This is a genomic window from Bdellovibrio sp. HCB2-146, from assembly GCF_047345725.1.
GTDB lineage: Bacteria > Bdellovibrionota > Bdellovibrionia > Bdellovibrionales > Bdellovibrionaceae > Bdellovibrio.
In genome coordinates this window covers 57672-113805 of sequence record NZ_JBLEQP010000001.1, presented here as the reverse complement: position 1 = coordinate 113805, position 56134 = coordinate 57672, and the positions used below count along the sequence as shown (strand labels likewise).

The following is a 56134-nucleotide window of genomic DNA, read 5'->3' as shown; positions in this document are numbered from 1 at the left end:
TCCCGAACTTTTCTAGAGCGTTAAAAATCACCTGAACATTGTTATCGCGCTTATAAGATTCTTTCGGAGACAAGAACGTAAAATTAGTATTTCCAAGATCATGAAATACAGCTCCGCCACCAGTCGTGCGGCGAGCAAGATGAACATTATCGGCCTTCATTTGCGCAAGATTGCACTCTGACCAAGGATTTTGGTTTCGTCCAATCACGACAGTCTCTTCATTTCGCCACAAAAACAAAACCTGTTGAGAAGGATCCAGATTATGAAAAATCCATTCCTCAGTGGCCAAGTTCAAGTGGGGATTAAAGCTGTCAGAAAGAAAAACCTTTAACTTTTGCATAGGAATTAAAGCGTCCCCGAAAATCACGCCAGCTTTATGGCTGGCGTTTTAAAATTCAAAAATCAAAACGAAAAGAACCTGGTACCTTTTCGACACGAAAGGAAGCAGGTACCTATTTCAATGTGAAGTTGAAAATGCTTGTGTCGAATGAGTTGTACTCATCGTAACGAGTCAATGCGTAAAGGTCTTTACGAGTTTGCATTTTTTCAAGCAAACCTTCTTGAGTTCCTTTGGCTTTGATCTCTGCCAAGCCGTTGACAGTCGCACCCATCGCAAGACGGAATGTTGTCACTGGATAGATCACAATATTATATCCCAAATTTGAAAGCTCTTCGTAAGTGTAAAGGCGACCTTTACCGAACTCTGTCATGTTCGCAAGCAACGGAACGCTGACAGCTTTACGGAAGGTTTCGAATTCTTTTTCATTCTCAAGAGCTTCAGTAAAGATACAATCTGCACCCGCATCGATGTAAGCTTTGGCGCGATCAATCGCTTTATCCAAGCCTTCAACAGCACGAGCATCTGTACGCGCGATCAAAAGAAAATTTTCATCCAATTTTTTGCCACGAGCCGCAGCAGCCACTTTGCGAGTCGCTTCATCGCGGCCCACAAGGCCTTTGCCATCCAAGTGACCACAACGTTTCGGATTGATTTGATCTTCAATATGGCAACCCGCAAGTCCCATCTCGATCATCTCTTGAACCGTACGAGTCGCACTCATCGGCTCACCAAAACCTGTATCAATATCAATAATAGTAGGAAGAGAAGTGGTGCGAGCGATTTGACGACCACGCATTCCAACTTCAGTCAAAGACGTTAAACCAATATCAGGATATCCAAGGTCATTCGAAAGAACTGACCCAGAAATATAAACCCCATCAAAACCTTGCTTTTCAATCGCCATTGAAACAAGCGGCGACCAAGAACCCGGAAACTGCAAAAGCTTTCCAGTTTTTAAAGCATCACGAAAATTTTTACGTTTTTGAGCAGGCGTAATTTCAGGAAACAACATAAGAACTTCTTTCTAAGCCTAACCGTGCGCAGGCTTCATCAATTTCAAAACATTTCCATCAAGATCTTCAAACACAAGCATGTGACCCCAATGCTGATTGGTCTCACCCAAGATCTTAGCACCAAGTGACTCCAAATGCTTGCGATCCTCAGCAATATTATCAGAAGCAAAAGTGAGAGTCCCCCCACAAGCCTGACCATGAGAATCCCGAGGAGTAGAGGGAACTTTCTCTCCTTCAGTCCAATGCAACCCTAAAAGAGAAACACCATTTAACGATAACGAAGTCCAAAACCCACCAGCCTCATGCTCAACCTTCATCCCAAACGCCTTAGTATAAAAACCAACAGCTCGGTCCATATTTTCAACGTTGTAGTAGAAATCTTGAATACCTTTGATCATAAAAAATGCTCCTAAATTGAAATCAATCAAACACACTATTCGAGGTTTTTGAGGGCGCGCTATTTTCATGCAGATGAAAGCGGTGACGTCAAAACCAATAGCGAGGCGAGAACAAATAATACAGAAAAAGGCCTCTTATAGAACCGATGAGCCGGCGGAGAGGTATGGGTGAAGTCTTGGAGAGACCTCCGCGGGGGCTGGATGCCCCTCGCCGCAGGCGAAGCGGTGAGGCAGGATGCCGTGTCTCGTAAAGACTTCACCCATACCTCTCCGCTGGCGGACCTTCGTACTAGAAGATCCCCTTGTTATCACGTTTATTGTTAACAAGTTTGTCGATAGGAATCTGAACGTTCAACTGTTGAACTTCTTCAGCAGTCAAAGTTTCAAGACGCTCACAAAGACCGATGAAACGATCACGTTCTGCTTTCGTGATAATCCCTTCAGTCAATGTATCAAACTTACGAACGTAATCAGCACGTTTGAACGGACGAGCACCCGCTGGATGCGCATCAGCTACGCCCAACTCATCAACGATTTTAGAACCATCTTTCATCGTGATTTCTACGCGGCCACCGAAACGTTTTTTATCTGGATCTGTCTCGTGGTACCAAGCCGTCCATTGTTTGTCTTCAACAGTCGAAATTTTGTGCCACAAAGCCACAGTGTCAGCACGTTTCGCACGCTCTGGAGCGTAGGAATTAACGTGGTGCCAAGTGCCGTCTTGAAGAGCCACAGCGAAAATGTACATGATCGAGTGATCAAGAGTTTCGCGTGATGCATTTGGATCCATTTTTTGTGGATCGTTCGCGCCCGTACCGATCACGTAGTGAGTGTGGTGAGACGTGTGGATCACGATATCTTTGATATCGTCGAAGTTTTTGATCATTGGCTTCATTTTGCGAGCCAAGTCGATCAAAGCTTGAGATTGGTACTCAGCAGAGTGTTCTTTCGTGTACGTCTCAAGGATCGCGCGTTTTTCTTCGCCAACTTCTGGAAGTGGAACTTCGTATTTACCGTCTTTACCATCAAGCATGTAAGCGATAACAGAGTCTTCACCTTCGTAGATCGGAGATGGAGCGCCTTCGCCACGCATAACACGGTCAACAGCTTCTACAGCCAATTTACCAGCGTGTGCAGGAGCGTAAGCTTTCCAAGAAGAGATTTCACCTTTACGAGATTGACGAGTCGTGAATGACACGTGAACCGCTTGTTGAACCGCTTGGAAAATAGTTTCAGTCGGAAGAGCCAACAAAGTTCCGATACCAGCGGCTTGAGCCGGGCACAAGTGAGCAATATGGTCTTTTTTGTGTTTGTGAAGGCAGATAGCTTTCACAAGGTCGACGTGAACTTCATAACCAGTCACGATACCTTTCAAAAGTTCTTTACCGTTTTTACCCATTTGTTGAGCAACGGCCAAGATCGCAGGAATGTTGTCACCAGGGTGAGAGTAGTCAGCAGCCAAGTAAGTGTCATGGAAATCCAATTCACGAACTGCAGTGCCGTTCGCCCATGCCGCCCACTCACAGTCAAATTTTTGATCGTTCGGCATACCGAAAACAGTCGCACCACCGTTACGAGGATGTGCAATGGCCATCGCACGAGCAGAAGCTACGGGACGACGATTTGCTGCTGCAATCGCAACAGAGGCATTGTCGATGATACGGTTGATAACCATGTCAACAACGTCAGCTTTGATTGGAGCATTGTCAGATGCGATTTCTGCGATCTTCCAAGCCAATTGATCTTTACGATCTAATTTTTCTTTTGATGGATAAACACGTACCGTGTGCTTTTTCATGAACTCTCCTTAAGAGCGAAAAACAGCATGCGCTTAGAACAGCGCGTTGCTTGATGTTTTTAAAACATCCCAAGCTAACGTGCCCCCTAAAAAGGGTCAAGCGTGTTGCTGTGCGCGTCTCAGAGAGGAGCGATAAAGGCGCCTTTGTCATGGAAGTCAGGCTGGGGGCGGGGATGCTTCAAAGCCCAATAGCTGTGAGTCCCATCTTGAAACTGCAAAATTGTCGTTAACGAAGCCCATTTTTTGCCACGCAAAGAAGCACCTTCAATGCGAACGCGGAAAAGAACTTCTTCTTCGCTTCCTTCGCGGTGAATCAGACGAACTTTCAAGTCCTCCGAAGCCTTCATTCCTTGACGATAGCTGCTAAATTCATAAGCATTCCAGTCACCGTTGGGAGCGCAGTTCATTTCTATATATGGAGTAGAGGCTGCTGAATCGGTTGAGAAAAAGGCCTCGAGGCACGTGGCTTTCCAAAGTTCATCGCGGCGGCTTTCCACAAAAGATTGAACTGGGAATATCAGCTGATGAAGAGGCCCGCTGACTTTATATTCTATCAACAAGGATTCCAGTGTTTCCGTATAAACTTCTGCTTCCACTTTAAAGAGGTCGGACAAAGGTGTGTTGGCAAATGGAATCAAAGTCTTCATACTTTCTTTTCCCATGAAAGAGCTGCGGTGAAAAGGACTCTGTCGTCAGAAACCCTCATGCCGCGATAAATCGTTTGGCCTTTTTCGGAGTCAATCGTAGCACTCGCCGTGTTACGTTCAACTCGGACCTCATCTCCTAAATGAGTCTCTGCCAAGAAATTGACGGAGTAGGTTTTCAAAATCAAATTTCTATGCAAATCAATAGGTATGGCGTCCAAAATCCATTGCGCATATTTGGTGTTGTTCACGTGTTGATTGATATCCAAGTCAGAATTGCGCACGCGGTATTTTGCGAGCTTCTCGAAAACACCTTCAGCGGGAACTTTTTCATTTACCAGCCCGGTTGTTTCAGGGGAGGTGATATCCTCCCAGGGACGCAGTTTTAAAATGGGAATTATTTTTTTACTGGTGCGATCTAAAGCAATCCATGAAGTGGAGCAGCCGCCAAGCATTTGACCGTCTTTATCGCGGAGTAAAAACTCACGCGTCATGAAAGCCCCTTCAGGAGGGCGAAGCCAGGTAGTAATGCTTATTTTTTCACCATGTTTCGGCCATTGTTGCATGTTTAAAACTTGCCGAGTTACGACCCAATAATAATTTTCTTTTTCCATGGCCGCCATCCCGAAACCCATGGCTTCGGCGTGACCCCAGGCTGTTTCCTGAATGAGGTTGAGAGTGCCGAAGAGTCCCAATTTCCCTTGAGAATTTACGAGTAAGCTCGTGATTTGGAATTCTTGAGTCCACATTGTGATGGCTCCTCTTATTTTGTAATAAACCCGGGAACTACCACCGGGTCTCATTGCAAGAAAATGCAAAAAAACAGGAAGTAATTTACGGATTCTCCTGTATACTGTCTTTGTTTATCGAGCACGTCGTAGAGACCTGTCAAAAGGGAACTCAGAAAAAAGCACGGTGAACTAAAAAGCAAATACTTGTCGTTTGTATTATGTTGTGGTTATGCTAAATATTCATTAGGTGGAATGCGTATGAAGCAAAAAAATATGTTAGCTGATTTTTTGAAGGCAAAACGTGTAGCAGCTGGTCTTTCTCAGAGAGACGTGGCTGATAAATTGGGTTACTCAACTCCTCAGTTCATCTCGAACTGGGAACGTGGAGTGTCTCATCCTCCAATTAATGCTCTTAAAAAATTGGGCGAGCTTTATAAAGTTTCGGCTGAAGATTTGTTTGAAGTGACTTTGAATGCAACTATTCAAGAAGTTACTCAAGACTTGCGCCGTAAATTTGCGAGCAGCAAAGCTAGATAGTTTCTGGGTACATTGAAGTGCTTCCAGGTTCGGAAGCACTTTTCTTTGCAATCTTTGTAAACAAAACACGATTTAATTTCGGATTTTTTAGAGGGGTTTGGACGTGTCTCAACTGACGAACCGATTTCGGGCCTTAAGCGAAAATCTCTGTCAACTTCTCGAGCAAGAGGGGTTGGTGGTGCGCCCCTATCACCTCGCCAGTCTTCCGTTTTTCCAAGCTCTCACTCCAGAAGAACAACTTCCAGCTATTGAATACCTCGAACGCTATTACAATCTTTGCCTGCACACGAAAAAGCAAAGAGGGGATTTGCGTGAGGGCCGAGTGCTTATTGAAGAGGCACTTGATTACTTTAAACTGGAAGTTGATCCCGCGGTTTTTGATTTGATCGGGCCGCGCAACGTCTTTGAATTTTACTCGCCGAATCAAACTCAGTACTTCCGAACCATTAATTTTTTCAAATACACCAGCTACACCATCGAGGATATTTATTCGCGCAGTTGGTTTCATCTTTACGAACGCGATGAAAAGATCACGTCTCGAATTCTGGAATTAGCCCTTCAGGTTTTAGAAGGGAAAACTTCAAGCTTCTTGGTGCCAGAGATTCCCGAGCACATGCTGACAGAAAGAGCGTCATTGGAAAAACTTAAAGTGCCGGTTCAAATTATTTGCCTAGCGCCCCTGAAGCGCGATGGAAAGACTGTCGGTATTTTATGTGTCGTGCGCAGCGGGGGACTGGATATTGAAAGACAAGAAGAACTAGAAAGTTCCGATAGCTAAATGGAAGCGCCAAGGCTCTTCGCCTTCTTTACGATCTAACTTCCACGCAAACTCCAGACTGAGCGGGCCCACAGGAGTGTTATAGCGAACCGCAAATCCTGTTGAGTCACGATAGGGGTCCGTTAAATCCAAACCTTGAATCAAAACCGAACCGCCATCATAGAACAGAGCTCCACCCAAACTTCCGTAAACAGGGAAGCGAACTTCTGATTTAATTAAGAACATTGTCGATTCAGTTGTGAGGATATACTTGTCCGTACCAAGGTCATCTCTATTCGGGAAAACTTCCTGAGTTCCAGCTTCGTAACCACGAACTGTTGAGCGACCACCCAGAGTGAAACCTTTTTTATCCCAAGGGACACCGCCATTAGGCTCTTTGCTAAGATTTTGCAAATAACCACCACGCAATTGGTTCGCCCAAACCACCGGCTGTTTCAACCAATCGGTCACGTGTTGGTAGTGAGTAAAGCTAGCTGTCGCTCTCCAGTATTCGATGGTTTCCGTACTTCCGAGGAAGGGGGCTGAGTATTCCGCATTCAAACGCGTGAAGTTCCCGGCGGTCGGGTTAAATGGATTATCGCGGAAATCGAAATCCACTGTTGGACCCGTGGTCGCGATATTCTGTTCCGTTGTTGGATACGGATAAGAATCGTTGGCACCAAAGTCTTTATACGTCGCCAACGACCAAACATCCCAAACTCCCAGGATATGAGACGTAAAATCTTGCTCCAGAGAGTAAGTTGTCGAATTCACTTCCGTCACCTGAGCCAAGTCATAGTCAGTGATGGTTTGGGCACGAGTGATATTAATACGACCGCGTACGCGGCTATTAAAGATATAAGGTTCAAGATATCCCAAGACAATACGATGTTCCGGGTATTTTAAATCCGCGATATTATAGTTACCTTCAAGGCGTAACGAAACTCCACGGCCTGTGCCCCAAAGATTGCGATAAGCGACACCGGCATAACCACGCAATGTCAAAGTTCGTTCATTCGTCGCACCGGCACCCAAGGTGAAAAGACCTGGATCACGTTCGCTGACTTTCACAATAATCGTACGATTGGAAACATTGGTTTTTTCTTCCAAAGTTTTTACTTCAACCGAACTAAAAAAGCCTGTGCGTTGCAAGCGCGCGATGGATTCATCAATTTTTGCCGGAGTGACAAGATCCCCTTCAGAAAACTCCAGCTCTTTTAGGATCACTCGGTCGCGAGTGAAGCTATTGCCATCTAAAATAATTGAAGCCACGCGAACTTGGGGCCCTTCGAAAATTTTAAAGACTAATTTCGCCTGGGTATTGCTGTCATCGTATTGAACAAGGTCCTCACGCTCATTCAGCAACATCATCTCGATATATCCGCGCTCTTTATAGAAATCTTTAAGAGCCGATACGGCAGTTTCGATTTGATTCAAGCGCAAAGCCCCGACGGAAAGGCGGGTGACTTTTAAGAGTTCCTCAGTTGGGAATGCGTTATTGCCTTCAAAAGTAATAGACTCAATCTGAGTAAGAGGTCCTTCGTCTAAATTTAAATAAAAGGTGACAGCGTCTTTGGCTTTATTGAACTGCGTGCGCGTCGATAAGACTTTTGCTTGCAGATAACCGTTGTTTTGCAGCTCCAAAGTCAAATTGCGAACGCCTGTTTCCAGATCATCTTTGTTAAAGAAACCCTTTGAGACAGTTGTCGAACTATGCTCTTTGATAAAATCAATATAGTAGGATTCTTTTTTACTAAAGCGGCCGGAGATATTGATCTTGTCGATTTTAACCCGAGGGCCTTCGTTAATTTTAAAACGAATTTCTCGTTCAAATTGTTTTCCGGTGGTCAGCTCTTCGTGTTCGATCTCCGCTCGGGAATAACCATCTGACAAGTAAAGAGCTTTGATTTTTTGCGCGAGCTCAGATCCCACCTGCGGACTGCCAGCGGTGTAGTTATCCAGATCTAACGCATCTTCAATCTTCGAGCGCTTCATCAGAGTCGCGCCTTCAAAGTTAAAGATATAGCGATCGACTTTGTCGATACGATAGGTGAGTTGCACTGCCGATTCGTCGTTGTTGAACTCAAGAGTCGGACCTAAAACATCGGCGCGCACATAGCGTTTCTCATTGAGGTACTGCTTTAAGCGCTGCAATAGGTCCGACATTTCTTTATCTGTATAAGGGTCCCGTACAAAACCTTTTACTTCTTTACGAAGTGCTTTGTTTAATTCCGCATTTGGGCTTTGAATCACGATATCGTGGATCAGCGTCTGCTTATTTTCTGTGACTTTTAAAACGATATCGACAAATCCCGGTTCCTGGCCTGGGGGCATTTCAATATCAATCACAGCATTCAGATAACCTTTTTCGCGATAGGCCTGGCGCAGGCGCTCGCCATTTTCGATTAAATCTTGCTGATCAAAAGAGTCGCCCGAACGAACACTAAAAAAAGAGTCCATTTCAAAGCGCGACATATTTCGTGCGCCTTCAATTTTAATATCACCAATCGTGCGAGTCAGATCGAATTCAAGTTTGTAGTAAGGGCTGCTATCTTCTAAAACAAATACGCGCATGTACTGCGGGCGCTGTTGTAAAAAGCGGATCACGTTGTCGACTTGATCCAGAGATAGCTTTTCTTTTTCAACATTCGGGAAACGTTGAATCAGTTCTTTTTTCACCTCTGGAGAAAGATTGGAAAGATCCAATGCCTTTTTCGCCCAAACTATGTTTGGAGACATAAAAGCTAGAAAGATGAAACAAGGGAGCAAGAAACGCATCACACTCATTTAAACTCTCTTTTGAACTCTAGGTCCAGACCGAAAATGCTTTGGTACTCAGATTGAGTATTTGTTTGATTGTTTTCCGATTCGGTATCACGTGATTCGTAAGAACCAATCGCATTGAGATTGTTGTTCAATTGATATTCTAACTTCACGTCGTAAGAGTTCGAGTCACCAACCGGGCGGCTGCCGGAAACTTTCATTTTTTCCGTGAGGCGGCGGCTCAGTGTTACTTTCGGCACACTGATATTGCGGGTTGAGTCGTACTGTGATGAAACTTGCAAATTAAGACCCAACGTTTTTTCAAGCTCACGATTCAAAGGTTTTGCTAAAACAGCCCCACCAATTTCAGCACCGGTTTGTTCAGCCTGATTGCGGGATTGAACGTTTTGATCCATATTCGTTCCCGTCATACCAAGGGCAATAAGGGAAATAATATCCTGCTCGCTCAGTGGCGGAACGCTCGTCAAACGAATCGTCGGATTTTTTGAAGCCCCTTGCGCCAAAATCATGACGTCATATTCGTTGATGCGAGATGTGGCGCTCAAATAAAGGTCCGGATTGATTTCGTTTGGATCTTTAAAATCAATCACACCACTTTGGATATCAAAAATTTTATCCTTAAAGATCAGCTTCGAGTTCTTCTCAGTTGTAATACGTCCAAAAAGTAAGGGATTATCTGGTGGGCCTTTTACTTGCAGATTTCCAGTTACCGATCCGTCGATCATTGAGTTTTTGACTACAATGCCACGATTTAAAATAATTTGCAGATCCAAAACAACCGGAACAAACGCACTTTGGCGAAGGACCTTAGGCAAGTAACGGCTTTGACGAATGCTTGCTCCGAGTCCGCCACCATCTTCAGTAAATTCTTTTTCAACTTGTGCAGCATTGACTTGGTAAGTTCCAGATAAAACGAATGGGAACCATTTTCCAGAGAACAACAATTCGGCGCTGCCACTGGTACGGATTTTATCTGGAACATTCAGAGTCACGTTATCCAAATGCAGACGAATAGATGTCGGAATATCACGCACGCCATTTAAAGAAACTCCACCTTCACCGTTAAGAGTTCCACCTGCTAAATTTCCGCGCAAAGAATTCACTAAAATACGACTTTGTGAAAAGACCACTTCACTTGAGATTTTCTCAATTGGATGCGGGAAGCCTTTGATGCGTAGGAATACATTATTGAGCGATGTGGACCCTAAGATTTGTGGTTTTGTGATCGACCCTGAAAGGGTGGCAGATAAACGCAAAGGTCCGCCTAAGTCTTCAAGGAATGGGAAGAACACTTGGAGCAAACGCAAGTCCACTTGCGAATTACATGTCAGGTTCAAGCGTTCTGCTGAGAAGTTTTCACCTGTGACAGTCAAATAACTGTTAGGTCCTTGCAGATTAAAGTTCTTAATCGTCATCAAACCGTCATTGGCGACTAAATCCATGGCCTGAGAGTTTCGGAAGCTTAGGTTTCCACGTTTAAGGAAGAATGTATCAATGTGAACTTTACCAGACACTTTAGAGAAGTGCCCTGATTCAGAGCGAAGATCCATTTGTGAAGTCAGAAGGGATTCGTACTCGCTGATCAGATTTGTTCCGCCGACCAAAGCCAGGAGAGCTGCGTAGTTCCAAGCATTGGTATTGATCTTGATAACAAGAGGAACCGTGCCGTTCGTAAAGGGAATCTGGAATTGTCCCTGAACTTTATCGCCAAACAAACGAAGATCGCCGCCAAAACTTTGTCCGTTTACTTTCAACACAAAGTTAGAGTTTGGAATATCTTGATCTTCAAGATAAGTGTCAGAAATAGAGCCCTTGATTGTGAGAAGCGGAGTTTTAGGCGTCCCACGAAGTTCCGCCGAGAAGTTCACATTGCCAGACATGTTGGAAGTGAAAGAACTCACAACATCGGATTCTTCAAGTTTCCACTTTTGACCGTCAGCAAATAAATTAAATTCTTGAGATGAGCTGATGCCACCTGTGACTTTAACCGTCGAAGGGCCTTTTTGCAGAACAATTTTGTCAGCTTTGATATTTCCATTTGTGGCACTTGCGTTGAACGTCAAAGTCTCAAAATTTTCAGGTCCAATCGAAACGCCTTTGAAAGCCGATTCGATATTGTAATTCATTTTCCAGAAGTTCAAAGGTCCTTGAACGTGAGCGCGCGCCGCTCCTTTACCTTGAAGTGCCATCGGGAAGTGATAAAGGCGATCTAAAACATTTGCTACATCAGGAAGCTCTGTAGAAGGGGAGCTAAAGTCGCCTTTGAGCTGATTGTGATTCAAATCAACATCAAGATCGCCAAGGTACTGAGTTTTGCCAATGGAACCTGCGATATCTTCAAAGAGCAAATGTCCACTGCGATATTTGAGAACGGCAATCAGATTCCCCAGTTTGAAATCTTCGAAGATAAAATCGCGCGCATTGACGTTCATATCAAAAGTCGCAGCGTTCGAATCGCCCTTGGTAAAACCCTCAATACTTGTGGAGCCTTCCATTTTGAGATTCGCTAAGTTTTTAACATTCTTCCAATCAAGACGCTTGGTCTTAAAATTAATATTAAAACCTTTGGCAAAATCAATCACGCCATCTGTTGTGCCGACATTGTCCTTCACATTCAACTGCGCTTTATAAGAAACATTGTGCATGTTGATGTTCACGCTGCCTGAGGCGCTCAATGAATCAACATTCACGATAGCAAGATCTTGGGGTTCGCTGCCGGACTTCACCCACAGATCTTTTCCTTCTAACGTAACATTATCACACTGAACCGAGAATTCGGGGCGCACACGACCCGAACAAGGAATTTCACCTTTTAAGCCAACACCTACTGGAATTGAGCCCAGATCCAACGAGACAAAAAGTTTTTGCAGATCAAGTTCTTCCACTTTGATTTTGGATTTGAACGAGAAATCGTGACCGAGTTCAATTTCAGCTCCCGTGAGATGCGCTTCCCCGGCAGGATGCTGAAGTTTAATTTCAGACAGACGAACAACGCGATTATGGAATTCACCTTGAATGCGCGCATCGCCAAGTTCGATTTTCTCAAGCATTAAAGCTTTTGTTGTGATATCCGCTTTGCCGCGAATATCTTTAAGGCCGTTAAAGCGAACTTCCGTTTCTGTTTCAACACTTCCAGAGATGGGTGGAATTTTCCAGTCGGGTCTGTTCTTTTTAATTTCTTCGTAGACCTCACTCAGATTTGCTTTTGCTGAAAAACTTAAAACACCTGATGGCTTCATGAAAATTTCAGCAACGCGAGTGAATTCCCCACGGCCTAAGAGTTCTGATTCGTTTAAGTGCACACCCAACTGAATCACGCGCAGAGATTGGCGAGTCAGATATAGGTGAGTGTCAAAGGACCCCTCAAAGTTACGCCAGTCTTTAAGCTGCGCTTGCAATTTGGGAATGGCTGCTTTTGCAGTAAGGTTCTTTCCCATGTTCGTCAGTAGCAGACCTGCTTCGGATGTTGTGACGTTGAGGCCGTATTTTTTAGATTCAACATGCAAAAGAACGTTTTGCAAAAGCACTCGCTGCAAAGGCAGCTCTTCTAAGATAGAAAAGAGCTGATCAATTGGAAGTTCTTTCGGAGGAGTGTCGTCCTCAAGAAATGGATCGATATTTAAATGCACGGCCGGTGTATCAACAACGACTGCCGACAGATGGGCACGGCCAACGAGAATTTTAATAAAATCTAAATATGCTGTTGCGCTGGCAATGCGCATCTCAGGAAGAGCTTTTGCTAGATCACCCTTGGCTGTGATCGTGATGTTCTCAAGCGAAACCGCCGGACGCAAAAGTTTAATACTCATGCCCTCTGCATGAATCATCACCGGCAAATTTTGACTGGAGTAGCTTTCGATTTTTGCTAACGCCCATTTTTTGAAATGAGGTGCAATAAACAACGATGAAAATGCATAAATCAAAAAGACGACAGCAAATGGAGTGAAGAGAATCCAAAAGACGCGTTTCACTGCTGACTCCACATGCTCAAAAGAGCACTTGCAGCGCGATAGTGAGGGCGCGATTGCAAAAGGCCTTCCATCACTTCAACAGCAGAATGTTTTTGTCCCAAGCCCCAATAGGCCTGCGCACGAATATAAGCCGTGGCAAAGAATGTTTCTGGTTCGTGGGCAAATTCCATTTCTACATGAGTCAGCTCGTGAAGAACCGCAACAAAGTGGCGAGCTTTTAGTAAAACTTCAAGGCGCAACCAAAGAAGCGCTGGCGATTCCTCGCAGTGACCTAAAATTTCCAAACAAGTTTCATACTGATCCAGCATGTAAGCCACAATTGCAAAATCAAAAGCCATACTTGGATCCGCCGCCGCATGTTCAAGCAAACTCTCATTCAATGCCAAAACAGCTTGTTCAATTTCGGGATCTGTCGATGTAAAATCTTCGTCGGAAAGTGCTTTTACTTTTGGAGAACGTCGCGACAAAACTTCCAGGGCATAACGTTGTTCATGCTCGTGTTGCTCGCGTTGAATTTCGTGATCACCGGGATAAAGTCGGATGAGCTTTTGCAAAAGAGATTTTTCTTGCTCATACAGCTGCTGAGTTCTCAGAGTCACAAGCTGTTCAAACAAGCGCTTGCGATTTTCTTTGTAACCTTTTTGGATTTTATATTTACGATCCCGACGCCATTCTTTAAGGAGAGGCTCTTTTGTATCAAAAGCCGTCGTGCGAGAAGCTTCTTCTTCCGCGTTCTGCTCTTGAATACCTTCAATCAAAGATTTGATAATTTTATTATCCAGAGGTTCAGTTGTTTGCGAAACCGCGTCTAAGAAAAAAGGCCAAGGAGTCGGGAAGGATTCGTTATCGAGATGGCGCAAAACGAAGTCGACAAGTTTGCGGTACAAACCCGTGCGATTTAAAAAGCGAGCAAGTGCAGTGATGTTATCCGGAGAAAAATTGTCTGGAGAAGATTCGACCGATGAAATTAATTTGTCGGCGGCTTGCTCAAGATCTTCTTGAGCACTGAGTAAACTCTGAATTTCCAGCTCAACGAAAGTGGACAAAAAAAAGCCTCCGGAACCATCTCGATCGTACCATGCGATCGTTATTTTTATAGCATATATTTTGCGATAAAAATGAGTGGTTGCGGAGACTTAATATGAGGCGTTATCTCTTATTTTTGAGATACGCGCTCAACGTACTCACCAGATGAAGTGTCGATACGAAGAACGTCGCCTTCACTGATATGAAGAGGTACACCAACGACCAAGCCAGTTTCCATAGTTGCTGGTTTAGTTGCGCCAGTAACACGGTCACCTTTGATACCTGGATCTGTTTGCGCCACTGTCAAATTCACAGCTTTTGGCACGTCACAAGCAACAGCTTTTTCGTTGTAGAACAAAATCACAACTTTCAAGCCTTCAGTTAGATAGTATTTTGATTCGCCCAAGTCGTCTTCAGACATTGCGATTTGCTCGTAAGTCTCTTGCGACATGAAGTTGTAACCAGAGTCGTCTTTGTAAAGATAAGACATCTCTTTATTTTCAACGTTAGGGATTTCGAATTTTTCACCAGATTTGAAAGTCGATTCCAAATTTTGACCAGTGAGCATGTTGCGCATTTTTGTGCGCGTGAACTGATTTCCTTTACCAGGTTTTACGTGTTGGAAATCGACGATCACGTAAGGCTTGCCCTCAACCATGATCTTAAGACCTTTTTTAAAATCCGATGTTTCGTACATTGATATACCTCTTTAAAAGCTAATTCGAGGGATCAATATCTGCGATTTTGGGTCAGGACGTCAACCTTGGGCTCGATAGTCTTCGATTTTGCGAAGCATCATATTCAAAACCTCAAGCTTCTTCTCCTTAATCAGGCGCTCGCGGGGTTGAATCGGACTAATAGGTTGGGCTTCTTCGCCGTCATGGAAGCGGACTTGCAGGGATTGCATGCGGCGCTGAATTTCCGGGCTTTCCCCAAATTCAATACGCGTGTCCTTAAGAAGGGCGTGGGCTTTTTCTAAGTCATTGCGGACAATAAAAGCATCAATCAACGAGAGCATGCGCTCCAAAGCGCGGCTTGGTGAAGCAGGAATAACAGGTGCAATGCGCGTCGATTCTTCAATAAATTGCTCTGGAACAGGAGGATTGTTCAAGTGAACATCCGGGAGTTTGGCCATCGCAAAAACTTCTTCGTCATATTCATCTGCGGTCAAAGATTCGAGTTTCTGAACCGCTTTTTGCGCACTTTTCGATTGAGGATTTAAGAATAAAACCATTTTAAATGATTTCAGAGCTTCCTTGGGATTTTTCTGTGTCAGGTGGATTTCGGCCATCAATTGATGCGCCAAAATATTTTCCGGGGCGAGTTGTGAGGCTTTCTTTAAGATATCGAGAGCTTTTTCTGGTTGCTGGGTGTCGCGCAGAATGCGTGCGTACGTCACGAGTCCACTCACAAATTGCGGGTGGCGTTGAACGCCAGAAGTCACAGTTTTCAAGGCTTCCGGGAGCATTCCCATCTCACGATATGCTTCCGCTAGAGGGGCAAAGACCTGTGATTGAGGATCTTTGGCTAAGATCGCTTGGTACTTTTCAATAGAACTCGCATCAATTTTAGGCATTTTTTCGCATCCCTCATTTGGAATTCTAAAGCAGAGTCATTGACTAAGCAATATCTTCAGAATGAAATAGGGCGGACACAAGATTTTTTTAGGTGAAAAATGTCCTTAACAATTTTGGGGGTCGACCCCGGTTCTCGCATCACCGGCTTTGGCGTGGTGAGAGTTGAGAATGGCAAAATCGAACATATTAATCACGGCGTTATCTTGCTTGATACCGATGCGGGTTTCCCGCAACGTATGACAGAGCTTGGTTCTGCGTTTCGCGAAGTTGTCGCGAAATACAAACCTCATCACGTCGTGATCGAAAAAATCTTTCTCGGAAAAAATGCCGATAGTGCCTTTAAGTTGGGACATGCCCGTGGCGTGATCATGTATGAATCCGGTTTGGGTGGGGCGCTTGTTGAAGAATACGCAACTCGTGTTGTGAAAAAAGGAATCACCGGAAACGGTGGTTCAACCAAAGAAGACGTACAAGTTGTTCTCAAAATGATGTTGAACTTAAAAGCCATCTCTCGCATCGATGCTTCGGATGCGCTGGCGATGGCCTGTTTCCATGCCTTTGAATTAAAAAAGAAAGCCTTGATACAAAAAGCGGTGAGTCTATGATTGGTTATTTACGCGGTAAAATTATTGAAGTTCTAAGTGATTCAGCTCTGATTGATGTTCATGGCGTGGGTTATGAAATTCTGGCTTCGGCAAACACTTTGGGTGATTTGCAAGTTCTTCTTGGGAAAGACATCATCGTGTGGATTCACACACATGTTCGTGAAGATGCTCTGCAACTTTTCGGCTTTCACGATAAGGAAGAAAAAAATATGTTTCTGTCTTTGCTGAAAGTAAATGGCGTTGGGCCGAAAATGGCTTTGAGTATTTTGAGTGGTGGTCGTCCGCATGAAATTCATGCGTTGATCGAAGCCGGCAATGCCAAAGGTTTGTCAGCACTTCCTAAAGTGGGCAAGAAAACTGCGGAACAAATTATTCTGACTCTTAAAGGTAAACTGGTTTCCGCCGACGACGGAAAAGTAGTGAAGTCAGAATCACACACTCAAATTACGTCGGCGCTTTTAAACTTGGGTTATAAGTCTCAACTGGTAGATCAATTCGTTTCGGGATTGCCAACAACAACGACTTTGGAAGAAGGCGTTCGTAAAGGTTTGCAAGCCTTGTCTGGGGGCGCCTAGTGAGTCGCATTTTAGAAGGTGATCCCGTAGAAGGTGAAAAGAGTTGGGAAAATGAACTTCGTCCCCAGCGCTTTGAAGACTATTCAGGACAAGACGCCGTTAAAGAAAAACTAAGAGTCTTTGTTGCAGCTGCAAAGCTTCGTGGTGAACCGCTTGATCACGTTTTGCTAGCAGGTCCTCCGGGACTTGGTAAAACGACGTTGGCAAAAATTTTGGCCAACGACATGGGGGCTGATCTGAAAATGACTTCAGCTCCAGCGATCGACAAAAAAGGCGACCTCGCTGCGATTTTGACGTCGTTAAAGCCAAACTCGGTTCTTTTTATTGATGAGATTCATCGTCTCAGTCGCCATGTTGAAGAGTATCTCTATACAGCGATGGAAGACTATTACATCGATATCGTCACCGGCGAGGGCTTGGGGGCGCGTTCGATGAAATTCCAATTAGCACCATTTACGTTAGTAGGAGCAACTACGCGTGCGGGATTGCTCAATCCTCCATTCCGGGATCGTTTTGGAATTGTGGAACGCTTGCAGTTTTACGATCGAAAATCACTGCAAACGATTGCAATGCGTTCGGCGGAAATTCTCAAAGTGAAAATGGATGAAGCGGGGGCGGAAGAAGTCGCCCGTCGTTGCCGAGGAACACCTCGTGTTGCCAATCGCCTTCTGAAACGCGTGCGGGACTATGCTCAAGTCAAGGGCAACGGGATGATAGACAAGGAAATTGCGATCTATGCTTTAAATCAACTAGGGGTGGATCAATTTGGACTAGACTTAATGGACCGTCGTATTTTGAGCCTCATCCAAGAAAAGTATAACGGTGGCCCGGTTGGCATTGATACAATAGCTGCTGCCCTTAGTGAAGAACGTGATACGTTGGAAGAGGTTTACGAACCATTCCTTATACAGGAGGGCTTTATTCAAAAAACTCAGCGTGGTCGTGTGATCACGGAGTTTGCGAAAAACAATGTACTCATGACGGAGAAGTAAAGCTATGGCGGCAAGGCAGCCCCTAATTGTCGAAGTAACAAGAGGTCCGGTAGTTGAAAGTCTTCATCAAGTGATGGCGGTCGTTACCAACGAATTGGGCTCGGTTACGAATTGGTGGGGAAACCCGCAGTTTCTTACACTCCCTCGCAGTGCCATTAAAATGCTTCAAGCTCTTCCTTTATTGGAGTCAGGAGCCGCTGAAAAATATGGCCTTGATGATAAAATGATCGCCTTGGCCTGCTCTTCTCATCACGGTGAAAAAGATCATCTCGCAGTCTTAGCAAAATGGATGGAAGTTATTCATTCCACAGAAACAGCCTTCGTCTGTGGACCGCATCTACCTTATGATCAAACGGCTGCGCACGACATGATCCGTCGGGGACATAAGCCGACACCTCTCTGTAATAACTGCTCTGGAAAACATTTGGGAATTATTTCTACGTGTCTGCATTTGGGCGAATCCCCAGCGGGATACGACAAGTACGAACACAACGCTCAGAAGCGCTTGCGTAAAGCGCTGACGGAAACGATGAAGTTTGACCATGCAAAAACAGCCTATGGGACTGATGGTTGCGGCATTCCCACTTATGCCGTTCCACTACAAGCGATCGCGACGGGTATGTCGGCCTTGATCAATCCCAAAGAAACCGGCGTGCGAAAATCCGCCGCTGAACACGTATTGCGTGCGGTAAAGGCCTATCCATTCTATGTGGCGGGGAGTGACGATTTCACCACAAGTGTGATCGAAAAGTCACAGGGCCGGGCTATTATCAAGGGTGGAGCCGAAGGTGTTTTTGCTGGCGTATTGCCAGAGAAGAAACTCGCCTTTGCTGTGAAGACGGCCGATGGTGCAGGTCGTGCAGCTCAAGTCGCAACAGCTGCACTCTTGCTGCAATTAGGCGGTCTCACCGAAGCGGAATTCAAATCACTTTCTAAATTCACCATGCCTTCTGTCACAAACTGGAAGGGCGACGTAGTTGGGCAGTTGCGGATTGCGAAGGCCTAGAACATAGAGTAATCTGACTCTATGTTCTTGCAAAAAACGATTCGCAAAAAAACTGTCGTTACGGGTATCGGCATTCACTCCGGTGATCCATGTACATTAACTTTCCGACCTGCTCCACCGGACACAGGCGTTTACTTTATTCGAAGTGATTTGCCAGGAAAGCCTTCTCTGAAGGTTTCCGCGAAGAACGTGCAAGCGACGTCTCATGCAACAACAGTAGGCGGAGCGGCGTTCAGTGTGGCGACTATTGAGCACTGTTTATCTGCGCTTTCGGCACTTCGTATTGATAATTTATTTATTGAATTGGATGGACCTGAGATCCCTATTGGTGATGGAAGCGCACGCGATTTTTTGCGTGCTTTGATGGCCGTCGGTTTGGTCGAGCAGGATCAACCTCGTAAATATTGTTATATCACAGAGCCGATTTATTTCTCGGAAGGTGAAAAGCATGCTTACGTCGTTCCTTATCACGGACTGCGTTTGACTGTGACGATTGATTTTCCTCATCCCAAGATCGGGAAACAAAATATCGACATCGATATCAATGAACAGTCATTTGGTCGTGATATCGCCGAGGCCCGCACTTTTGGTTTTATGAAAGACGTGCAGGCACTTCAAGCCCGTGGCCTTGCCAAGGGTGGAAGTCTTGATAATGCCATCGTACTGGATGCAGAAAGCATCCTGAATCCCGAAGGAGTGCGGTGGGAGGATGAATTCGTTCGTCATAAAGCTCTGGATGCATTAGGTGATTTGGTGACTCTGGAAATGCCTTTGATGGGTCATGTGGTGCTTTACAAAGCCGGCCACGACGTGATGAATAAGCTGGTTAAGAAAATCTGGGAATCTCCAAATTCGTATCGTCATGTGGAATTGGGAGCTGATATTTCAGAAGAAGTGAAGCGTTATGCGGGGTGGAGTCTGGAGCAGCTATAGAAAAATGCCGACCCGAGAGTCGGCATTTTTTTTGGTGGTACTATTGAGCTTTAAAGTCAACAGTGCACTGAAGATTCAAGAGGTCCTGAGCAAGGCCGTTCACCACAAGTGTGGAGGATCCAGCCTCATCGATATCCAACTCAGCAGAACCCGTGGCGTTCGCCAATTTAACAGTTAAACCAGCAAGGTCTCCCTCAGTTTCAATCTCTACAGAGCTCAGTTTGAAGATTTCAAGGTTGTTTTGCTTATGGCTGTCTTGGAATATCACGCCAACGACCACACTGCCTTTAGAACTCGTACTCGAGATACGTTTTGAGGCTTTTTGTTCGACAATCGTAGAGCAGCGGATCGCCTCGACTTGGTTTGTAATATCTGTTTTCGCGAAAGAAACAGAGCTGAGTAGCGACAATCCAATAACCAAAGAAACTGATTTCATAAAATCTCTCCTTTTATGTTGTTTCCTATGGTCTTTGCGAGGCTCGTGCCGCCCTGGATATGAAATATATTCGATTTAGTGTAATCGGGCCTGTCGGGGACCCGATACTCATTCCCAAAAGCGACACCGTTGACCCCTCTTGATCCGCGAGGGGCCTCCGGGTGGATTACATCTGTGAACGAAGGTAGGTCACGATGTCGGTGTCTGGCGCTTGCTCAATACCGGCACTTGGAAGCGGGCCTGTCAGCTCCGACAACGAGAAATCCATACGGGCGTCGTATTTACGTTCCCATTGGTTGCGCAGCCATTTTTCTTGGTTGTACCAAGCCGTTTTGTTGGCATCATCCGTACAAGAAGCAAGTTCTTCTTGAGTGCGAGCGCCCCAGCGGCGTTCGATACAGTGATACGGGTCAAAGCTCATCGCCCACAGACGTTGGCGACCGGCTTCAAGATTCATCAAGACTTTTTTGCCGTTCGTAGTCGTGTAAGAGAATTGGCAAGCCTGTGCTTTCTGAGCGTAAATCGCGTAAAGATCTTTTGCCAAGTTGCCGCCAGCGTATTTGATAACTTTGCTATTCGCACGCCATGCATCGATGTTCTTTTGAGTTTGCGCCAAAAGATCCATGAATGAAACTTTCAAACGGGCATCACGTGAAGGTGTTGAGAAGTTTTCCCATTCCCCACTTGTGCCATAAATATTGTATGGCAAACGCTCGGGGTGAGGTTTTAAATGCAAACCCGCAGTTCGCGCGCCGTCAACGGCCGCAACACGGTCTTGCAAGCTTACGCAAATATCATCGATCAGTGTTGCCATGTCAGCAAGTGGATCGATATGTTGTTCGCCGATCGTCAGAGCCATACGAACATAGTCATAGTAGCCCACTTTTTGACCTTGAACGGCGAACGTTCCTTTTTTCCAATTTCCAGCAGGATCTGGATTGGTTCCGAAGAATTGCTCAAGACCGTAGTCTTTAAGTTCCGAGTTTTTCGCTGCTTGATAATAGCCACCTGTGTAGTTTCCAGAAGAATCAACGCTTGCACCAACAAGGCGCAACGGACGGAAGCGTTTAAAGCCCGCACCTTGTGCTGGATTTGAACGAACGAACTTCGGAGTGTAAAGACCCATCGTCAAAGTATTATCAGGATGCGCGTCGATATAGAAAACACGTCCGTCGTCAGTCACTTTATAGATGATCGCCACATGGCCATTCGGATCATAGATGACAGTACCAGGGCGGACTCCTGAACGGTTGAGTTTGACGGGGTAGAAGTCAGAGTAGAGGGTGTCACTGTCAATATCACCCAAGATACGGAAGTTTGCAGAGTAAGTAAGACCAGGAACGCGTCTATTTAAAACTTCAACTGCATCTGGATACGTGTTTTTCACAAAGCCTTTTTTAATGATGACATCGTAGCGCTCTTTAACAGAGTTACCGCGAGGAGAATAGCGGATGTCTCGTGGGGCTTCGAATAAACCTGTGATGCTGTCAATGACAGTCGCCGTTTCGTCAGGATTGGCTTCCATGGCTCTGATCACAGAGAACGGCAATTGATTTTTCCATGCGAAGTAAGCGCGAAGGTAATAAGGAAGATCGGCACAGTCAGAATAATAATTAATTCCAGCAGGATCCGAGTTGATGTAAGGATTTGCCGTCGACTTAAGGCACGTATCAACCGTGTTACATTTACGTTGCTCAACAGCATCGCCGATACGAGATACGAATTCGCCGAAGCTATTCTCGTGTGACTCTGTCCATTGGGGCTGAGTAATTTTCCACGGAGCACTCTGTGCCAAAGCAGTTCCAGAACTCAATACTGTCGCCAGTAAAAGCATTGAAAGCTTGTTCATTGCAATTCTCCTCCAAGAAAGAAGCAAATAAAAGTGACCGTATACTATCCGAAGGAAAGGGGGAGGAGGGTAAAATTTGCTTACGGAGTGGGAGCTTTGCAAAAGATTCTGAAATGTCAAAATCTTCGACAGCGAACAGGGCGCTGGGAGTAAAAGGAAAATAAAAATAACATGTTAACAGTTTGTGAAATTCATTCCCCAAGGGACTTTTTGATCTTTTGAGCGAACAGCCAGAACTTATTTTTGTCACCTAGTTGTGTTTTTAAAAATTTCTCAGCGTCCTGAGGGTCGATTTCTTGGGCCTTTAAATAATGTTCTTCAAAGAGGTTTTTTGTGGCCCCGATAGCAAGGGACGGGAAGCTTGAGTCTTCGACCTCGCCAAATGCGACAATAAGGAGTCTTTGCCATAAAGCTTTCATAGAGCGGTTGTAGGTCGCCTCCAACATACGTCCCTGAAGGCCTGACGCCTCCTTGATTTGCTTGGTCGACAAAGGGGAGTCCATTTCAAGGGCTTCGAGGATCTCACGGCTTTCGGGCGGTAAGGGCCTTTCTGAGCGAAGATAGGCCATCATATTGATGAAGGCTTCTTGTGAAAAAAACGTGGCCCGATTTTGATACCATTTCGTATAGACGACTTGATGAGAGCGAGAAAGTTCTTCTCTTAAAATCCAAAGATCTGAAACCCGATGATCACCATCGACGTCCCACTCCCACCGCATTTTGATACGCGGATAAAGTTCGCTCCACAAAGAAGCCGGTTCTTTCTGATTTTGAATCGGAAAGACCAAGAGAATATGTTTTTTATTGATGCTACTGAGAGCCTTTTTTTTCACAGTTCTCAGTCTAAGTCATTTCTTAGCGGAAGTTGTGGATTTTTTTACCACAAACAAAACCGTCTGCGTCGGAGGATTTGTAGGAAACTCCTTGTCCAGAACTCGACGACACTTCAAGTTGCGACACATACCCGCGTATGTAGTTGTTTTCCATCGTGACATTGCTAACGAACAGTTTGAGTGTTTGTTTTTCTTTGCCCTTACCTTTTAATGTGCCTTGAAAAATACCTGGAGCAATTTCCGAAAGGGCATACATTTTACCAGAAACAGTCGTTCCAAAAATCAAATTGGCGCGCAGCTGTCCTTTGGCGTTTTGAATCACGCTCACACGTGCTCCTTGATAGCCGACGACATTGTTCACGGCACATTGGAAAAGTGTGGCAGCCTGTGCCGTTGTCGTGAAGATCAAAGCCGCTATTGTCGAGAGTAAAATATGAGTCATAAGGGGCTCCTTTGGATTATTCCGTCGAGCGGATAATAACCCACGAGGCCATTATGAATGGCATTCTTTGCGTTTGTCGGAAAAATTTATTCGTCGAACTTTTGGGCAAAAAAACGAGACAAATTTGCTAGGGTTCCTCCTTAAAACTTCTATATTTGAGCCCGGTTTGACGCATCATGGATTAAGTCGAGAAACCGGCGAGGGCTCCCTTGTTTTTTACAGTCTTTCTGGCATATTCCCAGGGATCTCAAAAAAGTAATTAATGCAGCTCAGCTAAAAAAACCAGCTTGGGCTCTTTTAGGAGTGAAAAATGATTATCGGTGTTCCTAAGGAAATCAAAATTTCTGAAAATCGTGTCGGTCTTACGGAAGCTGGCGTTCGTCAGTACGTTAAAGACGGTCACTCAGTTCTTGTCGAGAAAGACGCTGGTAACGGCTCTGGTATCACGAACGAACAATACGAAAAAGCTGGCGCGAAAATTATCGACACAAAAAAAGAAGTCTACGCCAAAGCTGACATGATTCAGAAAGTTAAAGAACCACTTCCTGATGAATATGAATTGATGCGCGAAAACCAAATCCTTTACACATACCTGCACTTGGCTGCTGAAGCTAAATTGACAAAAGTATTGTGCGAAAGAAAAGTGAAAGCTGTTGCTTACGAAACAATCCAATTGGACAACGGTTCATTGCCTCTTTTGACTCCTATGTCTGAAGTTGCAGGTCGTATGGCGACTCAAATCGGTGCTTTCTACTTGCAAAAAGATCACGGCGGTAAAGGTATCCTTCTTGGTGGCGTAACTGGCGTTAAACCAGGTAAAGTGACTATCATCGGTGGTGGTGTTGTTGGTACAAACGCTGCAAAAATGGCAGTAGGTCTTGGCGCTTCTGTAACGATCCTTGACGTGAACACAGCTCGCTTGGAATACCTTGATGACGTTTTCCAAGGTCGTTGCATGACTTTGTTCTCGAACCCAAAAAACATCGAAGAATCTGTTAAAGAATCGGACCTTGTTATCGGTGGCGTATTGATCACGGGTCACAAAGCTCCAACTCTTGTTTCTAAAGAGATGATCTCTTCTATGTCTAAAGGTTCAGTAGTTGTTGACGTTGCGGTTGACCAAGGTGGTTGTATCGAAACTTGCCGCCCAACTTCTCACCAAAACCCAACATACGAAGTTGATGGCGTTATCCATTACTGCGTACCGAACATGCCAGGCGTTGCTCCAAGAACTTCAACTTACGCTCTTACGAACGTAACAATGAAGTACGGTATGATGCTCGCGAACATGGGCGTAGAAGATGCTGTTGCGAAGAGCCCAGCATTGTTGAAAGGTCTAAATGTTTACGGTGGTTCAGTTTGTTATGAGCCGGTAGCCAAAGATCTTCACATGGAATACAAGCCTTACAAAATCTAATTAGATTTTCGTAAAGATAAAATTAAAAGCCAACGTGCCTTCGGCCGTTGGCTTTTTTTATCGGACATGCTTGTTAAATGCCCTTCATATAAAGGACAGCAAGCGCAGCGGCCTCAGTCGAAGATAGAGCGGGGGCGCTGATGTTAGGGCAAGTGCCGAGTGTCTCGATCATTTTCTCTGTCGAGTTTGAAAGCCCCAGAGCAATCATTTGTTCATCAATTGAAAATGTGCGTAGGGCTGCCAGGCTGGCTAATGTGTAACTCCCCAAAAAAGAACCGCAAACATCGTTGTAAGGTCTTGCTGCCAATAGTTTCCCGACACCAAACTGACGAACGTGAGCGCGATAAACGGGATCAGTAAACGCAAATTTAGGTGTATAGTTTCGGTCGCAGTGGCTTGAAACAACGCAAACAACGGATTCGTTAAAGCCAACGCGATCAATTCCGAAAAAGAAACTATTGTTGCGCTCATAGATTTTAATAGCACGGTCAATGGCGATATTGATTAGGACCTGACGGAAAAGGGGAGAGAAGGGTTTGCTCATCGGGTCGCGAGGTTCTCGTCCAAACATTAACAAAATTCGGGCGTCATCTGCAACGAACTCTCCGGAGGCAAGATATTCTGCGACGGATTGATGAAGTGCGCGTACTCGTGGGTCAATAGAGGCACTGAAAAGTCTTTTGATCGCGCCAGTCTGTGAGTATTCGCGTACAAGTTGCGCCCAAATGTCAGTGGCTTCATCATTTAGGTCATTGAAAGTCGCATAATCGGTGCGCACAGCGAACTCGGGATATTTGCCGGCCTGTGCACTGATCGAGATTCCTAAAATAAGAGCGAGAGCTAGAAACGTCTGTTTCATTGTTGCTTATCTTTCTTTACCCGCACTCAAGCGGTCCATATAACGTAGGAATGTTTCGTAATCATATCCAGTTAGCTTTTCAGCAACCACCATGCGGCTTTTTTTCGTGTCTTGAGTCATGTTGTACATATCCAGCGTGGACTCGGTGCTTGTCAGGCCTGGAATTGTTCCAGTTAGGACGAAGTAAAGTCGTGGCACGCCGACCCGATTATCAGCGAGAGAGTTGAAGTCTTGTGCAATAAAGAGACGCAACCAGTGAAGTGTGCCGTAATCGAGAGCATAAAAGCTACTCGTGTCGAGTAACGACAAAATGCCCATTGCCAAGAGCATCGTACGAGCTTCTTGTTTTGTGAATTCAGAAGATTTTTTGAGTTCTGAATTGTGGCCATTTTTGTTCATGACGGTCATAAGGAGCGTTTGAATGTGTAAGGGATGAAATAACGGCGATTCAAAAAATCCCGGACGAGTTTCAAGAATGACTGTGATGCCTTTTGAAGTAATTGTCGCTGCCAAAAGATGGACCAAAAGGGGATGCATTTTTAAAATAGGGACGCTTCCTCGGTTGATGATCTCTTGAAAATTTGCATCAGAGCTGGCTAGGAAATTAGAAAGTTCTTGAGAAAATTGCAACACCTGGGGTGGTGTTTTCTTCTGTTGCAAAGCAACCAGTGCGCGTTGAAGCGAGCCTTCTCGGTGAATGAGATTGTTCCAAACATCTTCGGCTTGCAAATTGAGTTCTTCGAATGTCGGGATATCCATAAATCGAGCAAGCTTGACGCGCATTTCTTCTTTTTGTTTTTCCGTATAGAGTTTTGCGACTCGTGCTCGTTCTTTGTCATAATCGGCAGTGGTCATCACATAGTCATAAGCACGGGCGACGGAGCTTAATGAAAGGAGCGCTGTCAAAAAAATGGACAGGAGACTTGTTTTGCCGAAGACCTGTCGTGAAAGTGTCGTTAAAATAGCGCTCATAATGAAATCCTCTGGTAAAGAGACATCATTGCTAAGACGATGCCAGTTTATAGAGGTATTTTAGTGGGTCTCAAACTTGAGCGCTTAGATATATCCTCACAAGGATGAGCTGGTTAACTGCGCATAAAATTTAACAAATCGTGATAAAGCTCATTCGTATCAGCTTTTTTCAAGGCCGAGATATAGCGTTCTCGAGACGAGCCTGCCTTTGTCAGATTGGCCTTGCCCCATGAAAAGCTGGGGCACTCTAATTGATCCGCTAAGAGATCTGCCGCCAGACGTGAAAAGCGCCCGTTACCGTTGGGGAAGGGGTGGATCAAAACCAAGCGGTGATGAAATCTTGCAATGATTTCGTCAGTTGAAAAAGTTTGGTTTTGTAGCCAAAAATGAACATCATCCAAAAGAATTTTTAGATCATTTTGAATGCGAGAAGGAGAGACGCCAATATTGGTTTCACGGGTGCGAAAAAGTCCCGCCCACTTCCAAGTATCGCCGAACATTTTTCGATGCAGCAGGCATAAGCCAGAAGCAGAAAGTAAATCAGTCTTCAAACGACGACTGCTCATTGCCCACAGTGTAGCGCGGGCAATTCCAGCCGCCTCAAACTCATCCAACTCAGCTTGCGTAGTAAGTCCCGGGATCAGTCCGTTCAGACTGTCTTGATCAAGGGGAGTGGCGTTTGGCGGGCTTTCTATTTTCACTTGTTAACTTCCATATTTTTTTGTCTTCTTTTGCGAGAAGCTCTTGCGTGATTTCGCGAATGAGTTCTTCTTGCGAGGCGCGCGATGTATCTTGTTTTTCAAGGCGCATCGTATGCTCTGTTTTTTGCACCACTTCTTGTGCTGCCAATCGAGCTTGTTTTTCGAGAGTGGCTTGCAGGCCTTCTCCTTTAGGGACAAAGAAATAAACGAGTTCGCAATTTAAGGCCTCGGCCGTTTCGCGCAAGGTTTGTACCGTGACCTTGCCAGCGACTTCGTCTTTTTCAATGCGCTCTATTCGCTGCTTAATCACATTCAAACGAGCACCAAGATCTGACATCGACATTCCCAGAGCTTGGCGGATTTCTTTCACCCAGCCATCCTTAGGTGCTTTCAGAGAGAAGACCTGAAGCTTGCCTTGGAAAAATCGATCTAGTTGGTTTCTTCGGAGTTTTGCAGTTTTAGCAGCCATAAATCACCTTTATATTCGTCTACCTATGTATAGACTTATAATACTATATCGTCTATATATAAATAGACCTGTAGTTATAAAATAGCTACATATATATAGACGAAATAAGGTGATTTCCGATTATTTATGTCTCAAAAAGACAATATCACGATAAAAGATGACCAAAGACCAAGTCAAACAAGATATGTAAATTATATGTAACTTTTAATAAAAGGTCTAGGTTGCAACCTGAGCTGCAACCTAGATGAGGGGATCGGCGCTCCGCTTGCGCAGAGTGCCGTCATGGGGTTAGTCAAAGATTTCTTCAAGGAACGATTTCTTACGCTTGTAAGGCTTTTGATAAGGGCCTTGTTGGTAAGGATTGTGTTGCTGTGGTTGCGCGTAAGTTTCTTGAGCCGGACGGGAAGGGGCTGCGTTTTGTTGAGAACGCTCAAGAATTTTATCAAGCTCACCACGATCAAGCCATACGCCACGGCACTCCGGGCAGTAGTCGATTTCAATGCCTTGTCGTTCTGAGATTACTAAATTTGGTTCTTTGCATGTCGGGCATTTCATATAGACCTCCAGTGAACTTAAGCCTATCGAAATTCAACCCATTCGAAAAATAGATAATTAAAATGAACATCTTCGGTTTTAGTGAAGATGCGATCATCCTTTTCAGGGTGTTGATGTTGTCTTTAATTGCCTCTGTGAGAGCGTATAAAAAATCTTTTTATTTTGCTTAAAATTGATTCCGGTGGCAGACGCTGTTCAAGTATCGCCAGAATTTCTTGTCGTTGATAAAGCTTTGCAGCCTGCAGGGGAGTCATGTTGTCGAACTCTGACAACAGCGCTGGATCGGCCCCGTTCTCTAAAAGAAAAATGGCAATCTGCGTGTGACCCGAAACGATGCTCGCCACCAATGCAGTCGAAAGAATTTCGGGATGTTGATAATTTGGATTAATGCCATTTTTGATATGATACTGCACGAGTTCAAAATTTCCATTGGCAGCCGCATTGTACATTTCTTTCCAATCACCAGCGGACATAACCGATCGCCTCCCATTGCTTTCGTGCAATTCTGTGTTTCCATTAAATTATTCAAGCCATTTTAGCAGTCGTAAGCAAGGCATTTCAAAATCGATAGTGTAAATTCCGTGGTCGTTTTTTGAATTTAGTCTATGCCTTTTGGCTCTAAACAATCAGTGAACTAGGATATTTCGCTTCTCGCTGCTATAACCAGAGCATAAACAAACCCAATTGTGGAGGGCTTTATGTTTAGAGTTATCATTGCACTCTTTTTTGTATTCGCGGCCCAAGCCCAGGCTCAGGTCTACGATCGTCACGAAATCATCGATGTACGAAAACCTTGCACGGCTCCAAAAGTTATTAGAAACAGCCACGGTGAAGTAAAAACTCAATCTATTTTGACGTACGAGGCATGCCAAGATGGCAGAGGAGAAGTCGTCCATACTGAGATCTCATTGCCCGGTGATTCACCTGTTGTTCAAGAAACGGTTGAGATGCTTTGCAAGGGATTAAGAACTTACCTTCTATCAAAGCGCATCGACATTGAAATGTCCGCGTGCATGAAGGAATAGAGGAAAATTCAGTCTTGACCCTAAGGTCTATGGTCCATTTGCCTCATAGAGGGGCAAGTGTGGCCTGTAGACACCACCTTTTTGTTGTGAGTTAGATACAGTCTAGAGCTTAAGACAGCCCGTCATAGGGAGTATTTGCAAATTTCTTAAAGCTATCGGAAAATTTCCTCATCAGATCTTTATAAAAAAACTTTTGATTGAGAGAGATTATATGAGCATTCAACAAGTCCCATTTATCACCTTAAATCGTTTTGAGCCTGGTTTCCGCGATGAATTTTTGGCGGGCGTAGCTTCTCTTTTTGATAAGACTCAATTCGTAGGTGGTCCTATCGTTGCTGAGATGGAAGCAAATTTGGCAAAGTACACAAAATCAAAACACGCAATCGGTTGTGCGAATGGAACTGATGCGATTCAAATTGCTTTGCGTGCGGTGGGTGTTGAAAAGAACGATAAAGTTCTTGTTCCAGATATGACGTTCTGGGCGACTTTCGAAGCGGTTGTGAATGTGGGCGCAAATCCTGTGACTGTGGATGTGAATCGCACGGCTTGCCACTGGGATCTTGCAACTTTCAAACAAGCAGTTGAGCAATTCAAACCAAAAGCGGCCGTGATGGTTCACCTTTACGGTTGGGCAACACCTGATACTTTGGAAATCAGAAAATATGCTAAAGACAACGGCGTGATCTTGATCGAAGACGGTGCGCAATGTTTTGGTACTGAAATCGACGGTCAGTCGATCTTGGGAACAGCGGCGATTTCGACAACATCATTCTATCCAGCAAAAGTTTTGGGTGCTTCAGGTGATGCGGGCGCGATCTTTACAGCAAACGATGAGTGGGCTAAAAACTGCCGCACCTTGATCAACCACGGTCGTACAGATCACTATTCACACGGTATGATCGGTTGGAACTCTCGTATCGGTGCTTATGAGTCTTTGTTCTTGAATATGTCTTTGCGCCACATCGATGCTCGTATTAAGAGCCGTATGAACGCAGTGAAATTCTACGAAGAGTCTTTGCAAGGTTTGCCTTTGAAACCAGTTCGTGCGGGCGGTAAGGTGACTGAGAACGGTTACTGCGCAGTTGCGATGATCGAACCTTCACTTCGTCCTGCATTGATTGAGAATTTGAAAAAAGCAAATGTTGGTTACGGTACAATCTATCCGGGCGCAATGAGCAAACAATCTGGTTCTGCAGGCCACTTGGCTGGCAAAATCGACAACGGAAATGCTCACTACATTTCTCAAGCGGTTTTGAATCTTCCATGCTTTGCATACATCACTCCGGAAGAGCTTCAATACGTTGTAGATACGGTTAAGAAGAGCTTCTAATTTTATTACAAAAAGAATATTTAGAGCCCACTGGTAACAGTGGGCTTTTTTTATTCTGAAATTGGACTCTTCACCTAGGTCGAGCAGGACTGCCATTTGATTGCTCTCTCAGCGAAAGATTTTATCATTTAAAGATAAAGTACGGGGGCCGAAATAATGGCAGCAGAGTTAGAAAACAAACGCATCTTTCTTATCGCCTCTCACAACCCACAAGAGGCGGAGTCCTTTGAGCTCGCACTCCGCAAGCATATTCAAGGTGTCACAGTGTTTACGGCCGCTGATGGCCTTGAGGCGCTCTTTAAAATTGATAACGTTCCTCCGAATGTCGTGATCGTCGATGCGGACCTGCCAAAAATGAATGGCTCTGAATTGGTCGATCGCCTTTTGAATCGCAAAGAAAAAATCGCTATTGTATTTGTCTCTTCAAAATCCGACGACACACAATTCGTGGATGCTGTCGTAACAGGGCAGGTTCATATTTTGAATCGTCCGGTGAAAAAAGACATTTTTATTCAGCACGTGAATCGCGCAATGAACTGGATCACCAATGGTGACAATGCCAACTACGCATTACGATTCCTAGCGCCGAATGAATATCTGATCCGTGACGGTGAAGCAGCTGAGTCTATCTTCTTGGTTAAGCGTGGCAGTTTAAAAGCCTTCAAGACCGAGAATGGACAAGACATCTTACTTGGTGAAATCGGTGCAGGGGAGTTCGTAGGTGAAATGGCTTACATTCACGGCGAACCACGCTCAGCAAACGTCATGAGTACGACAGATTGCGAACTCATTGAAATTCCGCATGCAAGCTTAGATAAAGTTCTTTTCTCAAGACCTGCATGGTCAAAGGCATTGGTAAAGACGCTCTCGACTCGCCTTAAAAACTCCAATGCGGAAAAAATCCAAAGCTAACGAGATCTATTGTTCAAACCAGATATTTCCCCAGTCCTCTGTTCGGAGCAGAGGTATCTTGTATCTCTGCAATCTGGAAATGATTTCGGCATGGGGATGTTTGTAACGTCTCCATCTGGCGGAACTCACGGCGTGCTTTAAATGCGGCATGGCTTTTAATAAATTTTCTGAAGTGCTTGTACGACTTCCATGATGACCTAAAACCAAAATGCCGACGTCTTGTAATGGCACTTCGTGCGACCAACGATTTTCTTCTGCGATGGTGGAATCACCGGGAATTAAAACATTCTGGATTTTAAAAACTTGAGAATTGGCGTTTGAAATTTTGCTTAAACGGGGAATCCACGTTGTCACCAAATCTGTATTATCAGAACATCGCGAAAACCCCTGAATCAGTTTTTCTTTCCGCTTACTACTCCGACCAAGCGGCGGCTTTTCCAAACAAGAAGTCTTAGACAAAGCCCCAATACCGCCAACATGATCCCAATCCCAGTGACTCACAAACATTCTCTGCTCTTTTTGTTGGCAAAGTTTGCTGGCCTTCTTCTGTGGAAAAAACTCGCCGCCGCGATCAAAGTGCAAACACTTCGTAGCATCTGTCCACGTTGTCCATTGTCCCTGTCCCACATTCCAGACGATAAAATACTTCCGTACAAAAACTTCCGTTGTAAAACTGGAGCTAAAAAATAACAGTGAAAATAGAAACACAAAATTTCTCATGAGTGATCCCGTCCCTGACGAGTGTGGATTCTAAAAAAGTGGATCACCACATGCCATGCAGTTATCCACATCCATGAATACCCGGGAGGCAGCGAAGAACTTCGCACCAATTGAATCGGTTCTGTTCCGTGCTCAAGAATCCAGCGAAATAAACTTTCACTGTGTTCAAAAAGAAACAAAGCAGGTGGAAAAAGAAATCCTAAGATAGCCGTGGGGAATAGAATCAAAGAAATAAACGGCATTAAAGTCAGATTGAATAGCACACTCAGTGGATGCAGATTGCCCCAACCCCAGAGTGGAAAACTCATAAAAACAAAAATGCACAATTGAGTGGCAAAAATTCGTGGAAAAGTTTTTCGAATACGAAACAGACCCACGGCACTCAGTGCCAGCGAGGCACACCAACTTAAAATCAATGAAAGTGAAGACCACCACGCTGGAAAAAGAAGCAAGCAAGTCATTCCTGCGATGGCAACAAGCAAGTCCGATGGAATAGACAGGCGCATCCGAAATTTTGTAGCCGTGAAAATCCATGACAGAAGTGCACGCACAACAGGTGCCTGCCAACCTGCGATCAGAGAGTAAAAACTTAAAAACAGAAATCTTACAAGCCCTGGAATTTTGAAGATGCTGAAAAATTGATCAAGTAGCAGCAGGTGAGATCCCGAGACCACGTAAGCATGAATCAGGGAGCTGCGTAAAAGATCGTTCTGCAGAGTGGAGGTCGGCAAATTCGCTCCACATATAAGAGCTGCCAAGGATGCGTGACTTGCAGAAGTTTGCGGCAGCAGATCGTCACATTTTAGGTGAAAACCGATTGCGAAATCTGATGTGTAATTCAGCAATTCAACACTCAGTGGAGTGCTTAAGCTCAGAGCAAGAAATAGCAGAATGATCATAGTTTTAATGAGTTAGCAATTTTCACTGCATATCTGGTTTCTAACATGATCTGTAATTGAGTCCGCGCGTCTAACGTGGTCGGATTTTAAGATCTGAAATTCAAGAGCTTAATTACAGTGCTTTAATGCAGTATTCGTCAGTAAAAACATGTATTTAAGTCGTGCTCAAAGTATATGCAATTCGCTCAAAGCCTTGATAATGAATAGGTCTAAGGTCTAGTATTGCAGTAACTCAACATTTTATGTGGATAACTCCTGCTTGTTTGCACTTCTCGATGCGTGTCATACTAGTCTTATAGATTGGGGTGTCGACAGATGAAGCAACTTAGACGATTGGCAGCAACGGTCCTTATCAGTTTACCTTTACTCGTCACGGCGAAAACAAAAGCACCATTTAAAGGCGCACAGAACGATCTTTCGAAAGAATCTTTGTTGGTAGAACTAACGGGAAAAGATGTTTCGAAAGAAAGTGATACGACTCTTTATGCTGAAATGGTAGGCGCTTATCAGCGTGATGATGAAATTGGATTTAAGAGTCGCTTGCAAAGTTTGATGTCTCGCTTCCCGCAAAGTCCCTATGCAGATAATGCATTGTTCTTAGCCGGACGCATGGCGGTGGATCATGGGAACTACGCAGAGGCGATTCGCTTCTTCGGTCGTATTGAAAAAGACTATCCGCGCAGCAACCGTGTGGTCGCTGCAAAGTTCGCCAAAGCGATGACATATAAGAAAATGAACCTTCCAGAGTTTTCTCGTCGCAACCTCGCTGAGGTTCGTTCGAGATACCCAGGCAGCCCGGAATCTTTCCGCGCTGATGCCGAACTGAAAATGATTAAATAAATCACCTGAGCAAGGATGCGCGTGTGAGAAGAAAAAACATCTCGTTGATTTCAGCCTGTGTGTTGACGGCTTGCCTAGCGCAAGCCCAAGAAGAACCGGATTATTCAAAAGAGTCACGGTTTCATGACATCTACAAAAAGTACAACGAGAATCCCACTCCAGTAGAAGCGTGGACGAAGGCTTTGGGAAATCGCCAAGCGGAAACCTATAGCGTACAAAAGGGCGATACACTTTGGGATATCTCGCAAACGCTTTTTGGTGACAGTCATTTTTGGCCGAAGGTGTGGTCACTTAATAAAGGATCGATCTTGAATCCGCATGAGATCAATCCATCTATGGCCATTCAGTTTTTTGCTGGAGACATCGAAGATGCACCAACATTGGAGTTGGCATCTGCAGAAAGTGTCGCAACAACAGCTGAACAGCAGCACAATATTCTTGTCGACACAGGTGACGGTAATAAAGAAATTCTGACTTTGCCTCCATCGCGTCGTAAGCGCACAGCTGTTCTTAAGAAAATTCCAGCAAGTATCCCGCAGCACAGAGCTGCGATTGCGGAAAGTCGCACCGTGGTTGAAATTGAGCTTCCGAAAAATCAATTTCCTCCGGCAACTGAATATTTGGGCTATTACCTCAACGATGGCCCGGTCATTGGTGCCGGATATGTGAGTTCAACGGAAGTTGATTCTAAAACAGCAAGTGAATTTCAATACGTGTACGTGCAAATGGATCAACCACCAGAGAAGCACTATGTTGCTCGTCGCAATGGTGACAAAATTCCAGATCCAGCGCATCGCGGTCGTTCAGGTCAAATGATCGAATACCAAGCTGAGCTAGAAATCTTGGAAAAAGTGAACTCAGAAAAAAACATTTATCGTGCAATGGTGACTAAATCCATCGTGCCACTTGATGTGGGAGCTGTGTTAACTCCGGGACGCCTGCCACAGATTGATCCGCGTAAAACACCTGTCACAACAGGAGTGGGTGGAACTATTATCGGCGGACAATATGAAAAGAAGCGTTTCATTTTTGGTACGCAAGCATTGGTGTTTATCGATGCCGGTGCCCAAGCGGGTTTGCAGGTCGGACAGAGTTTGAATATTTACGCGGACGAAAAGCTGCGTAATAAGAAAACCCAAGCCAACATTATCGACCGCGTGATTGGTCAGGTGAAAATCGTGAATGTCGCTCCGGGATTTGCAACTGGGTACGTAACGAACGCAAGTGCTGATATCATGCCTGGCGACGTTGTGGGAACACGAGCGGTGCATGCTTCAGCGGCTCCCGCGTCCTCATTTGACACGGGCACTGAGAGCGACCTTGAAAAAGAATTTGAAAATTCTCCTGAAACTCCTGCCGCTCCGGCGGAATCCGGATCCGACGATACTGATCTGGAACTTTAATTCGTTCTGAAGAGTTCTTTGTTTTTTGCAAAGAACTCTTTACATGAACGAACTTTATATACTTTCGCAAATCATTAAGGCCCATCCTCGATACACTCTTGATTCTTTCCGCTGGCAAGAAACTTACCTGCGACTTGCAGCGAGTAATGAACTTAATCCCGACGGTTTAATGGCTGGGTTAAAAATCCATTGGCCAGACATGTATCAATATCTGGATAAAAATCAAACTCTCGCGAAGGAACTTAAAGAGTCTTTACGTCCTCTGCAGCTATTGGGAATTCAATTGCTGTGTTTCGGTGAGAACGATTACCCCACAGAATGCTATCGCATGGAGGATCCGCCTCTGACACTTTCTTATTGGGGAGAGCCGGCTTGGAAGAAAGGTCCGGCCTTGGCCGTTGTTGGCAGTCGCGAGCCACAAAGAGAATCCCTGGAATGGATGGAACAAGATTTAGCTCCATTTATTGAAAAAGAAAAAATCTGTGTTGTCAGTGGTGGCGCGCGGGGAGTGGATCAAAAATCTCACAGCATCGCTTTAAGAAAAAAAGTACCTACACTGGTGATTCTGCCATCGGGCCTTGGAGAATTTTATCCCGCCAATTTAAAAGAATGGATACAGCCTGTGTTTTCTGTCGGTGGCGCCTTTATTAGCGAATATGACTATCAACAAAGAATGCACAAACATCTGTTCCATCATCGCAACCGTTTGATTGCAGCTTTAGGGCGCGCGAGTTTAATTGTTGAAGCACGTAAGAGAAGTGGCACATTGATTACAGCTCAACAGGCCGCACAGCTGGGCAGACCTGTTTGGGTGGTGCCTGGTCATCCGCGCGATCCGAACTTTCAGGGCAGCTTGGATTTGCTTTCTGAAGGAGCGCAACTTGTGCGAGATGCTCAAGATCTATCCATGTTTTTTCACTCTGAGTTAGAAAGTGAAAAGTTGTCCCCAGTACAGATAGGGGTTAATCTAGAGCTGTCACCCTATATATAGTGATGAGTGTAAGTTGCCAAAATCCTTGCGAAAAAAATGAAATGATCTAAAAAAATCTTTTGCATCGCCCCTATATTTACCCCTAACATCTGAATCAGGGAGGGGCGATGTGGTCAAGGATGACCGTGGTGGTAAGGATGCTACTGCATCGCTCTAATTTTTCGGAAAAGTTCTAATTCCAATTCCTTCTTAAAGATTCAAAGCCCAAAATTCCAAAGATGACATTCGGTGCCCAAATAGCGACCGCAACTGGAATAGCTCCGCCTCGCGCCATGCCTTCGGCTGCGATGTACAAGACCCAATAGAAGATAATCAAACCGATACACATGATCATGCCACCAGCTTTCGCGGCACGACGATTTGTCGTTGTTCCTAAGCCCACACCAATCATCGCAAAGACCACACAAAGAACAGAAATAGCCCAACGTTTGTGGTATTCGGTTTGAAGTGTGCGGCGGTCTTCATCGTTTTCAATCGGCTGTTGCAGACGCTCTCGTACTTCAGCCAGGGTGAGTGATTGCGGAGACTTAGCTTTCTCTTCCAAATTCACGGGCTCTGAAATATGCACATCGTAAGTATCAAAGCTGATCTTTGTATGTGTTTTGGCTTGGCGGTGAATTTCACCGCGATTCAGACGAAGTAAAACTTCATGTCCTGGGCGTTCTGGGTCGGGAATGATCTGGCCTTCTTTGGCAATAATTGTCAGAGGAACATCGCCACTTTTTTCGTCATAAATAAATACATTCTGCAAAATACCTTTGTCGGAATTCACATGATTGGCATAGACAACCATGTCGAAAAATCCTTCGGCAAAAGTCCCTTCTTTAATCACTGCACCTGCTTTGGTACTCGCTAAGCGCGTATAGAGAACTTCGAACTGGCGATTTCCCCAGGGTGCGATGTTGAAGGACATCTGCGCAGAAAGAGCGCCGACAAGTCCGGCAAGGATCAAAGCGGGTAGAAGGAGCAGGCCCATGTGCAGACCAGAAGCTTTCATCGCCACGATTTCAGAATCTTGTGAGAGGCGGCCATAGGTGAGTAAAACAGAAAACAACAAGGCCATCGGGAAAAGCACCGGTAAAAGTGAAATCACCACATAACCGATGATTTCCGCAATTGTCTTCATGGCGACTCCATGAACAAGTGCGAATTCCGTGAGGCGGAGAACTTGGAACATTAAAATGATCGAGACAAAAACGAGCAAGCCTAGGATAAAGCTTGGAAGCATCTCAAAGAAAATGTACTGCGCGGCTTTTTTGCCATTAAATAGACTGAGCATGTGTTGCCATTCTAGACAGAGTTTTGAACTGAGTCACCGCGCCTATCGTCTGGTTAGGCTGCAGTTGACGCTAAGTTCACCTTACCTGACAATAGTTACATGAGTAAGGTCCTCCTGGTCTACGAAGATTACGCAGATTTGATGAATGTTGAAGCGACACTGAAGCGTGTGGGTTTCGACGTATTAGGTGTTTCGAGTGAATATTCACTCGCAGATCAGATGTTGGGATTTAATCCTGAAGTTGTTGTCGGCTCGGGCCGCGGTGGGAAGGTCACGACTCTTGGTGTTGGAAAACGACTCAAGGAAATGACTCGTTGGCAGGGAAAATCGATTTTAATTTTTCCAGCGAACGCCAAACCGGCTCCTCAAGATTTACTCAAAATCCGTGTTGATATGATTCTTGAAGCGCCAGTTCCGGTGATGCGACTTGTTCAAGTGATCGCACGCCTTTCGGGACAAGATGAGGGCGCTATCATGGACCGTCTGAATAAGATGAGTCTTGATACTCAGGGTAAAAACAATCAAACCGGCGGCGGTGTATCACGCACCACCCCGGAAGAAGAAGCGATCTTTGTTAAGGGAAATTCAGAAGAGGCCGATGCCGCTGAGCATGTCGAAGAAGACTCAGAGCGCCGTCGCGTTGAGTTCCGATTTGGCGAGCGTATGAATGCAGCTGACTCTGAAAAAAGTGGCTTTTCACTGACTTCAGAGGAGGCTTTTCCTGATGTGGACCTTTCTGCCCTTGAGCGCGAGCTGACCGGCGGAGGTACTCCTGAGCCTGAGAAAATTGAGACCTTTGTTGAAGAAGAGCCGCTAAGTCCTTCAGGGGCCGAAGGAAATCCACAAGAAGAGCTCGCGAAAGCCGAAGCCGGCTTAAAAGCGAAGATGGCTCGCTATGCCGAAATGACAAAGGATGTGAAGGTCGCTCCTAAAAGCACCATTACCCGAGTGGAGGCGCGTCGACGCCAAAAAGCACTTGTTGCGGATTGGGACACTGAGAACCTCAATAAACTCGATGAGTTGCGCCGGGATTTTACGAAAGCTCTTTTTAAAAAGTAATTGATCGGTGAGAAGCTTGACGTTAAGTTTCTCATGCTCAAATTATTAGTGTAGAGTAGGAAATGATGGAGGCCAGTTTATGGGCACAACAGTAGCAGTAACAGATGGTTCTTTTGAGAAAGAAGTATTGAATTCTTCAACTCCCGTGCTGGTAGATTTCTGGGCGGAATGGTGCGGACCTTGTCGCGCATTGGCTCCAAAACTTGAAGAAGTTGCGGGCGAAATGGGTGGCAAAGTAAAAATCGTCAAAGTAAATGTCGACGAGAACCCTGGCACACCTGGAAAATACGGCATTCGCGGTATCCCGGCGATGTTGCTTTTCAAAGGCGGCAGCGAAGTGGGACAACTTGTGGGCAATCACCCTAAGGACGCAATTCTCGATTTCCTGAACAAAAACGTATAACGTTTGTTTACAAAAATTAAGAGTGAGAAAGGGAGTCCTCAAAAGGCTCCCTTTTTTATTAAAAAATACAGGGCCTCTTGGACTTTCGGTAAGGTTCGGTTACAGTGATTGCGGATTGAGAGTATTTCTAGAGGTTCAAATGTCAGAGATTTTAGGAGTGTCGAGCCCATCAAAAGGTGTTTCGGCGCAAGTGCAAAGGGTGTTGGGTACGCTTGAGAGCTTTGCAGTGCTTTTGCAAGAGCGTGGTCACAACGTTAAACCTTACACAGAACGTTCTGTGACAAAACTCTTAAGTCTTTCAGCTGCCGAACAAGTCCGTTTTCTCGCTCGTTTTGAATATTTCTCTGTCTTAATGATGGATGTGAAAACAACGGGTGACGACAAATACTTCCTTAAAATGTGTGCGGATCGTTTGGGTCTTATTTTTGATAAAACAGCTTATGACGAGATTCGTCCTGGCGATGTGATCGAGATCTACAATACAGATTTGATCCAAGTATTCCGTAATTTTGAATTCTTCGATGTTTGCAGCTACACGCTTCTCGATCTTTTAACGAATGAGTTTTATGAGCTGTACGAAAGAGGTCAGTTGATCAATCAAGGGTTGTTCAGTGCCATTACTGCCTTGAGCACTCGTCCGTACAATATGGAAGCAGTTGATTTGATGAATTTGCCGCAACACTTGCTGCAAGAAAAGTTCTCGGTCGACCAACTGAGATCTCTTGTCCAGTTTAAGAAAATGTATCCGGTCTATACGTGGCCGCAAAATTTCTTTGGGTATTTGGTCGTCCAGCATGGGGAAGTTCTAAAAGAACTTCCCAAAGAAACGCTGGCATTTATATAATTCTCTTAAGCGGCTTTGTGCACGGAACGTGCTTGAGCCGCTAATTCTTTTAGCATCGCCACATAAGTCCAACTAAATTGATCATAAGCTTGATGTACCCATGTCAATTGTTGCGGAGTCAAAAGGCTCAACGCTGCAATGGCTTTGTCCAAGTGTTCTTGGTCGTTGTTCACGTGAACACGTAGGAAGTTACAAGCCTCTTCGGAGAACGCTTTCTTTGCACGACGATAGATTTCAACACCGGCGTGAACAGAAGCTCCTTCTAGATAGAACAAGCCACCAAAAACCGCAGTCGGGTGATTGTGCTCGCAGTGATAGTACTGATTCTGATACAAGAAAGCTGCCGTTGGATGTTCTTTATAATCCTTCGCATCTCTTCTGAGATATTGCAGATCTTGCTCGTACAATTTTTCGTGATTTTTTTCTTCTTGGCAGTGATCCAAAAAGCGTAAATGAAGTTCGTTGTCATCCATTCCCAAGCGAGCCGCACAAGCAGCCAGGATGCGAGTGGCATGGCAAACGAAGTTATAAGATTGCGCACACCAAGAGGCATAGAACTCTTCGTTTTCCCAAGGGCAGTCGTGAACGACGCGAGAAAGTTCTTCCATTTTAGTTTTATGAAAAGCCATCAGCTCATTAAGCTGCTGTTTTGTTGACATTGTTCTCTCCTTGAACGTTTGTTTTAAAAATAGGATGTAAAAATTGAGACATCGTAGCTTGTGACCAAAGCTCCTTGGCGAGCTTTTGAATCTGCAGGGGAACTGCCGAAGAAGTCATCGTCGGCGGATAGAGGCCAAAGAGGCTGGTGGGTTCTCCGTGCAGAGTGATTTCTTCGCGAAGTGTTTCGGGACTATAGACTTTAAAGAGTGAGTCCATGCCACGACTATTGCGAGCTGCGATTGAAATCCCGTCGACTTTAAGTTTTTCCAGGCGACCGAGAGATAAATAAGTTGTCAGCTCACTGAGACGAAGGCCATTTTGTGTGCGACGATAAGCTGGGTCCACACTGAGTTGCCCCGCAATGACGACTGTTGGGCCGTTTTTGCCTAAGCGTTCAAAGGCATCATCCGGCCAAGCTTCAAAGTAAGAATCATTGCGGGCGGCCTTTGTACGAAAATCAAAGAGGCGGTGGCAGACAGCAGAAACACACTTGCCATCTTTCATCACCGCGATGATTTCATCTTGCCGAGTGAAATTATCAGAAAACAATGCCGCTGTTTCAGAGACTTCTTTAAAAGTCTGAGACCAAACAGAGTGCCAGTGTTCATAAATTTTTTGATAGTCAGAGAGAAGTGCCGTTTCAACTTCTCGACCATTAATAACGCACAAGTGGTAGTCGTGTTGCATAGATGCCCTCTGCTAAGTACTTTGTTACTTAACATAATCCCGATGCAATGTTCGGGAGGGCCAGTTCATGAAATCATAACCAAAGGATAGTTTGTTTTGTAAACGAAAATCACTCGTATTTTAGACCTTAGTTGGTGGCCACACTCGACACGAGATCGTGTTGCGCAATTACGGAGTACAAGTCATGGTAGTTTCTCATCACGCGTTCATTATATTCGGCTGGCTTGATATTTTTTGCGATCAAGCGTTTCACATTCAGTGGGCCCATGTTGTAGGCGCTGACGTACTTCACTGGTGTTTTTTGAAACTTTGCACGCAGGTAGTTCATGTAAGCAAGACCGATACGAATGTTTTGTGCTGGGTTTTGCAAAGTTCTTTTTCCAGACCAAGGCAGACGGTTTTTCTTTGCAATCCACTCGGCCGTATCAGGCTTGATTTGCATAAGCCCGATTTCACCAAAGCGTCCCACAACGAGAGGATCGAATTTACTCTCTGTTTTAATCACAGCTAAAACAAAGATGGGATCGAAGTTATAGCGTGCAGCTTCAGTGATAACAGTGCTTGCAATAGAGTGTGCTTGTGATTTCCAGCGTGGGGCAAGGCCCGCCTGGACTTTCTCAAGGATCATTTGATTAAGAGTGTCTTCGCCTTCAAGCTTTTGAGCGTCGCTACCTAGGTAGCTTTGACCCAAGAGTTCTTTTGCATGGGAGATGCGGCTGGCTTCGTGCACTTGTTCAATGATCGCAAGTGAGCGACCTGTCCAAGAGATAAAAGCAAAGTTATTAAAAGCCACGATCGCAAGTGATGCGGTGATAAAAGCAAGGATCATATTGAGATGTTTCGTTTTCATATCCGCGTCCTCCTGTTACTAGGTGAATAGTTCAAGGGACGTGCCGACTGGATAAGTCGTTGATATCAATACGGTCTTAGTATGATCCGGTATTCAGATGACATTTGTTCGAGTTGAATAAGGGGGGTGTCAACCAAAGTCTCGACAATGACTGAAAAGTAGTTAGTCGTTATAAGACAGAATCTCAATCTGAAACTGGTCGATCTGAAACAGCTTTTTCACTCTTAAAACCGGTCTTGTTTCTCGGTTTTGCGAGATGCGGTTTATGCCGATGTGGATACTAATTTGAACGCACTTTTGGACTCTGGAGGGAAGTAGAGAAAGAGCATTCTTCGTTGGAAGCCTCTTTATCTGCCATTAGACTTTGAGTGTGTTTAATTGTGAAGGAGTAAGTGGTTTATGAACGGTTTAGTATTAGGTGTCGTTTTAGTTGCAGCTATCCTTTTCGTTGTTTCAATCTTTAACAAATTGGTACGCCTTAAAAACAATGTGAAAAACTCGTTTGCGCAAATCGACGTGCAGCTCAAACGTCGTTATGATCTTATTCCAAACTTGGTTGAAACTGCGAAAGCTTATATGCAACACGAACAGGTCACTCTTGAGAAAGTTATTCAAGCGCGTAACCAAGCGATGGGTGCTTATCAAGCCGTTGCTCACAATCCAACAAATGGATCTGAAATGAAAAACTTGGTCCAAGCTGAGGGTATGCTTGGACAAGCATTGGGTCAGCTTCGTGTGGTGATGGAAAGTTATCCGGATTTAAAAGCCAATACGACGATGAATCAATTGATGGAAGAATTGACGTCGACAGAGAATAAAATCTCTTATGCACGTCAGGCTTATAATGACGGCGTGATGGATTATAATAATCAGTGTGAGATGTTCCCTTCAAATATCGTTGCCAAGAGTTTTAACTTTCAAATGGCGACAAACTTTGAAATCACAAACTCGGTTGAACGCGAGACTGTGAAAGTTTCTTTTACTTAAGTCTTAAATGAGATTTTTTGAAGCGCAGAGAATTGCCCGCAGAAATACGATCACATTAGCTGTCTTGTTCTGTCTGACAGTGGTTGTTCTGTCTATCTTTAACGCCATTATGGTGAGTTTCTTTTTGCAATCTGCGGTTCCTCGAACTCCGTTTCAATTTGGACAACTTGAAATAAAGGCATTTATTGGTTCGAGTTTGATCTTTGCGTTTACGACGTGGGTGTTTCTTTTGCGGGTTCCGAACGGTCCGAAATTAGCGGCGATGTTAGGTGGACGACTCCTTGTCGATCCTAAAACCGATCGAGAAAAGCGTCTTAAAAACGTTGTTGAAGAAATGGCGATTGCTTCAGGTGTGGCCATTCCGCAGGTTTATGTTTTAGACAGTGAAGAGAGTATCAATGCCTTTGCGGCGGGAACTGATCCTGGGAGCATCGTGATTGGTGTGACCAAAGGAACCATGACCCTGCTCAATCGTGATGAATTGCAAGCGGTGATCGGGCATGAGTTCAGTCATGTGCTAAATGAAGATTTGAAATTGAATATGCGCCTGGCGGCAGTGGTGGCTTCCTTTCTGGCGTTTGTGCGAATGGGGCATGCGTTGTTGCGTGGAACTTCGTCGGAGCGCAGTCGTAAGAAAAATGGGGCTGTTCCGTTTGGTATGGCATTTTTGGTGTTTGGTGCCTTGGGATATTTCTTTGGCCGTTTGATTCAAAGTTTTATTTCTCAGCAAAGAGAGTTTTTAGCTGATGCTTCTTCTGCGCAGTTTACGCGTAATCCGGAAGCTTTGGCCCGCGCGCTGGCGAAAATCAATTTAAGCGCGGGATCGAGCTTGTCGGTTCGCCAAGACGAGTATGCGCATATCTTTTTTGCTGAAGGTATTTTATCAAAATTTTCTGATTGGTTTGCGTCGCATCCTCCCGTGGTCGAACGCATCGGGAAGCTGGTTCCTGGTCGTCGCATTGAAGATCTCTTCGAAGACATCTCGACCCAAATCGCGCGCGATCCGGAACTAACGAAACCGAATGCCTTTACGGCGGAAGCACCGTTAGCAGGAAACATTATCCTTGCCAGTATCGGGGCGCCGACTGAACACAACCGCTTGGTTTCAGAAACGATCTTAGCACAGGTCAATCCGGTGCGTGGGTTGTTGCAAGATCCAACTGTCGCAAGGGGAGTGTTGGCACTTTTGACGTTCTATTCTCAAGAGAAATATCAAGAGGCTAAAGAACATGTGCGCGGACAGTTTGCATCTGAAAATGTTTTCTTGAAAGTTTCTGAACTTGTGGAGTCGGCTGATCCTCAAGTGCGTGTGAGTTTGTTCCAGTTTGCTTTAGCGACTCTGAAAAATCTGAGCAGTCGTGATCGTGATGAACTTTTGGCGAAGATGGAAGAAGTCTTCCGTATGGATCAAAAGATTAGTTTGTTAGAGGCATTGTTGTTGATCAATGCGCGCATTCTTTTAGGTTCGAATCTGGCGGGAGTTGGCGGATTAAAACCGGGTGCCGCGGATGTCCTAGAAATGCTTCGCAGCTCTGATTCAATCGAAAAACAAAAACTCGTAGGTTTTATTCAGTTGAATCGTGATATACCGTTATTGAAGAAAAAAGAACTCCTAAGAGAAATCATCAATCCATTTATCCAAGCAGGGCGCAAAGAAGAACTGCGCTTGCTGTGTCTGGCGATCAAAGTTCCCGTTCCGCCATTCTAATAGATCAAATACATCGTGCGCCCAAGATGTAAAAATACTTCATTCATAAATACAATCATGACCCTATAGGGGCGTCATTATTTTTCATTCTCTTCATTTTCTTCAACACTTTGAGATTGTTCGTTGGGATTCTTTTTTCGCTCCACAAATAGCGACGGCGGTGGAACTCCCACCATCGCGAGAATAAAGAAAAGCGGTAATAATGAATAGAAGAGGATCTTCTTCGCTTTCATAGGTTGAATATGGGTACGAAGGGCTCTGCGTCAAGGCGAGCCCGGCAGAAATGGTGGCAAAGTGCCGGGCACGGGTATTGCTATCTTGTTCCCTCGTAGTAATAAAAACGCACCATTTCCCGGGGGATAATCTATGATTTCAAAGATTTGTGTTTTTTTGATTCTGTCATTCTGTGCTTCGTTTGCTTTTGCCGAGCGCACGGAAGAAGGCTTCAAAGAGTGTTTTAAATATTCGGATGCTAAAACCTGCGCCAACGCAGGGAGCGGTTTTAAAGAATGCTTTAAGTATTCAGACGCACGCACTTGCGCTGCTGGCGGAACAGAAGAGGGTTTTAAGGAGTGTTTTAAATATGCAAGCGCTGCGGTTTGCGCCAGCGCTGACGATGGGTTTAAAGAGTGCTTTAAATACGGAAGTGCAGAAGAGTGTGCCCGTGATAGCAGTCGCGGAGGTCGTACTCCTGGTGGTAACTCTGGTTATGGCGGGACTCGTGCAGGTTTTGATGAGTGCTATAAATATGCATCTGCTGAAACATGCTGGGGTGCAAGTGATAGCTTTAAAGAATGTTTTAAATACGCAAGTGCAAGCACGTGTGCGGTTCCAGGAGGTACAGAAGAAGGCTTTAAGGAATGTTTCAAATACGCAGACGCTGCAACTTGCGCAAGCGCCGGTGATAACTTCAAAGAGTGCTTTAAATATTCGGACGCAAGAACCTGCGCTGGAAGATAAACTCTTACATCGGGCGCACAAGGTAGTGGTGCGGCAATTTTTGGGTACAAAAAAAAGGCGGGGAGTTCCCGCCTTGTTTTTTTTCTAGAAGAGGTAGCGACGATAAGCGACGCTGGAGATGAGGCCCATGCCCGCCATTGTGGTCAGCATGCTCGATCCTCCGTAGGATAGCAACGGTAACGGGACCCCTACGATCGGGAGGAGTCCAATAACCATCCCGATATTCACGAACATATGCCAGAAAACGTAACAGAGAACTCCGACTGTCAGTAAGGCTCCAAACTTATCACGTGCATTCATTGCCACGCGAACTCCTGTTAGGAACAAGAAACAGAACAAACCAACAACCGCCAAAGAGCCGACAAAGCCGTGTTCTTCACTCAATACTGAATAAATAAAGTCCGTGTGACGCTCAGGTAAGAACTCAAGCTGTGATTGAGTTCCCTTCATAAAGCCTTTACCGAAAAATCTGCCAGAACCAACAGCGATCTTCGATTGAATACTGTTGTAACCCGTTCCACGCGGATCGTTTGTTGGGGAAAGAAACGTCAAGACACGGTTTTTTTGATAGTCATGCAGGACAAACTTCCAAGCAACTGGAAGTGCAATAATTCCCAACACCACCAAAGAAGCGATGATGATGCGTTTGATTTTTGCAAAAATCAGCATCGATCCCCCGATAGCCGCCAACATCATCGCCGTTCCCAAGTCTGGTTGCTCAACGACGAACGCAAACGGCACGCCCAATACAAGTAGCGGAACGAACATTTCTTTAAAGCCCATGCCGCTACCAAGTGAACTACGAGTCGACAAAATTTTGGCCATCAGCATGATCAAAGCCAACTTCATCGTTTCCGAAGGCTGATAACGGAAGAAGCCCAAATCAATCCAACGTTGGGCGCCGAGAGCCACCTTACCAAAGAAGGTAACGTAGACAATGGCTCCAAAGTTTAAAATATAAACTATCAAAGCGATACGGGTGACAATGGCATAGTCTACTAACGTTACGACCAAAAAGATCGTCCAGCCTACCGCCAACCAAACAAACTGTTGGATGAATAAAGATGCAACATCCGTTGAAGTTGGTCCATGAGTGGCGCTGTACAGATTGATAAGACCAATCACATTCAGCGCCAAGATAACGATAATTAAATTGATGTCGAGTTTCTTAAACAGAGTTCTTTCTTCGACATGGAGAGTGTTGATCAAGTTATTCTCCTTCTTGAGTCACAACAGGTTCAGCAGGCTTTACAGCTGCTTTCGTGTTCTTAGCCTTCAGAGCAGCCTCGATCACTTCAGGATGATATTTTTGGAAATAAGCCTGGATGATATCGCGAACGATTGGAGCCGCTCCCGTACTTCCGTGGCAGGCATGTTCTGCAAGCGCTGCAACTGTGATCTCTGGATTATCAGCTGGAGCAAACGCCACGAACCAACCGTGATGTCGCATGTGAATCGGTCTGCCTTCGCAAGAAGAGTAGATTTGATCCGCAGAGAACCCCATAACCTGTGCTGTTCCGGTTTTACCAGCCATTTGTACGCCCGGGATCTTCCAGTGTTTCGCCGTACCGCGATCGCCATTGGCAACACGTCTCATACCTTCTTTAACAGTTTTAAATGTTTCAACTGAAACATGCACACCGTTCGGTTGCGTTTGTTGCAAGTCGCGAACAACTTGTGGGAAGTTTTCACGCAACACTTTTCCGTCTTGGTCGATGATCTTACGAACGATAAACGGTTTGACGACTTTGCCTTCAGTGCCGATTGCGTTGTAAGCAATCGCCATTGAAATAGGCGTCACGTTCACGAAACCTTGACCGATCGCTGTCGACAAGTTTTCACCCGGTTGCCACTCTTCACCGACGGTCGCTTTCTTCCAAGCCGAGTTTGGCATTGTACCAGAAACCTCACGAGCGAGTTCAATACCGGTTTTTTGACCGATACCTAGCAAGTGGATGTAGTCATACATTTTATCCACGCCAAGCGCGATACCCATTTTATAGAAAAACACATTCGACGAACGCTCAAGCGCCTCATAGACCGTGATGTTACCTTGTCCACCTTTTTGATGGTCATGGTAAGGACGGCGACCAAAGTAAAACACACCCGGTGCGTTTACGATGGTATTAGGGGTGATGACTTTTTCATTCAAAGCAGCTAGCGCCACAAATGGTTTAAACGTGGAACCCGGCGCATTGTGATCTTGAATGACCTTATTACGGAGAGGTTTAAACGGATCATTGATCAATTTAGACCAAGTCGTTGGCGAAATACCTGTTGCGAACTCATTCGGATCAAATGAAGGTGTCGAAACCCAAGCCAAAACTTCGCCGTTTGTTTTCATTGCGACAACCGCACCGATACGATTCAGTGCCAAGAATGACTTAAAGGCCGCTTCTTGAATATCACGGTCAATTGTCAAAACAGCATTGTTACCGTGAACAGGTGTTTGATCTTTGATTTGCTCGCCGTAAATGTTCGGGGTCTGTGTGACAGCCTCGCGACCATGGGCATCGACTTGAATAAAGCTGATGCCATCAGTTCCGCGAATATCTTTTTCAAGGTTTTCTTCAAGACCGCTCTTACCAATGATGTCACCTTGTTCAAAGAACAAAGTGCCTTTGTAAAGGTCATTTAAAAGAGGGATCTGACGTTTTGAGATTTCAGACACATAGCCGAAAAGTTGGGCGCCGTTTTCACGAAGCGGGTAGTAGCGCACGATAGACTCGCGGATCTCAAGCCCCGGAGTATCCAAACGGATGCGCTTCAAACGGAAGACTTCTTCGCGGCTTAAATTTTCTTTCAAGCGAATTTGTGCAAACGGTCCGTTTTGACGACGGCCTTTTTGCACTTTCTGCATCAACTTATCTGGCTCAAGTCCCAAGACAGGGCCGACCGTTTTTGCAAGCAGATCCAGATTCTCAATATATTGAGGCGTCAAGATAGCTTCGAAGCCTGGCAAGTTTTCGACGAGAACTTTGCCATCGCGATCGAGCATCAAGCCACGGGGAGCTGTGATTTTATTTTGTTTGATACGATTTTTCTCAGAGAACTCGCGAAGCTCATTACCTGAAATGATTTGCAAATACCACAAGCGCATTGTGAAAACTGTGAACGTCAAAGCAATCACAATATAGAAAAGCTTGTACCGGCCGGTATACTCTTTTGCCTCGTCCGGATTGGATACGAAAGTACTCATATCTCGAGTCCCCCATGTTCATGAACGAGTTCGTCTTGAGTAACTTTATCCATTTTCGCCAACACCCAGTACATCGGGAAAGCAAAAGACGGTGTCAAAATAATTTGGACTAAGCGATCCACAATCTCAAAACTCGCGGGATTTCTCTCAAGCACCATGGACGTGAAGAAGTAAATGAGATGGTAGGCGACGGCAGAGAATCCACACATGATTGTATAGTATCCCGATCCTGACCAAAAGACCCTGCGTTTGATTCCATAGACCAAGGTAAAGAGGATGAGCAGAGAGATCCACATCATCTTCAGTGGCATGCCCGTATAGGACATCAAAACAAAGCCCATTGCATATATCGTGATGATAGCTGGGTAGGGTTTGCGATAAAGAGTCACATACACAATAAGGTTCAACCATAAAAGGGGAGCAGGCACGTTCCCGAAAAGTTGAAACCAAAACGTCGTTTGGAATCCAGCAACGAAAACCAACGCAACAAAAAGAATCAGAAAATTTAAAAGAAAGTTCCAGCGAATCTTCACGGTCTGCTCTCCTGAGGTTTTGTCGCAGGAGTTGCTGCAGGGGAAGTGGCAGGAGCTGGCGATGTTGCAGGAGTTGTCGCTGTTGTCGGCGAGGCGGCAGGAGTCGCACCAGGTGCCGGAGCTTCACCTGTTGCTGCAGCATCTGTCGCGGTTTGCGGAGCGTACTTATCTCCAAAGTCTTCTTTTGCTGCATCAACGACGACAAAAACCTCTTCTACTTTTGAAGGATCAACAACTGGTCGCAAATCCACTTTCAACGAAACGCTGAATGTTTTGCGCTCAACGGATTCAACGATCGCAACTGGGAAACCTTTCGGGAAGATGTTATCAAGACCACCGGTTACAACCAGATCGCCTTCTTTCACGTCTTCTGTTTTCTCAACGTACTTCAAAGAACAACCGTTTTGGCTTTTACCTTCGACGATACCGTGAGCACGCGTGCGTTGCACGATACCATCCACAACCGCATAACGGTCTGTGATGAGCATCACATGTGAAGTCAAAGCATCGGCTTTAAAGATGTAACCCAGAACACCTTCTGTTGTGATAACAGCTTGGCCCGATTTCAAACCTTCAGTTGTTCCTTTGTTAATCGTGATCGTATTGTGGTCGATGACTAAATCGCGACCAATCACTTGCGCGCCTACGAGATTCATTTTCGTTTGACCTTTGAAATTCAAAAGTCCGCGCAGGCGTTCATTCTCAACGAGCAACTCATTCATTTTTTGCAATCTTGAATTGAGTTCGTTGTTCTGACTTTGCAGATGCTCACTGTCTTTCTTAATATTAATCAAATCGATGTACATGCTGGTGGTACTTTTGACCCCGTGGCTGAATCCGAAGAAAGTCTCCGACACACCGCTAGCGAGAAGACTGAATGGGGTTGTTAACCAGTGAGATTCTTGGGGACGCTGCTGCATGTTGATGGAAATCAAGGGCAATGCCAGGACAATCCCGATCATCACAAGTTTTTTGAGATCAAAGTTGAAAAAGTTCAAATGTCACCTACCTAATAATTCAAACGCTATTCAAAAGCGCGTTGGATTTCAACAATTTCCCCTTGAAAAAAAGAAAAAATAGTTGGGTAATGGAACGGCTAAAAAGTAAGCTTGTACAAGGAAGGAATTTTTATGAGCGATAGTATGGCAGATAAAATGAAAAGAAAGCTCTCTGCTAAGAGCGTAACAGCCATCGTTTTGTTTGGCGCGATCATTCTTGTTTTCGTGTTTTTCGGTTTGCCTGGTCGCTTGGGACCTGGTGTTGGTTCCGTTGCGCGCGTGAATAACAGCTTGATCTCAGTTGCCGATTTCCAACAGGAAGAAAACCGCATTCAGCAGTACTATCAAAACCTCTTCGGTAGCTCGATGGATTTTAGCTCTCAGCGTCAACTTCTTCGCCAACAAGCTCTTGAGAACTTGGTGCGTATGGAACTTGTCTCTCAAGTTGCAAATAAGGAAGCCATCTTGGCAACAGACGCAGAAGTTCGCGACTTTATCGTCAAAGACATTCCGTTCTTCCAACAAAATGGCCAATTCCAGAGAGAATTTTACAGCCGTTACTTGGAATCAACTCGTATGAATCCAGGCGAATTTGAAAACAAAGTGCGTAAAGATATAGCAAATGTCCGTGCGCGCCACTTGTTTGAAATTGCGGCAAAACCAAATGCAGCTGAAGCGGCGAAGTTGAAGGATTTGAAAGGCACAAAGATCAATATTCTTTTTGCGAAAGTCGATCAAGAAGCTGCGACAAAAGCGATGACGAAAGAAAAAGCGGAAGCCGCAATCAAAGCTTTGGATGAAGCTCTAGCAAAAGGTGATGAAGCTGCCGTTAACGCACAACTTAAAGACTTGAAAGCAACTTGGGAAGAAACAGGCATGGTAGAAATCGGAGCTGAACAGTTCCCGAAAATCACAAGTGCTGTTGCAACTGACGCTGTTTTTGAACTGACTAAAACAGAACCTCTTTTGAAGCGTCTTGTCAGAGACGGGCAGTCAAAATACGTTTTGAAGCTCAAAGAAACAAAAGTTGAGCAAGTGGCAGCTATCGAGCCAACAACTATTGAGATGCTTCAAAAACGTAGAGGCGATGGAATGTTTGAAGCTTGGGTGAACCAGTTCCGTCAAAAATCTCACGTCACTATGAACCACGAGTTCATGCAGTTGCAATAATGTTGCAGTTTTTTAGAGAAACTCCTATTCGAATTCAGTTTCAAGCCCCGTCTGAGCGACGGGGTTTTTTGTTTTCGCTTGCCGCGGGTTTTTCAAAAGACATAGATCCTCTTTCTGGCATGAGTGTGAATTTGGTCGAAGTCGATCAATGGATGACCGATCTTCAAAATTCGATGCAAGCCAAGGTCTATGATCTAGAGTCCGATATTCACCTGGCAGCACGTTTGGTTTACGAATGTCGAGATCGCCTGCGCAAGTCTGCGGAGGCGTCGGGTGTGGTGCTGACATCCCTTAAGCTCACGGAAGAAAGATCCGGAGTTTTTAGCTGGGATACGCATGTGCGCGAGGGATTCTTTAATCAGGAATGTTCTTATTATCTGGAATTTTTCGAAGATGGGCACTTCGTCGATCTTTTGCAAATGCGATTTAAGTGGCTCAGTCCCAATACTTGTCAGGAAGATTTATTCTCCGAGGGTCTTAAGCTTTTAAAAGATGTGCGAGCGCTTTCTCAAGAAGACCTGGCGCAAACACTATCGCCATTCAAGGGAATCTTGCAGGAAAAGGGAAATATTCTTGAAGCCATCGCTCTTGAATATAGAAGCCTGGGTTATCGCTTGGATCTGTAAAACAAAACGGCTTCTTGCGAAGCCGTTTTAGTGTCTCAAATTTTTTTTAATTCTTACATGTTACGGATTTCTTCTTCAGTCAGAACTGGATATTCATTTTCAGGGTAAGTCACATCCCATCCGTCATCAGATGATGGATCGTTTTCTTCTGGAGTTGTGACAAGTTCTTCACCCTCTGAACCAGATCCTGGATCTGTCGTGCCGCCGTCATCGCCACCACCGACAGTGCCAGGGTCTTCAGAACCTGGGTTATCGGAACCGCCAGATTGTGAATCGTCGATTGGTTTTTTATACGCAGATTTCAACTTCAAGACAGGTTTAAGCAAGCAGCCACCGTTACCTTGGATCACAACGGACTTCAAAGCGTCAAAGTCGACCACGATATCATATTGATGTCCGGCTTCGAATTGCACTTTGTTAGTCAAAATGATCTTAACACCGGTTTTTTGCGCGCTTGGTGTTTTCAACTCACAAGTCGAATCATCGCCTTTGACAGCATAGTGACCGTCTTGTTTTAGAACCAAGCGGATCTGTTGAATTTGCAGACCATCTGGAGCAATCACGTCTTGCAAGGGAAGAGTCACTCCGTTTTGTAGAGTGAGTAAATCCACAGCTCCTAAGTTTTTCGATAAGATCAAGCGTCCTGCTTTACCGCGTCCCGCAACCACGACCTCCATATGGTCGATATTTACTATCACAGATTTTAAGTCCTTATTAGGAGCATCCGTGAGTTTAAAGCTGACAATGGATTCTTTCTGCAAGTCAGCTGTGCCTAACCCAGAACTGAGTGAGTCACCATTGTTTGCGCCCTTTTGGTTACAGGCGGCTATTAGAGATACTGCGCTGAAGATACCGATTTTTAAAAACACATTCTTCATGTCACCCTCCTGGTGAATTCAGGTTTTAATGTACGCCTCTCGCGCAAAAACACAAACAATCCTCCTTCTGAAACATTCATTTCGAGAGTGGTGTAAAGAGGTTTTTCGTTTTTTTATAAACAAAGGAGCACAAATAATTTGGTGAAAAAATCTTCGCCGAAAAAAATCGGAAGTCGTGATGGCGGTAGAGAGCGGGGAAATGTGTTTCCTTCTGAGACATTTCAGTGAAAAAATTGAAGTTATTTTTTAAACACTGCTCACTTTTTCGTCGGGACCATCCGATAGGTAAGGCATCAAGAGGGCTTAGCCCTTTTTCTTGCACTTCAACTGTCTAAGTTGATATCGGAACCTCCCCTACGGACAGGGCTGGCAATTGGTTAAAACGGACTTAGGCTGGCTTACTTATTGTATTGTAGAGAGTTGGGGGAAAGATCTATGAAAAGAGCACGTCGTTATCTGGCGCTGGGATTTATAACGTTGCTTATGGCAGTTTCTTTTAATAACTGCGCGCAACCAAAGTTCTCAGAAGCGGTTAAAGATGTTTCTTCATCAGGAGACCCACGCACACCGGGGGATGATGAAGGCGGAACCATCGTCAATAAATCGAAAACGGTCAATATCCAAGATATCTCGAAGCTAGATGTGTTGGTCGTGATCGACAACTCCGGTTCGATGAAATACGAACAAAAAAATATGGGAGATCGCTTCTCCAGATTCATGGAGCAAATCGCTGAACTCCAATGGCGTGTGGGTATCATCACGACAGATATGTCTTCGACTTCACAAGAGTTGAAAGACGGTCGTTTGGTGACAATTAAAGACCGCACTGAGCGTTGGTTGGATTCAGCAGGTCCATTGGCTGCTCAAGCTCAAGGCTATTTCAGTGATACAGTTCAAAGAACGGAAGAAGGTTCCGGATATGAACAAGGTATAGGAGCTACTTATCGCTCTATTGAAAGAGCGTTCACGAGCGGGGATGCGAATAACGGATTCTTCCGTGATGATGCAGCCCTTGCAGTGGTGGTTGTGACTGACGCTGATGAAACCGGCGACAGAAACGATCCTAAAAATCTAAAAGACCGCAATAGAGGTGAAAACCTTGTGAAGCTGGTTGCAAGCAAATGGCCAGGAAAACCGTTTATCTTTAACGGTATCATCGTAAAAAGCGGTGATGAAGCTTGTAAAAACACGGACAGAACAATCAACCAAAATGAAGGTTATGGAGTTGCTTACGAAAAAGCGGCAGCTCTTACTGGTGGTATCACAGGTAGTGTGTGTGAAGCAGACTACGGTACTCAGTTGTCTTCAATCGGTTCTGGTGTCAGCAAAGTGGTCCGCTCCATCGGTCTTGAGTGTGCACCAGTTGATGCCGATGGCGACGGTAAAGTCGATATCACGGTTTACAACCAAGCCTCTGCTCAGTACCTGACGAACTTCACAGTGTCAGGAAGCTTGCTGACGTTCTCTGATGTTCTCCCATCAGGTGTGACGACGCTAAATTATAACTGCCGAGAATAGTTGTCTCAGACTGAGACACTGTCAAATCAGTCACTTTGTTTGAGCGCTTTCCGTCTTCGGAAGCGCTCAAATTCATTTTAAACCCCTCTCAAAGAGCATCGGATTTGCACTGTTAGCCTGAGAGAGGTTCTATGTTCATTTTCAAGTTCCTATGTGTGGCGACGATTTTAAGTGGCAGTGCGGCCTTTGCCACGGGTTTCGCTTTCGGCAAGAATGCCGACGTCGCGCGGATTGAGGAGCTTTTACCTTTAAGTCGCACCGAGAAGGTTCAAAGAATTCAATCTTTAGGGGTTTTGGTGCAAGACCACGTCTTTGAAAGCTCTGAGTTGCGTGGGCAGTTTTTAGATCAAACTCATTTTCCAAATATCGCCGCTCCTACGATCTGGCTTTCTTCACAAGCAGACGAGTGGACGCTTGTGCATGAGTTTATTCATTACTTACTTTCACTTGAAACCTCCGCTGAGCCTCTGATTTCTGAGACTGAAAAATCGCAAGCACAATCACGACTATCAACGGGATGGAAGTTCTACCAAAAAAACCAATGGCACTACATTTCTCCCCAACACCGTGAGCAGGTGACAACGGCATTTGCAAAAGTGGTTCAAGCGCAACTGCAACAGTTGGAATCGTTTGAGCTTGAAGAACTTGCGATTGAAAATTATCTGCGCGGAATTTTTAAAGGTACCAGGCCCATCGGTTTTACCGACGAAGCCTGGAATCGTAGCAGTCGCTATATGAAAAAATCTGGTGGTGCGGCCTTGGCTCGCTTAAAAGAACTCAGTGTCAGCTGTTCAGAACTTGAACTCAGCTACCAAAGAGAGCAAGTCCCTTACCCTCAGGAAATCGTAGGTCTTTGCTTGAAAGTTCAATCTCTCCGTAGCGAGGTTGCGACTCTCCTACAAGGTGCGAGCATTCGTATTTATGAACCGATAGGCGACAAATAATTTTCAAAAATTTGCGCTCAGATCGAATCAGTTTAATGGCGACAAGTGTCATGATATTTCGGAGTTACTCTGTGTTTGACACCCCCTTTGATATTCGAAAGAACTAAGGCCGAATTTTTAAGGAACCGGAGGGGGAATCATGGGCCTTAAACTTATTCTATCAGTTGGGTTGCTCGGCGTCCTGTCGAGTGCAGCTTCAGCCGAAGCCGTCTGGCAAGCCGATGATCAGTCGGCACGTTTTTGCCTGCAAAATTTCAATGCCTATGGACCTATCTATGCATCCAATGTCGGCGAACGCACAGAGCGTTGGACCGCCGAACTTCAAGCCAAACCTTCTTGCGATATCGTTCAACTGCAAGAGGTCTGGAATGAAGGACATATCAATCAGGTCGACTCCGCCCTTCGTAGCAAGTATTCCCTCAGCGCTCCGAATCGCAAAGCTCGAATTGGTTTGATGTCTTTGTTTAAAGGTAGCATTCGCAAGGAAGAAA

58 protein-coding genes (2 of these 58 only partly in view) are annotated in these 56134 nt (G+C 45.0%); 25 read left to right on the top strand and 33 right to left on the bottom strand.

Annotated features, from left to right (window positions below; genetic code table 11):
- From ACLWOR_RS00515 to ACLWOR_RS00490, 6 genes are all read right to left on the bottom strand, one after another.
- On the bottom strand, positions 1–340 hold the beginning of the coding sequence (locus ACLWOR_RS00515; protein ID WP_413938699.1) for a lipoate--protein ligase. 680 nt of this gene lie to the left of the window's left edge; only the first 340 of its 1020 coding nucleotides appear in the window; the start codon lies at positions 338–340; the stop codon falls past the left edge of the window.
- 112 nt (positions 341–452) lie between these two features.
- Positions 453–1352: a methylisocitrate lyase gene (gene prpB / locus ACLWOR_RS00510; protein ID WP_413938698.1), complete on the bottom strand. Its 900-nt coding sequence runs from the start codon at positions 1350–1352 to the stop codon at positions 453–455.
- A gap of 18 nt (positions 1353–1370) precedes the next feature.
- A complete protein-coding gene (locus ACLWOR_RS00505) occupies positions 1371–1751 on the bottom strand; it encodes a VOC family protein (RefSeq protein WP_413938697.1) in 381 nt (126 codons plus the stop codon).
- Between the two features lie 289 nt (positions 1752–2040).
- Positions 2041–3549 (bottom strand): MmgE/PrpD family protein, encoded by a 1509-nt coding sequence (locus tag ACLWOR_RS00500; RefSeq protein WP_413938696.1) that lies wholly within the window; start codon positions 3547–3549, stop codon positions 2041–2043.
- Between the two features lie 119 nt (positions 3550–3668).
- Positions 3669–4196 carry a DOMON-like domain-containing protein gene (locus ACLWOR_RS00495; RefSeq protein ID WP_413938695.1) on the bottom strand — a complete coding sequence of 176 codons (528 nt, stop codon included), beginning with the start codon at positions 4194–4196 and terminating at the stop codon, positions 3669–3671.
- Complete coding sequence (locus ACLWOR_RS00490) at positions 4193–4942, bottom strand: acyl-[acyl-carrier-protein] thioesterase (RefSeq protein ID WP_413938694.1); 750 nt, start codon at positions 4940–4942, stop codon at positions 4193–4195. Before ACLWOR_RS00490 ends, ACLWOR_RS00495 begins: the two co-directional genes overlap by 4 nt.
- A 240-nt stretch (positions 4943–5182) precedes the next feature.
- On the opposite strand from ACLWOR_RS00490, the gene ACLWOR_RS00485 reads away from it, so the two are divergent.
- Both ACLWOR_RS00485 and ACLWOR_RS00480 read left to right on the top strand, forming a co-directional pair.
- Positions 5183–5461, top strand: a complete 279-nt coding sequence (locus tag ACLWOR_RS00485) for a helix-turn-helix domain-containing protein (protein ID WP_413938693.1) — start codon at positions 5183–5185, stop codon at positions 5459–5461.
- A gap of 103 nt (positions 5462–5564) precedes the next feature.
- Positions 5565–6239, top strand: a complete 675-nt coding sequence (locus ACLWOR_RS00480; RefSeq protein WP_413938692.1) for a hypothetical protein — start codon at positions 5565–5567, stop codon at positions 6237–6239.
- Here ACLWOR_RS00480 and bamA read toward each other — a convergent pair.
- From bamA to ACLWOR_RS00455, 5 genes are all read right to left on the bottom strand, one after another.
- Positions 6219–8957: an outer membrane protein assembly factor BamA gene (gene bamA / locus ACLWOR_RS00475; RefSeq protein WP_413938691.1), complete on the bottom strand. Its 2739-nt coding sequence runs from the start codon at positions 8955–8957 to the stop codon at positions 6219–6221. The genes ACLWOR_RS00480 and bamA overlap by 21 nt on opposite strands.
- Positions 8958–9001: 44 nt before the next feature.
- Complete coding sequence (locus ACLWOR_RS00470) at positions 9002–12973, bottom strand: translocation/assembly module TamB domain-containing protein (protein ID WP_413938690.1); 3972 nt, start codon at positions 12971–12973, stop codon at positions 9002–9004.
- The gene (locus tag ACLWOR_RS00465; RefSeq protein ID WP_413938689.1) at positions 12970–14019 is read right to left on the bottom strand and encodes a hypothetical protein; all 1050 of its coding nucleotides are present in this window, start codon (positions 14017–14019) and stop codon (positions 12970–12972) included. The genes ACLWOR_RS00470 and ACLWOR_RS00465 overlap by 4 nt, the downstream gene beginning before the upstream one ends.
- Before the next feature lie 110 nt (positions 14020–14129).
- The gene (efp, locus tag ACLWOR_RS00460; RefSeq protein WP_413938688.1) at positions 14130–14696 is read right to left on the bottom strand and encodes an elongation factor P; all 567 of its coding nucleotides are present in this window, start codon (positions 14694–14696) and stop codon (positions 14130–14132) included.
- 60 nt (positions 14697–14756) lie between these two features.
- Positions 14757–15575, bottom strand: a complete 819-nt coding sequence (locus ACLWOR_RS00455; protein WP_413938687.1) for a tetratricopeptide repeat protein — start codon at positions 15573–15575, stop codon at positions 14757–14759.
- Positions 15576–15674: 99 nt separating this feature from the next.
- On the opposite strand from ACLWOR_RS00455, the gene ruvC reads away from it, so the two are divergent.
- Genes ruvC through lpxC form a run of 5 tightly spaced genes read left to right on the top strand, consistent with a single transcriptional unit; the run spans position 15675 to position 19687 of the window.
- A complete protein-coding gene (ruvC, locus tag ACLWOR_RS00450; protein WP_413938686.1) occupies positions 15675–16181 on the top strand; it encodes a crossover junction endodeoxyribonuclease RuvC in 507 nt (168 codons plus the stop codon).
- Positions 16178–16756, top strand: coding sequence for a Holliday junction branch migration protein RuvA (gene ruvA / locus ACLWOR_RS00445; protein WP_413938685.1), 579 nt, complete (start codon positions 16178–16180; stop codon positions 16754–16756). Before ruvC ends, ruvA begins: the two co-directional genes overlap by 4 nt.
- Positions 16756–17748 (top strand): Holliday junction branch migration DNA helicase RuvB, encoded by a 993-nt coding sequence (gene ruvB / locus ACLWOR_RS00440; RefSeq protein ID WP_413938684.1) that lies wholly within the window; start codon positions 16756–16758, stop codon positions 17746–17748. The genes ruvA and ruvB overlap by 1 nt, the downstream gene beginning before the upstream one ends.
- Positions 17749–17752: 4 nt before the next feature.
- Positions 17753–18754 (top strand): asparaginase, encoded by a 1002-nt coding sequence (locus ACLWOR_RS00435; protein WP_413938683.1) that lies wholly within the window; start codon positions 17753–17755, stop codon positions 18752–18754.
- Between the two features lie 21 nt (positions 18755–18775).
- The gene (gene lpxC / locus ACLWOR_RS00430; protein ID WP_413938682.1) at positions 18776–19687 is read left to right on the top strand and encodes a UDP-3-O-acyl-N-acetylglucosamine deacetylase; all 912 of its coding nucleotides are present in this window, start codon (positions 18776–18778) and stop codon (positions 19685–19687) included.
- A 40-nt stretch (positions 19688–19727) separates the two neighbouring features.
- Here the strand turns inward: lpxC and ACLWOR_RS00425 are convergent, their stop codons facing one another.
- From ACLWOR_RS00425 to ACLWOR_RS00410, 4 genes are all read right to left on the bottom strand, one after another.
- Positions 19728–20123: a hypothetical protein gene (locus ACLWOR_RS00425; protein ID WP_413938681.1), complete on the bottom strand. Its 396-nt coding sequence runs from the start codon at positions 20121–20123 to the stop codon at positions 19728–19730.
- Positions 20124–20289: 166 nt separating this feature from the next.
- On the bottom strand, positions 20290–21972 hold the full coding sequence (locus ACLWOR_RS00420; protein ID WP_413938680.1) for a hypothetical protein: 1683 nt from the start codon (positions 21970–21972) through the stop codon (positions 20290–20292).
- A gap of 191 nt (positions 21973–22163) precedes the next feature.
- Entirely contained in the window at positions 22164–22805 is a 642-nt protein-coding gene (locus ACLWOR_RS00415; RefSeq protein ID WP_413938679.1) for a hypothetical protein, read from the bottom strand.
- A 22-nt stretch (positions 22806–22827) separates the two neighbouring features.
- Positions 22828–23247, bottom strand: a complete 420-nt coding sequence (locus ACLWOR_RS00410) for a hypothetical protein (RefSeq protein WP_413938678.1) — start codon at positions 23245–23247, stop codon at positions 22828–22830.
- Between the two features lie 310 nt (positions 23248–23557).
- Here ACLWOR_RS00410 and ald point away from each other — a divergent pair, with 310 nt between their 5' ends.
- Positions 23558–24664 (top strand): alanine dehydrogenase, encoded by a 1107-nt coding sequence (ald, locus tag ACLWOR_RS00405; RefSeq protein WP_413938677.1) that lies wholly within the window; start codon positions 23558–23560, stop codon positions 24662–24664.
- Between the two features lie 73 nt (positions 24665–24737).
- Here ald and ACLWOR_RS00400 read toward each other — a convergent pair whose 3' ends face one another.
- The 6 genes from ACLWOR_RS00400 to ACLWOR_RS00375 form a co-directional block, all read right to left on the bottom strand.
- Positions 24738–25523 carry a hypothetical protein gene (locus tag ACLWOR_RS00400; RefSeq protein ID WP_413938676.1) on the bottom strand — a complete coding sequence of 262 codons (786 nt, stop codon included), beginning with the start codon at positions 25521–25523 and terminating at the stop codon, positions 24738–24740.
- A gap of 6 nt (positions 25524–25529) precedes the next feature.
- Entirely contained in the window at positions 25530–26495 is a 966-nt protein-coding gene (locus tag ACLWOR_RS00395; RefSeq protein ID WP_413938675.1) for a hypothetical protein, read from the bottom strand.
- Positions 26496–26608: 113 nt separating this feature from the next.
- A complete protein-coding gene (locus tag ACLWOR_RS00390) occupies positions 26609–27196 on the bottom strand; it encodes a mobile mystery protein B (RefSeq protein WP_413938674.1) in 588 nt (195 codons plus the stop codon).
- Positions 27159–27665 carry a mobile mystery protein A gene (locus tag ACLWOR_RS00385; protein WP_413938673.1) on the bottom strand — a complete coding sequence of 169 codons (507 nt, stop codon included), beginning with the start codon at positions 27663–27665 and terminating at the stop codon, positions 27159–27161. Before ACLWOR_RS00385 ends, ACLWOR_RS00390 begins: the two co-directional genes overlap by 38 nt.
- 288 nt (positions 27666–27953) lie before the next feature.
- Entirely contained in the window at positions 27954–28220 is a 267-nt protein-coding gene (locus ACLWOR_RS00380; protein ID WP_413938672.1) for a zf-TFIIB domain-containing protein, read from the bottom strand.
- A 122-nt stretch (positions 28221–28342) separates the two neighbouring features.
- Positions 28343–28693 carry an ankyrin repeat domain-containing protein gene (locus tag ACLWOR_RS00375; RefSeq protein WP_413938671.1) on the bottom strand — a complete coding sequence of 117 codons (351 nt, stop codon included), beginning with the start codon at positions 28691–28693 and terminating at the stop codon, positions 28343–28345.
- A 225-nt stretch (positions 28694–28918) separates the two neighbouring features.
- On the opposite strand from ACLWOR_RS00375, the gene ACLWOR_RS00370 reads away from it, so the two are divergent.
- The 3 genes from ACLWOR_RS00370 (at position 28919) to ACLWOR_RS00360 (ending at position 31487) form a co-directional block, all read left to right on the top strand.
- Complete coding sequence (locus ACLWOR_RS00370; RefSeq protein WP_413938670.1) at positions 28919–29245, top strand: hypothetical protein; 327 nt, start codon at positions 28919–28921, stop codon at positions 29243–29245.
- A 211-nt stretch (positions 29246–29456) separates the two neighbouring features.
- Positions 29457–30575: a DegT/DnrJ/EryC1/StrS family aminotransferase gene (locus tag ACLWOR_RS00365; protein ID WP_413938669.1), complete on the top strand. Its 1119-nt coding sequence runs from the start codon at positions 29457–29459 to the stop codon at positions 30573–30575.
- A 156-nt stretch (positions 30576–30731) separates the two neighbouring features.
- Positions 30732–31487: a cyclic nucleotide-binding domain-containing protein gene (locus ACLWOR_RS00360; protein WP_413938668.1), complete on the top strand. Its 756-nt coding sequence runs from the start codon at positions 30732–30734 to the stop codon at positions 31485–31487.
- A 6-nt stretch (positions 31488–31493) separates the two neighbouring features.
- Here the strand turns inward: ACLWOR_RS00360 and ACLWOR_RS00355 are convergent, their stop codons facing one another.
- Together ACLWOR_RS00355 and ACLWOR_RS00350 are read right to left on the bottom strand one after the other, a co-directional pair.
- A complete protein-coding gene (locus tag ACLWOR_RS00355) occupies positions 31494–32195 on the bottom strand; it encodes a ComEC/Rec2 family competence protein (protein WP_413938667.1) in 702 nt (233 codons plus the stop codon).
- 8 nt (positions 32196–32203) lie between these two features.
- Positions 32204–33106 carry a ComEC/Rec2 family competence protein gene (locus tag ACLWOR_RS00350; protein WP_413938666.1) on the bottom strand — a complete coding sequence of 301 codons (903 nt, stop codon included), beginning with the start codon at positions 33104–33106 and terminating at the stop codon, positions 32204–32206.
- Between the two features lie 315 nt (positions 33107–33421).
- Here ACLWOR_RS00350 and ACLWOR_RS00345 point away from each other — a divergent pair, with 315 nt between their 5' ends.
- Genes ACLWOR_RS00345 through ACLWOR_RS00335 form a run of 3 tightly spaced genes read left to right on the top strand, consistent with a single transcriptional unit; the run spans position 33422 to position 36340 of the window.
- Positions 33422–33946, top strand: coding sequence for a tetratricopeptide repeat protein (locus tag ACLWOR_RS00345; protein WP_413938665.1), 525 nt, complete (start codon positions 33422–33424; stop codon positions 33944–33946).
- Between the two features lie 23 nt (positions 33947–33969).
- Positions 33970–35349 (top strand): LysM peptidoglycan-binding domain-containing protein, encoded by a 1380-nt coding sequence (locus tag ACLWOR_RS00340; RefSeq protein ID WP_413938664.1) that lies wholly within the window; start codon positions 33970–33972, stop codon positions 35347–35349.
- A gap of 25 nt (positions 35350–35374) precedes the next feature.
- The gene (locus ACLWOR_RS00335) at positions 35375–36340 is read left to right on the top strand and encodes a DNA-processing protein DprA (RefSeq protein ID WP_413938663.1); all 966 of its coding nucleotides are present in this window, start codon (positions 35375–35377) and stop codon (positions 36338–36340) included.
- Between the two features lie 172 nt (positions 36341–36512).
- On the opposite strand, the gene lptF is transcribed toward ACLWOR_RS00335, so the two are convergent.
- On the bottom strand, positions 36513–37619 hold the full coding sequence (gene lptF / locus ACLWOR_RS00330; RefSeq protein WP_413938662.1) for an LPS export ABC transporter permease LptF: 1107 nt from the start codon (positions 37617–37619) through the stop codon (positions 36513–36515).
- A 99-nt stretch (positions 37620–37718) separates the two neighbouring features.
- Here lptF and ACLWOR_RS00325 point away from each other — a divergent pair, with 99 nt between their 5' ends.
- From ACLWOR_RS00325 to ACLWOR_RS00315, 3 genes are all read left to right on the top strand, one after another.
- Positions 37719–38678, top strand: coding sequence for a hypothetical protein (locus ACLWOR_RS00325; RefSeq protein WP_413938661.1), 960 nt, complete (start codon positions 37719–37721; stop codon positions 38676–38678).
- Between the two features lie 79 nt (positions 38679–38757).
- Complete coding sequence (gene trxA, locus ACLWOR_RS00320) at positions 38758–39081, top strand: thioredoxin (RefSeq protein WP_413938660.1); 324 nt, start codon at positions 38758–38760, stop codon at positions 39079–39081.
- A gap of 139 nt (positions 39082–39220) precedes the next feature.
- Complete coding sequence (locus ACLWOR_RS00315) at positions 39221–39925, top strand: hypothetical protein (protein ID WP_413938659.1); 705 nt, start codon at positions 39221–39223, stop codon at positions 39923–39925.
- A 5-nt stretch (positions 39926–39930) separates the two neighbouring features.
- Here the strand turns inward: ACLWOR_RS00315 and ACLWOR_RS00310 are convergent, their stop codons facing one another.
- The 3 genes from ACLWOR_RS00310 to ACLWOR_RS00300 form a co-directional block, all read right to left on the bottom strand.
- Positions 39931–40584 (bottom strand): iron-containing redox enzyme family protein, encoded by a 654-nt coding sequence (locus tag ACLWOR_RS00310; protein WP_413938658.1) that lies wholly within the window; start codon positions 40582–40584, stop codon positions 39931–39933.
- Complete coding sequence (locus tag ACLWOR_RS00305) at positions 40562–41272, bottom strand: hypothetical protein (RefSeq protein WP_413938657.1); 711 nt, start codon at positions 41270–41272, stop codon at positions 40562–40564. Before ACLWOR_RS00305 ends, ACLWOR_RS00310 begins: the two co-directional genes overlap by 23 nt.
- Before the next feature lie 127 nt (positions 41273–41399).
- Complete coding sequence (locus ACLWOR_RS00300) at positions 41400–42122, bottom strand: lytic transglycosylase domain-containing protein (protein ID WP_413938656.1); 723 nt, start codon at positions 42120–42122, stop codon at positions 41400–41402.
- A 399-nt stretch (positions 42123–42521) separates the two neighbouring features.
- On the opposite strand from ACLWOR_RS00300, the gene ACLWOR_RS00295 reads away from it, so the two are divergent.
- Positions 42522–43109, top strand: a complete 588-nt coding sequence (locus tag ACLWOR_RS00295; protein ID WP_413938655.1) for a LemA family protein — start codon at positions 42522–42524, stop codon at positions 43107–43109.
- A gap of 7 nt (positions 43110–43116) precedes the next feature.
- Positions 43117–44817, top strand: a complete 1701-nt coding sequence (locus ACLWOR_RS00290; RefSeq protein WP_413938654.1) for a M48 family metallopeptidase — start codon at positions 43117–43119, stop codon at positions 44815–44817.
- A 77-nt stretch (positions 44818–44894) separates the two neighbouring features.
- Here the strand turns inward: ACLWOR_RS00290 and ACLWOR_RS00285 are convergent, their stop codons facing one another.
- Positions 44895–45050 carry a hypothetical protein gene (locus tag ACLWOR_RS00285; RefSeq protein WP_413938653.1) on the bottom strand — a complete coding sequence of 52 codons (156 nt, stop codon included), beginning with the start codon at positions 45048–45050 and terminating at the stop codon, positions 44895–44897.
- A 133-nt stretch (positions 45051–45183) separates the two neighbouring features.
- Here ACLWOR_RS00285 and ACLWOR_RS00280 point away from each other — a divergent pair, with 133 nt between their 5' ends.
- Positions 45184–45777, top strand: coding sequence for a hypothetical protein (locus ACLWOR_RS00280; protein ID WP_413938652.1), 594 nt, complete (start codon positions 45184–45186; stop codon positions 45775–45777).
- A gap of 84 nt (positions 45778–45861) precedes the next feature.
- Here the strand turns inward: ACLWOR_RS00280 and rodA are convergent, their stop codons facing one another.
- Genes rodA through mreC form a run of 4 tightly spaced genes read right to left on the bottom strand, consistent with a single transcriptional unit; the run spans position 45862 to position 50507 of the window.
- A complete protein-coding gene (gene rodA, locus ACLWOR_RS00275) occupies positions 45862–46986 on the bottom strand; it encodes a rod shape-determining protein RodA (RefSeq protein WP_413938651.1) in 1125 nt (374 codons plus the stop codon).
- 1 nt (position 46987) lies between these two features.
- The gene (mrdA, locus tag ACLWOR_RS00270; protein ID WP_413938650.1) at positions 46988–48976 is read right to left on the bottom strand and encodes a penicillin-binding protein 2; all 1989 of its coding nucleotides are present in this window, start codon (positions 48974–48976) and stop codon (positions 46988–46990) included.
- Positions 48973–49509, bottom strand: a complete 537-nt coding sequence (locus ACLWOR_RS00265; protein ID WP_413938649.1) for a hypothetical protein — start codon at positions 49507–49509, stop codon at positions 48973–48975. The genes mrdA and ACLWOR_RS00265 overlap by 4 nt, the downstream gene beginning before the upstream one ends.
- Positions 49506–50507, bottom strand: coding sequence for a rod shape-determining protein MreC (gene mreC, locus ACLWOR_RS00260; protein ID WP_413938648.1), 1002 nt, complete (start codon positions 50505–50507; stop codon positions 49506–49508). Before mreC ends, ACLWOR_RS00265 begins: the two co-directional genes overlap by 4 nt.
- A gap of 132 nt (positions 50508–50639) precedes the next feature.
- On the opposite strand from mreC, the gene ACLWOR_RS00255 reads away from it, so the two are divergent.
- Complete coding sequence (locus ACLWOR_RS00255; protein ID WP_413938647.1) at positions 50640–51677, top strand: SurA N-terminal domain-containing protein; 1038 nt, start codon at positions 50640–50642, stop codon at positions 51675–51677.
- A gap of 68 nt (positions 51678–51745) precedes the next feature.
- Positions 51746–52303 carry a hypothetical protein gene (locus ACLWOR_RS00250; RefSeq protein WP_413938646.1) on the top strand — a complete coding sequence of 186 codons (558 nt, stop codon included), beginning with the start codon at positions 51746–51748 and terminating at the stop codon, positions 52301–52303.
- Between the two features lie 53 nt (positions 52304–52356).
- Here ACLWOR_RS00250 and ACLWOR_RS00245 read toward each other — a convergent pair whose 3' ends face one another.
- Positions 52357–53181: a DUF4382 domain-containing protein gene (locus ACLWOR_RS00245; RefSeq protein WP_413938645.1), complete on the bottom strand. Its 825-nt coding sequence runs from the start codon at positions 53179–53181 to the stop codon at positions 52357–52359.
- A 435-nt stretch (positions 53182–53616) separates the two neighbouring features.
- On the opposite strand from ACLWOR_RS00245, the gene ACLWOR_RS00240 reads away from it, so the two are divergent.
- From ACLWOR_RS00240 to ACLWOR_RS00230, 3 genes are all read left to right on the top strand, one after another.
- Positions 53617–54699, top strand: a complete 1083-nt coding sequence (locus ACLWOR_RS00240; protein WP_413938644.1) for a hypothetical protein — start codon at positions 53617–53619, stop codon at positions 54697–54699.
- Between the two features lie 131 nt (positions 54700–54830).
- Positions 54831–55643, top strand: a complete 813-nt coding sequence (locus ACLWOR_RS00235) for a hypothetical protein (RefSeq protein WP_413938643.1) — start codon at positions 54831–54833, stop codon at positions 55641–55643.
- A gap of 139 nt (positions 55644–55782) precedes the next feature.
- Positions 55783–56134 carry the 5' end (the start) of an endonuclease/exonuclease/phosphatase family protein gene (locus ACLWOR_RS00230; RefSeq protein WP_413938642.1) on the top strand. It continues 728 nt past the right edge of the window, so the window shows 352 of its 1080 coding nt (coding positions 1–352); the start codon lies at positions 55783–55785; its stop codon lies off the right edge, out of view.

What these genes read in the sequence shown, in the direction of transcription:
- ruvA (WP_413938685.1), top strand. Translation starts at nt 16,178, where the DNA reads ATGATTGGTTATTTACGCGGTAAAATTATTGAAGTTCTAAGTGATTCA.
- ACLWOR_RS00240 (WP_413938644.1), top strand. Translation starts at nt 53,617, where the DNA reads ATGAAAAGAGCACGTCGTTATCTGGCGCTGGGATTTATAACGTTGCTT.
- ACLWOR_RS00505 (WP_413938697.1), bottom strand. Translation starts at nt 1,751, where the DNA reads ATGATCAAAGGTATTCAAGATTTCTACTACAACGTTGAAAATATGGAC.
- ACLWOR_RS00295 (WP_413938655.1), top strand. Translation starts at nt 42,522, where the DNA reads ATGAACGGTTTAGTATTAGGTGTCGTTTTAGTTGCAGCTATCCTTTTC.
- ACLWOR_RS00500 (WP_413938696.1), bottom strand. Translation starts at nt 3,549, where the DNA reads ATGAAAAAGCACACGGTACGTGTTTATCCATCAAAAGAAAAATTAGAT.
- ACLWOR_RS00315 (WP_413938659.1), top strand. Translation starts at nt 39,221, where the DNA reads ATGTCAGAGATTTTAGGAGTGTCGAGCCCATCAAAAGGTGTTTCGGCG.
- ACLWOR_RS00305 (WP_413938657.1), bottom strand. Translation starts at nt 41,272, where the DNA reads ATGCAACACGACTACCACTTGTGCGTTATTAATGGTCGAGAAGTTGAA.
- ACLWOR_RS00255 (WP_413938647.1), top strand. Translation starts at nt 50,640, where the DNA reads ATGAGCGATAGTATGGCAGATAAAATGAAAAGAAAGCTCTCTGCTAAG.
- ACLWOR_RS00370 (WP_413938670.1), top strand. Translation starts at nt 28,919, where the DNA reads ATGTTTAGAGTTATCATTGCACTCTTTTTTGTATTCGCGGCCCAAGCC.
- ACLWOR_RS00385 (WP_413938673.1), bottom strand. Translation starts at nt 27,665, where the DNA reads ATGGCTGCTAAAACTGCAAAACTCCGAAGAAACCAACTAGATCGATTT.
- ACLWOR_RS00290 (WP_413938654.1), top strand. Translation starts at nt 43,117, where the DNA reads ATGAGATTTTTTGAAGCGCAGAGAATTGCCCGCAGAAATACGATCACA.
- ACLWOR_RS00425 (WP_413938681.1), bottom strand. Translation starts at nt 20,123, where the DNA reads ATGAAATCAGTTTCTTTGGTTATTGGATTGTCGCTACTCAGCTCTGTT.
- ACLWOR_RS00435 (WP_413938683.1), top strand. Translation starts at nt 17,753, where the DNA reads ATGGCGGCAAGGCAGCCCCTAATTGTCGAAGTAACAAGAGGTCCGGTA.
- ACLWOR_RS00310 (WP_413938658.1), bottom strand. Translation starts at nt 40,584, where the DNA reads ATGTCAACAAAACAGCAGCTTAATGAGCTGATGGCTTTTCATAAAACT.
- ACLWOR_RS00410 (WP_413938678.1), bottom strand. Translation starts at nt 23,247, where the DNA reads ATGACTCATATTTTACTCTCGACAATAGCGGCTTTGATCTTCACGACA.
- ACLWOR_RS00300 (WP_413938656.1), bottom strand. Translation starts at nt 42,122, where the DNA reads ATGAAAACGAAACATCTCAATATGATCCTTGCTTTTATCACCGCATCA.
- mrdA (WP_413938650.1), bottom strand. Translation starts at nt 48,976, where the DNA reads ATGAGTACTTTCGTATCCAATCCGGACGAGGCAAAAGAGTATACCGGC.
- ACLWOR_RS00380 (WP_413938672.1), bottom strand. Translation starts at nt 28,220, where the DNA reads ATGAAATGCCCGACATGCAAAGAACCAAATTTAGTAATCTCAGAACGA.
- ACLWOR_RS00485 (WP_413938693.1), top strand. Translation starts at nt 5,183, where the DNA reads ATGAAGCAAAAAAATATGTTAGCTGATTTTTTGAAGGCAAAACGTGTA.
- ACLWOR_RS00325 (WP_413938661.1), top strand. Translation starts at nt 37,719, where the DNA reads ATGAGTAAGGTCCTCCTGGTCTACGAAGATTACGCAGATTTGATGAAT.
- ACLWOR_RS00455 (WP_413938687.1), bottom strand. Translation starts at nt 15,575, where the DNA reads ATGCCTAAAATTGATGCGAGTTCTATTGAAAAGTACCAAGCGATCTTA.
- ACLWOR_RS00235 (WP_413938643.1), top strand. Translation starts at nt 54,831, where the DNA reads ATGTTCATTTTCAAGTTCCTATGTGTGGCGACGATTTTAAGTGGCAGT.
- ald (WP_413938677.1), top strand. Translation starts at nt 23,558, where the DNA reads ATGATTATCGGTGTTCCTAAGGAAATCAAAATTTCTGAAAATCGTGTC.
- ACLWOR_RS00245 (WP_413938645.1), bottom strand. Translation starts at nt 53,181, where the DNA reads ATGAAGAATGTGTTTTTAAAAATCGGTATCTTCAGCGCAGTATCTCTA.
- ruvC (WP_413938686.1), top strand. Translation starts at nt 15,675, where the DNA reads ATGTCCTTAACAATTTTGGGGGTCGACCCCGGTTCTCGCATCACCGGC.
- ACLWOR_RS00345 (WP_413938665.1), top strand. Translation starts at nt 33,422, where the DNA reads ATGAAGCAACTTAGACGATTGGCAGCAACGGTCCTTATCAGTTTACCT.
- trxA (WP_413938660.1), top strand. Translation starts at nt 38,758, where the DNA reads ATGGGCACAACAGTAGCAGTAACAGATGGTTCTTTTGAGAAAGAAGTA.
- ACLWOR_RS00420 (WP_413938680.1), bottom strand. Translation starts at nt 21,972, where the DNA reads ATGAACAAGCTTTCAATGCTTTTACTGGCGACAGTATTGAGTTCTGGA.
- ACLWOR_RS00285 (WP_413938653.1), bottom strand. Translation starts at nt 45,050, where the DNA reads ATGAAAGCGAAGAAGATCCTCTTCTATTCATTATTACCGCTTTTCTTT.
- ACLWOR_RS00280 (WP_413938652.1), top strand. Translation starts at nt 45,184, where the DNA reads ATGATTTCAAAGATTTGTGTTTTTTTGATTCTGTCATTCTGTGCTTCG.
- ACLWOR_RS00360 (WP_413938668.1), top strand. Translation starts at nt 30,732, where the DNA reads ATGGCAGCAGAGTTAGAAAACAAACGCATCTTTCTTATCGCCTCTCAC.
- prpB (WP_413938698.1), bottom strand. Translation starts at nt 1,352, where the DNA reads ATGTTGTTTCCTGAAATTACGCCTGCTCAAAAACGTAAAAATTTTCGT.
- bamA (WP_413938691.1), bottom strand. Translation starts at nt 8,957, where the DNA reads ATGTCTCCAAACATAGTTTGGGCGAAAAAGGCATTGGATCTTTCCAAT.
- ACLWOR_RS00490 (WP_413938694.1), bottom strand. Translation starts at nt 4,942, where the DNA reads ATGTGGACTCAAGAATTCCAAATCACGAGCTTACTCGTAAATTCTCAA.
- ACLWOR_RS00365 (WP_413938669.1), top strand. Translation starts at nt 29,457, where the DNA reads ATGAGCATTCAACAAGTCCCATTTATCACCTTAAATCGTTTTGAGCCT.
- lptF (WP_413938662.1), bottom strand. Translation starts at nt 37,619, where the DNA reads ATGCTCAGTCTATTTAATGGCAAAAAAGCCGCGCAGTACATTTTCTTT.
- ACLWOR_RS00400 (WP_413938676.1), bottom strand. Translation starts at nt 25,523, where the DNA reads ATGAAACAGACGTTTCTAGCTCTCGCTCTTATTTTAGGAATCTCGATC.
- ACLWOR_RS00350 (WP_413938666.1), bottom strand. Translation starts at nt 33,106, where the DNA reads ATGATCATTCTGCTATTTCTTGCTCTGAGCTTAAGCACTCCACTGAGT.
- ACLWOR_RS00495 (WP_413938695.1), bottom strand. Translation starts at nt 4,196, where the DNA reads ATGAAGACTTTGATTCCATTTGCCAACACACCTTTGTCCGACCTCTTT.
- efp (WP_413938688.1), bottom strand. Translation starts at nt 14,696, where the DNA reads ATGTACGAAACATCGGATTTTAAAAAAGGTCTTAAGATCATGGTTGAG.
- lpxC (WP_413938682.1), top strand. Translation starts at nt 18,776, where the DNA reads ATGTTCTTGCAAAAAACGATTCGCAAAAAAACTGTCGTTACGGGTATC.
- ACLWOR_RS00395 (WP_413938675.1), bottom strand. Translation starts at nt 26,495, where the DNA reads ATGAGCGCTATTTTAACGACACTTTCACGACAGGTCTTCGGCAAAACA.
- ACLWOR_RS00375 (WP_413938671.1), bottom strand. Translation starts at nt 28,693, where the DNA reads ATGTCCGCTGGTGATTGGAAAGAAATGTACAATGCGGCTGCCAATGGA.